The sequence below is a fragment of the Streptomyces sp. NPDC004051 genome (genome assembly GCF_053604275.1).
The window spans coordinates 57672-100468 of the sequence record NZ_JBSGHG010000026.1; the positions used below are offsets into that span (position 1 = coordinate 57672).

Consider the following 42797-nt stretch of genomic DNA (forward strand, 5'->3'; position numbering starts at 1 on the left):
CAGACGCGACGGTACGCAGGACAAGCTGTCGCTGCGTGAGGTGTTCGAGCAGGCGCACGACCTGCGGCGCGTCGTCGGTGACCTGCCCACTCAGGAGTTCGCCCTGGTGCGTCTGCTGCTCGCCGTCGCGCACGACGCGTTCGAGGGGCCGCAGGACATCGACGCGTGGTCGGAGCTGTGGGCCGAGGAGGGCTGCTTCGCTCCGGTCGGGACGTATCTCGAAGCGCACCGCGGCCGGTTCGACCTGCTGGACGCTGGCGCGCCGTTCTTCCAGACCGCGGGGCTCCGGACGGCGAAGGATGAAGTGTTCTCCCTCAACCGGATCGTGGCCGACGTGCCCAATGGGGAGCCCTTCTTCACCGCCCGTATGCCCACCGTTGAACGCCTCACGTTCGCCGAGGCGGCCCGCTGGGTCGTCCACGCGCATGCCTACGACACCTCCGGCATCAAGACCGGTGTGGAAGGCGACAAGCGCGCCAAGGGCGGCAAGGTCTACCCGCTCGGGGTCGGCTGGGCCGGGAACCTCGGCGGGGTTTACGTCGAAGGCCGCACCCTGCGCGAGACGCTGCTGCTGAACCTCGTGGCCGCCGACACCTCCAACCTGGAGATCGACGATCAGGACGCGCCCGCGTGGTGCAGGGAACCCTGCGGCCCGGGCGGCGCGGAGCGCGCCCCGACCGGCGTACGCGACCTGTACACCTGGCAGACGCGGCGCCTGCGCCTGCACTTCGACGAGACCGGCGTGCACGGCGTCGTCCTCGGCTACGGCGATCCGCTCCCCGCACGCGACCGTCAGCACCGGGAGCCGATGACCGCCTGGCGGCGCAGCAAGCCCCAGGAGAAGAAGCTTAAGAAGACTCCCGTCTACCTGCCGCGCGAGCACGCTCCCGAGCGTTCCGCCTGGCGCGGGATCGGCTCACTGGTCGTCGGCGAGGTCGGCAAGGCACAGGGGCCGGAAGCGGCCGCCTACTTACGGCCGGGGATTCTGGAGTGGGTGGCCCGCCTGGTGACGGAAGGAGAGCTGCCCCGAGGCTTCCTCGTCCGGGCCCGGATCGTCGGCGCCTGCTACGGCACGCAGCAGTCCGTGATCGACGAGATCGTCGACGACCACGTCTCCATGGCGGTCGTCCTGCTCCACCAGCAGGACCGGCGCTACGCCGAGCAGGCCGTCGCAGCCGTCGCCGATGCCGACCTCGCGGTCAACGCCCTGGGTGACCTGGCCACCAACCTGGCCCGCGCGGCCGGTACCGAGAGCGACGGACCCCGCTCCACCGCACGCGATCTCGCCTACGGGCTCCTCGAGGCTCCGTACCGCACGTGGCTCGCCCGTCTCGCCGACACCGATGACCCGTACGTGCAGCGCACCGATTGGCAACAGCAGGTGTACGAGATCGTCGGCGGGCTCGGTGACCGGCTGATGGCCGCGGCTGGGGACGCGGCCTGGCAAGGCCGGACCGTGCAGCTCAAGCACGGCACCGAGTGGCTCAACTCCGCGCTCGCCGGCAAGTGGTTCCGTGCCGCGCTGCACAAGGGCCTGGGGCGCCCCGATTCCACGGACACGCTGCCGGACGCGGACACGGCGTCGGCACCCGAGACCACCGCGAAGGCACCCGCATGACCACCGTCACCGCACCCGTCACTCCGCGCGAACGGGTCGCCCGGCTCGCCGCCGACCACATCGACGACCTGCAGCGGGGGTACCTCGCCGACCGGTCCCGCGCCGTCGCGGCCTTGGCCCGGCTCCGGCGCGGCGCCGGCCGGGATGCCGGGCAGCTGCCCGACCTGTGGGCTCTGATCGACACCGGCTCTCTGCACCACGCCCCGGACGGCGCTCGGCCGATGAGCGAGAGCGAACTGGTCCGGGCCGAGGACGCCCTGCACGTCGCGCTCACCCTATACGCGCTGCACCAGCAGTCCCGTCCCACCGGCATGCACCAGGCCGACCGGCCGGACCGCCGCCGGGGCCTCGGAGCCGCCGTACGCCGGATGATGAAACCCGGTGAGATCGACGAACCCGTGCACAAGCGCCTGGTCCGCGCCGGCACCGCCCCCGACCTGACCACCCTCGCCCAACGGCTGCGCGACATCGTCGTCCTGCTGCGCCGCGAGGGTTTCGAACTCGACTACGCGCTCCTCGCCGGACAGCTCTACACCTGGCAGCGGCCCGGGGGAGCAGACGCCGTCCGCAGGGAATGGGGCCGTTCCTTCCACGCCTGGCACGACAAGTCCAAGGGCGGACGCCCGCCCCTTGCCGCCGGCGTGACCGCAGAGACCGACACCACCAGCACCACGGACACCGACAAGGACGCCTCGTGAACCGCATCTTCCTCGACGTGCACGCCCTGCAGACTGTCCCGCCCAGCAACCTCAACCGCGACGACACCGGGGCACCGAAGACGGCGGTGTACGGGGGAGTGCCGCGCGCCCGCGTCTCCAGCCAGGCGTGGAAGCGGGCCACCCGCACCTACTTCAAGGACGAGCACCTTCTGGACCCGAGCGAACTCGGCGTGCGGACCAAGAAGATCGTGGAGGCGGTCGCCGAACGGATCACCGCCCTCGACCCCTCGCTCACCGGTGAGACCGCACTGCGCATCGCGGACGAGACCGTCAAGGCCACCGGCTTGAAGACCGAGATCCCCAAGCGCAAGGCCGACTCCGCCAAGGAAGGCGAGCCGGACCCGGCGCCCGAGGCGAAGTACCTCGTATTCCTCAGCGCCCGCCAGCTCGACGGCCTGGCCCGCCACGCCGTCGACGGCGCCGCCGACATCACGGCCTTCTTCAAGGACAAGAAGAACAAGGACAAGGCCAAGGAACTCGCCGACACCCGCCACTCCGTCGACATCGCCCTCTTCGGCCGCATGGTCGCCGACGCCGCCGACATCAACGTCGACGCCGCCGTCCAGGTCGCCCACGCCATCAGCGTCCACCGCGTCGAGAACGAGTCCGACTACTACACCGCCGTCGACGACGAGAACACCGACGCGGAGACCGGCGCCGGCATGATCGGCACCGTCGACTTCAACTCCGCCACCCTCTACCGCTACGCCGCCCTCGGTGTCCACCAGCTCGCCGCCACCCTCGGCCAGGGCCTGCGGGAGGAGGAGCCGCGTACCGACCCCGTCCGCCGGGCCGTCGAGGCCTTCGTGCACGGCTTCGTCGCCTCGCTGCCCACCGGAAAGATCAATACCTTCGGGCACCACACGCTGCCGGACGCGGTGATCGTCAAGCTGCGCACCACCCGGCCCGTCAGCTTCGTCGCCGCCTTCGAGGATCCGGTGCGCGGCGACCAGGGGGGCCACGTCCGCGAGGCGTCCGAGCGCCTGGCCGAGTACGTCCCCGACATGGAGCGGGCGTACGGCGACGAGGACTCCACCCTCACCTGGGTGCTGCGCGTCGGCTCGAACACGCAGAAGCTCGCCGGAATCGGTACCGAGTCGCAGAACATCGGCGAACTCGTCGCCGCCGTCGGCCAGGCCGTCGCAGAGCGCCTGGAGAAGCCCGCATGAGCGTGCTCACCCTCCGGCTCGCGGGCCCCCTGCAGTCCTGGGGGGCTTCTGCCCGTTTCACCCGACGCACCACCGAGTCCGCGCCCACCAAGAGCGGCGTCGTCGGCATGCTCGCCGCCGCGGCCGGCATCGAACGCGGCGACGACCGCAGGCTGGCACCGCTGGCCGCGCTGAAGTTCGGCGTACGGATCGACCAACCCGGGACTCGAGTACGGGACTTCCACACCGCCCACCACGGCGTCACCGGCAAGTCCATGCCGCTGTCCGAGCGCTTCTACCTCGCCGACGCCGTCTTCGTCGCCGCTCTCGAAGGCGACCGCACGCTCCTTGCCGAGTTGCACACCGCACTGCGCACCCCCGTGTACGCGCCGTTCCTGGGCCGCCGTTCCTGCCCGCCCGCCCTGCCGGTCGAACTCGGCTTCCATGACGAGGGCACTCTGATGGACGTGCTGCGCGAGGTGCCGTGGCAGGCCTCCGCCTGGTACCGCAGGCCGTACCGCGGCCGGGACGAGATCGAACTGACCGTGCTGCGCGAGGCGGACGAGGACGAGCAGCACGCTGCCGACGTCCTGCGCGACCAGCCACTCAGCTTCGCCGCCGAACACCGCCGCCACGCCCTGCGCACCCAGCTCAGCGACAGCGTCCGCATCCCCAACCCGTCCGCCCGGCACCTGCCCCGGCACGACCCGTTCGATGCCCTGGACGAGGAGAGCGCCTGATGTTCCTCACCCGCTTCCGCGTGAACACCGCGCGCCCCGGCGCCCGCCGCCTCCTCTCCTCGCCACAGGCCATGCACGCCGCCGTCATGTCGTCCTTTCCCGGTCTGCTGCCCACGGACACGCCCACGCCCGATGCCCCGCGCGTGCTGTGGCGCTTGGACCAGACGGCACGAGCCGAGGTCATGCTGTACGTGGTCAGCCCCGACCGGCCCGACCTCACCCACCTCGTGGAGCAGGCCGGTTGGCCTGCGGCCGCTGCCGCGGACCCGGACCGACCCGGCTGGCAGAGCAGGCCCTACGGCCCGTTCCTCGACCGGCTGGCAGCAGGTGACCGGTGGGCGTTCCGGCTCACCGCCAACCCGGTCCACCACGCCCGCCGCAAGGACGGCGAGCCGACCAAGCGCACGGCACACCTGACCGCGGTGCACCAGATGGGCTGGCTCCTCAAGAAGCAGGAACCGTGCGGCTTCCGCGTCCTGGAGAAACCTGACGGGAAGCGTCTGCTGCCCAGCGGCACCACCCACACCGGACAGCCGCACCACGGCGACCGCTACGAACTGGCCGTCCGCGACCAGCGCACCCTCGCCTTCGACAAGTCCCGCAGCACCGGTCCCGGCAGCCGCAAGCCGTCCCCCGTCAGCCTGGTCACCGTCACCTTCGACGGCCGGCTCGAGGTCACCGACCCCGTGCTCCTGCGCCGCACCCTCACACAGGGGCTCGGCAAGGCCAAGGCCTACGGCTGCGGCCTGATCACCCTGGCTCCGCTCGGCCCGGTCGACCCGGTCGGGTGAGACGGTGACCACGGTCTCCCGGCGCACCGCGCTCACCCCGCGCCACCTGACCCGAACCGGCGAACGGCTGTCCTTCGTCTACCTGGAGCGCTGCACGGTGCACCGGGACGCTAACGCAATCACCGCCGAGGACGCCGACGGCACCACCCACATCCCGTCGGCGACCATCGGCACCCTGCTCCTCGGCCCCGGCACCCGCATCACCCACCAGGCGATGAGCGTGCTGGGGGAGACCGGTGCCGCCGTGTGCTGGGTGGGGGAGCAAGGCGTGCGCTACTACGCCGGTGGCCGCGCCCTGACCCGTTCCTCCGCCCTCATGGAGGCACAGGCCCGCCAGTGGGCCAACCCGCGCAGCCGCCTGGCCGTCGCCCGCGCCATGTACCGGCTGCGCTTCCCCGACGAGGACACCGCCGGCCTTACCCGCCATGAACTCCTCGGCCGCGAAGGCCGACGCGTCAAGGACTGCTACAAGGCCGAGGCCGCCCGCACCGGCATACCATGGCGCGGCCGTAAGTACGTCCCCGGTGACTTCGCTGGCGGTGACGCGGTCAACCAAGCGGTCACGGCCGCCGCCCAGTGCATGTACGGCATCGCGCACGCGGTCGTCGCATCCCTCGGCTGCAGCCCGGCACTCGGCTTCGTCCACTCCGGCCACGAACTGTCCTTCGTCCTCGATGTCGCCGACCTCTACAAGACCGAGATCGGCATCCCGCTGGCCTTCGACATCGCGGCGGAGGGCGAGGAGGACGTCGGCCCGCGCACCCGCCGCGCACTGCGGGACCGCATCAACGAGACGTCCCTGCTGGACCGCTGCGTCGACGACATCAAACGCCTCCTCCTGCAGGACGCCGCATCCTCTGCCGGACCGGGCGCTGACCGGGACGTCGTCACGCTCCAGAGCGACGGCGGCCACGACGTCGCTGCCGGACGCAACTACGGAGGCCCGGACGAGGGCGAGGAGATGACCTGGTGACCGTGATCGTCCTGACCAACTGCCCGGCAGGCCTCCGCGGATTCCTCACCCGCTGGCTCCTCGAAATCTCCGCCGGCGTCTTCATCGGCAACCCGTCGGCGCGCATCCGCGACGTGCTGTGGAACGAGGTCCAGCAATACGCCGACCAGGGCCGCGCCCTGCTCGCCCACACCACGAACAACGAACAGGGCTTCACCTTCCGCACCCACGAACACAACTGGCACCCGATCGACCACGAGGGCATCACCCTGATCCGCCGCCCCAACCCCAAGACTGACGGGCCCGGCCCTACGGCAGCTCCGCCACGAGGCTGGAGCAAGGCATCCAAACGCCGCCGCTTCGGGCGATCGTAGTGCGCGCTATGCACTATTCGGTGGAATTGCCGGAATCAACGAAAGTACTCCAAAACTGCCACCGCCCCAGATAAACCCGCAGCTCACACAGTCTGCTCCCCGCACCCGCGGGGATGGTCCCGACCGTGGTGAACCGCCCCTTCTCGTTGCGGGCTGCTCCCCGCACCCGCGGGGATGGTCCCAGCGACGCGAGCACCGCCGTGCTGACGCCGTCCTGCTCCCCGCACCCGCGGGGATGGTCCCTCCAGCAACCGCGTCAGGAAGCTCGAACCGGCCTGCTCCCCGCACCCGCGGGGATGGTCCCGTGAGGAACCCCGCCTCGGCCGCGGTGACCAGCTGCTCCCCGCACCCGCGGGGATGGTCCCGGCGCCTACCTCGGATCCATCGGCATGGTGAACTGCTCCCCGCACCCGCGGGGATGGTCCCGCCCCGGCACTGAGCTGGATCGTCTCGACGTCCTGCTCCCCGCACCCGCGGGGATGGTCCCGCGGCGGCCGGGACGGTGGCAGCGGCGAACGCCTGCTCCCCGCACCCGCGGGGATGGTCCCATGGGTTTGAGGACCGAGTTCCAGACGAACAGCTGCTCCCCGCACCCGCGGGGATGGTCCCGGCGTGCCGTCCCAGGGGCTGGCGCAGACGATCTGCTCCCCGCACCCGCGGGGATGGTCCCGCGGTCCTCATCTCCGACGGGCACGACCAGCGCTGCTCCCCGCACCCGCGGGGATGGTCCCAAGGTGATCGGCGGGATCACGAAGTTCGTCGGCTGCTCCCCGCACCCGCGGGGATGGTCCCGTCGACTTCAAGGGCATCCTGAACGCCGGGAACTGCTCCCCGCACCCGCGGGGATGGTCCCTCGGCAAGGTTGGCGGCAAGGCCGACGAGATGCTGTTCCCCGCACCCGCGGGGATGGTCCTTCCACGCCGGCCAGGACCAGCCGCCGCAGGGTCTGTTCCCCGCACCCGCGGGGATGGTCCCCACGGAGGTCGTCCGCATCACGCCGATCGACCCTGTTCCCCGCACCCGCGGGGATGGTCCCTACGACGCCGACGAGCTGTTCCTCACCACGCACTGCTCCCCGCACCCGCGGGGACGGTCCCCCCATGGCCACCAAGGCTTACGAGCGCTACGGCTGCTCCCCGCACCCGCGGGGATGGTCCCAAGGCGCCGGCCCCGGACAAGGTCAACGTGACCTGCTCCCCGCACCCGCGGGGATGGTCCCCGTGCGCTGGAATGTCACCGGCTCCCGGGTGGCTGCTCCCCGCACCCGCGGGGATGGTCCCGCGATGATGACGGCGGCGATGAGAGGGCCGGCCTGCTCCCCGCACCCGCAGGGATGATCTCTGTGCTGCCATGAGCCTGAGCTGTGCGCGAAGACTGAACACAACTCAGGGGGTGGTGGCGATGGCCAACTCCAACGCGCCTGCCTGGCCAGCGCGTTGGTGCTGCGCCCCAGCTGGCTGATCTGCGACGAGATGAGCGCGATGCTCGACGCGTCTATCACGGCCGCCCTGGTGGCGGTGGTCGAGGCCTACCGCACCGAAACCGGCGCCGGCCTCCTCGCCATGGGCCACGACCGCACCCTCCTCGACCGCTGGTGCGACCGCACGGTCCACTGGGACACGGTGACGGCATCCGGCGCGCCGGCGGTCAAGGCGGGTTAACGGAACTCCCTTTATGACTCCGGCCGTGATCCGTCGGGTGGAACTCAGGGGTGCATGACGATCTTTCCCACGTGCCCCCTGCGGGCGAGTTCCTCCTGCGCCCGAGCGGCCTGCTCCAGCGGAAACGTCGCGGCGACGACGGGCTGGACCTCGGCTCGTCGCGCCAGGTCCATGAGGAGGCCGAAGTGCGTGGGCGTGTGCATCGCGGAGCCGATGACCTGCGCGTTGTGCAGGTAGAGGCGGCGCACGTCGAAGGTCACGTCGTATCCGCCGAGTGCGCCGGCGACGACCCACCGGCCTCCTTCGCGCAGCAGTGGCAGCCCTTCACTCACCAGCTCGCCGGCCACGACGTCGAGGGCGACGTCGATGCCCTCCGGGGCGGCAGCGCGGATCTGCTCGACGACGTTTCCTGCGCGGTCGACGACTTCGTGCGCGCCCGCCCCGCGCACCGCGTCGGTCTTGGGTCCGCTGCTGATGGCGAGCACCCTCGCGCCGCGCGCACGGGCGATCTGTACCAGCGCGAGGCCGACGCCGCCGGACGCCCCCGAGACCAGGGCGGTTTCCCCCTCCCGCAGCCGACCCCGCTCGATCATGCCCAGCGCCGTGCCGTAAGCGGTCGGCAGTGTCGCGAGCTGGTCGTCCGTGAGCGGGGATTCCGTCACGTCGTGTACACGTTCCGCCGGCGCGGTCACGTACTCGGCGTATCCGCCGTCGCGTTCGCTCCCCATCAGGCCCACCGGGTTGGCGTCCGGCCCTTCGATGTCGTAGATCGCGGGGTCGACGACCACTCGGCGCCCGACGAGGCTTCCGTCCACGTCGGGGCCGACCGCCACGACCCGGCCGGCCACGTCGGCGCCCTGGATGCGCGGGAAGTCGATCGGGCCCCGCCAGCCCGACAGCGCTTTCGGGTTTCCCGGGCGGCCGTAGGCGCCCTCCCGGGTCCACAGGTCGGTGTTGTTCAGGGCCACCGCGCCGACCCGGGCCAGTACCTCGCCCGCCCGCGGGGCGGGCACGGCCACTTCCGTCAGCTCCAGGACCTCCGGCCCTCCGTGTCCTGTGATGCGCACCGCGCGCATGGACTCGGGCACATCCATTGCCAGGACCTCCTCGCCACCCAGTTCCTCGTGCTGCACGAGGGTGCCCTCGCCGCGCAGCCGTTCTCGCTCGACGCCCTTCCGCGAAGCATCGATCTGGTGCAATCCCTGCCCCAAGCCGGCGCGCCATCCCGCCACCACCCGTCGAGCAGGGCCCCGGGATCAGGGTGTCCGGTGACTCGCTTGTTCTTGGTCTCACGGGGCTCGTCGGTTCCTCTGATCTGATACGGAAGCGGACGAGGTCGCCTGCGACCTCTCGGCTTCATGTCAGCGAACCATCCGGGGACGCACCGCCTCATGACGGTGAAATCCGGTGCCCGTGCCATCCCGGTGTCAGCGGCGGACCGCCACGTGCGCCACCGCGGTCGGCAGGAAAACGGCTGACAGCGTTCGACGACGACTGCCGGCCACTCCACTGACGCGAACCCGGCACATCGCAGTGCCCGCTTGAGCGCAAGGCAAAACCTGACGGAAGCTTCCGCGGCGCGGCCGGTTCAGCGGATCCCCGCCCCAGGGTCGAAGGCCGGCCGGCGGAAGCGCGCAGCGCGTGCGGGCTTCCACCGGACCGCCCAGGAGCGGCGTCCCGCCTCCTCCGGCACGGCAACCGTGTCGGCGACCTTCCCGGCCGTGGTGTCGGCGGATTCTCACGGCTGCTGTGCTCAGGCTGCCGGACCGTCGGGAATGCGGAAATCACCCGGAATTGATTCAAGATGCAACATGTTGTAGAGGGTGGAAGACCTCCCCTCCCTGAAGGACGACCCCATGGGCCTGCTCAACCGTCGCCGCGCCACCGCTTCCATCCCGGCCGCCGACTCGGCCTCCGTGCCGGACACCGCCCGGTTGACCGGTGTCTGGACCATCGACCCCGCGCACAGCAGCATCGCCTTCGTCGCCCGGTATGCCATGATCACCAAGGTCCGCGGCACCTTCGAAGACTTCGACGGCCGCCTGTACCTGGACGGCGAGCGGCCCGGGCGCTCCACCGCCGACGTGACCCTCAGGGCCGCCGGCCTCAACACCCGCCAGAAACAGCGCGACCAGCACCTGCGCAGCGCGGACTTCTTCCACGTCGAGGCCCATCCCACGTTGTCCTTCCGCAGCACCTTGGTGCAGCAGCTCTCCGCGGACACCTACCACCTGACCGGCGACCTGAGCATCAAGGGCGTCACCCGCCCGGTCGTCCTGGAGCTGACCCACACCGGCACGGCGACCGATCCCTTCGGCAACGAGCGTGCCGGTTTCGAGGGCTCCGCCACGGTCGACCGCACCGACTGGGGCCTGACCTGGAACAGCGTGCTGGAGACCGGCGGCGTGCTGGTCGGCGAGAAGGTGAAGCTGGAGTTCGACGTCTCCGCGATCCGCGCCGCCTGACCACCACCCCGCCCACGCGCCACTGCTGCCATGCAACTCAGCGGTTCACCCGAAGATCCTGTCAGGCCGCGTCCTCGACGAGCCCGAAGCTGTCCGGAAACTCCTCCAGGAACGCCCGCCGCGAGGCATCGGCCTCTTCGGCGGCCATGGTGCCGAGCAGGTCGAGGAACTCTTCCTGCTGCGCATGCGACAGTCTGCCCACCACGTGGGCGACGCCCTCCAGTCGGAACCGGGGCCACCCCCGCAGATGTGGGGAGCAGGTGCACCAGATTGAGGACGGTGTCCCGCCGGGTGGTGTGTGGGGCCTCCGAGGTCCGGTGCTGCGGGGCCGGAGACGGATGCCTTGTCGAGAACCGTGAGCAGTCGACGGGTATGTGTCACTTGAGCGCTCGAACGAGCGGCAGCAGGACAGTAGCGGCCGAAGTGCTCACGACTTCGGGACGGTGTGTCCTCCCCGGGGCGTGGACGCGCGTCCCGGCGTCACCCCTGTCGACGTTCAACCACGCGCCGAAGGGACTCCGCCCCATGACAACGCGGGCCACCACCCGCCACCCGTCGCACCCCAGGGCGGCGTGCCCCGGCGCCGCGTGCGCGTACGCCACCTCACCCATGCACAGCACGCCCTGCCGACTGCGCCGCCCAGCTCGACGACGGACACGGCCGGCACCCCGTGCACGGGCAACTGTCATTGCCCGCGCCTCGGACCTGGTCGGCACGTGGAACGACGGTCATGGCGGCACGCTGCGGTTGGACGTGGAAGGGCGTGCGGTGGCCACCGGCACCTGGAGCGGGGGCGGAGTGGACTCGCCGGACGGGCGATGTGAGGGCTCGGGCACGTGGAGGTTCGCACCAGACGGCGACCCCTGGCTCCAGAGCGTCACCGTCGATGTCGGTGATTGCTGGTCGGGGGAGTGGACACTGGGCGGCACGGCCGGCCGCCCCAAGTTGAACTACCGGCTCGGAGACATGGACGCGCCCGAGTGGTACGTGCTCACACGGTGAGAAGGGCGGGCGCACCGGCTGGCGCGCAGTACCCGCGTAGAGCCGGGCGGCGCAGTCGGCCGGGCCGGCCGACTGCGCGGTGGTGACTGCACCTGCCCGGCGGCTGCGACCGCTCACGGAATGCGTGCCATTCCGAGCGCGGCAGCGCAGTCGTGCGGGAAGAGTCCTACGGCAGGAGGCCGTCCGTCTCCGTGAACACGGTGTGGGCGAGCACCATGAAGACCACGCACACGGCGATGGCCGCACCGAGGAAGGCGAGCACCACCCCCGTCCCCGCGGCGAGCTTCCCGTGGGCCGGGGCGTGCGCAGTGGCACGCTCCGGGCTGTCGGCGAGGTAGTACACGGTGACGTGGTCGCCCTCGACGACCGTCGACGGTCCGTTCACCTCGTCGAAGCGGACGACGCGCCCCTCTCGGGTCGTGAACTCGTAGACGTGGTGCAGGGTGGTGCGCAGGTCGGTGTCCCCCGTGCCACCTCTGGTCCTGGTGTAGGTCCGCAGACATCTCCCCTCGGCCGTGAGGCCGTGGTTCCAGGCGCTGCTGACCTGCCTGCTGCGGCTGATGGTCCTGGCGGCCATGGCGGACACGCAGACGATCATGATGACAGGTATGACGTAGAAAAGAGCTTCCACGAGTTCCCCCTCTGGTTTTGTTCGTGTCGGGGACGACCGGCACGGTGGGCGCCTGGTCACAGCGCCCGCAGGAGTGTTGCACGGAAGCTCCCCGAACCATGCCGGAAAGGTGCGCTCTCTCGGCTCCATGTCGGCGACCGCCCCCACTGTCGCCCCGAGCCGGACAGCTTGAGCCCCGGCGACGTTCGACGTTTCCTGCCTGCATGGCTTCGGTCCGCCGATCGGAAGAACCCGAAGTGCCACTTGCTCACGGAGTTTGTGCATGATCCTGCTGAAAGTGAACGAAGCCATGCCAACTGTTCGCGGTGTCAAGGGCCGTCACACAGACGGGGCCGAGGCCTCCGGTGGGGCGGGGAGCGTCCGCCCCAGGCGGGCGAGTGGGGACAGGGCCATCAGCGCCGGTGACAGCAGCATGCCCGCGGCCGTCACCAGGAGGCTGGTGCGCGTCCCCCACCCTTCCGCGAGGAAGCCGCCGAGCAGCGAACCGAGCGGGGTCAGCCCCATGCCGACGAAGTTGATCGTCGCGGCCGCGCGGCCCTGCATCCCGTCCGGAGTGAGGGTCTGCCGGACGGCCATGAGCGTGACGTTCACCAGCTGGCCGAAGGCTCCGAACAGGAAGCTGATCGCGAGGAGCGCGGGAACCGTCACCGTGGAGGAGCCGTGCAGGGCGGGGACGAGCAGGAACACGCCGTCGCCGAGTGCCGCCGCGGAGACGAGCACGGCGCCGTGCCCGAACCGGCTCGGCAGACGGGCGGCCAGCAGTGAGCCCAGGAGCGCGCCCGGCCCCGTCGCCGCGAGCACCAGTCCGACGGCGGCGCCCGACAGGTGCAGGTCCCGTGGCAGGAACAGCAGGTAGACGGTCATCACGGCGGCGAAGAAGAACTGGAAGACGGCCGATGCGAGACACACGGCCCGCAGCGAGGTGTCGCCGGCGACGAAGCGGAGGCCCTCCTGGATCCGCCGCCAGACCCGGGGAGGACGTTCCGAGCGCTCCGGGACGGATTCGTGGCGACCGATCCGCCGGATCGACAGGAACGACAGCGCGAAGAACAGCGCGCTGGAGGCGGCGGCGATCGGCGCCGACAGCAAGGACACCAACGCACCACCGAGGGCGGGGCCGCCGATCTGAGCGGCGGACCGACTGCCCTCGAGCGCGCTGTTGGCCCGCACCAGCTGATCGCGTTTCACCAGCCGCACCAAGGAGGCCTGGTAGGCCACGTCGAAGAAGACGGACAGAGCCCCGACGGCGAAGGCGACCGCGAGCAGCGCCGGCAGGCCGAGCAGGCCGAGGAGGCCGGCCACGGCGGCGGCGCCCAGCGCCAGGGCCCGGCCGACGTCCGTCAGCACCATCACCGTGCGGGTCCGCCACCTGTCCACCCACGCGCCGACGAAGAGCGAGAGCAGCAGGATCGGCGCCTGCCCCACCGCGCGCAGGGCGCCCAACTGGCCGGCACCGGCGTCGAGCGTCAGGACGGCGAAGAGCGGCAGGACCACCAGACACGCGTGCTCGCCCAGTTGGGAGGCGGTCTGGCCCACCCAGAGCCGGCGGAAGTCGCCGTCCCGCCACAGGCTTGACGGAACAGGGCGGCCGGAACCGGAACCGGCGGAGGAAGAGGACAACACAGAGACCCCTCGGATGACCGAAGACGAGAGCCGCCGGCCGGCGGCACACGCCAGGCGCACCGACGGTTTCAGGCAGCGGGAAGGGAAGGCTCGCTGTGCCGCGCTGTGAGAGCAGCACGCGATGACGGGCCGCTCACGGCCTCGGACGTCAACGCGTGCTCGGACGACCGACCATCTCTTCGCTCCTTGTGAGTCACTCGCTGCGCGAACACTAGCTCCCGCTCGGCAGGGCACGAAAGGAAATTAAGGACCGGAGGGACCGGGCAGACGGTGGGAGGAGTCCGGCCGTTCGCGCCGGGTCACGAGGGCGGGGCGGCCCAACCGGTCGCTCGGTCCCCGAGGTCGCTGAGCTGTGTGCGTGAAGGGGGAGCACAACTCGGTGGCGTCCGGAGGGGAAGTCGGGAAGGCTTGCGCGCATGGTTTCGATGGTGCAGAACGTGGCGATCGACTGTGCGGATGCCTACGAGTTGGCCCGGTTCTGGAGCGGGGTGACCGGCCGCCCACTGGATCCGGAGGACGGACCGGGCGACCCGGAGGTCCAGGTGCTGCTGGCGGAGGGCCCGGTGCTGCACTTCAACCAGGTGCCCGAGGCCAAGACGGTCAAGAACCGGATCCATCTGTGTCTGCGCCCCGAGACCTCGCGCGAGCAGGAGGTGGAACGGCTGCTGGGCCTCGGCGCCACCTTTGTCGCCGATCACCGGAATCCCGACGGCTCCGGTTGGGCGGTCCTCGCCGACCCCGAAGGCAACGAGTTCTGCGTTCTGCGCAGCGAATCCGACCGGGCCGCCATGAGTTCCTGACGCTCACGCGCCGTCCCGGCCGGTTTCGCACGGCTGCTGATCACGCTGCTCGTGAGGCGCTGATGGGGGACCGTGGTGGCATGGAAGAGCAGCGGTTCGACGTGTGGGCGGCCGGGGCCGCCTACGAGCGGTACATGGGTCGGTGGAGTCGTCTCGCGGCGGAGGAGTTCGTGGCGTGGCTCGACTGTGCCGGTGATCTGCGGTGGCTGGACGTGGGATGCGGCACGGGTGTGCTGTCGGCGGTGGTGAGCGCCCGGTGCCGGCCCCGAATGACGGTGGGCATCGACCGGTCCGAGGAGTTCGTGGGCTCAGCCCGGGCAGCGGTTCCCCTCTCGACGCACTGCCTCGTGGCGGACGCGATGGCGCTTCCGGCACGCGATGGGACGTGGGACGTCGCGGTCAGCGGTCTGACACTGAACTTCCTTCCCGAGCCCACCGCGGCCGTGGCCGAGACGGCCCGGGTGGTCCGGGCGGGCGGCCTGGTTGCGGCGTATGTGTGGGACTACGCCGAGGGCATGGGTTTCCTGCGCCGCTTCTGGGACGCGGCCATAGCGGTGGACCCGTCCGCGGTTGCGCTGGACGAGGGCCGTCGGTTCCCCGTGTGCCGTTCGGATCGGCTGGCCGAGGTGTGGGCTGCCGCAGGGCTCGTCGACGTGGCCACCGTCCCGATCGAGGTGCCCACGGTCTTCGCCGACTTCGCCGACCTGTGGGAGCCCTTCCTGGCGGGGCAGGGCCCGGCGCCCGGCTACGTGGCCTCTCTCGCGCCGGCCGACCGTGACCGGGTACGGGACGCGTTCGGCGCCGCTGTTCCCAGGAGGCCGGACGGTTCCATCGCGCTGACCGCCCGGGCCTGGGCCGTGAGCGGCCGGAGGCCGGTGAAACCAGCAGGTCAGACAGTAAAGTCCTGCTGGAGTATCAGTGGCTCGGGCAGGGGTTCGGCAAGAGCGGACCCTCGTGCCGGAGCGCTGCGACGGCACCGATCCCGGGAATCAGTCTTGCCGCAGGTGTTGTCCCTGTCATGAGATGAGAGATCAGGGGTGTCAGCACTGTCACCCGGCCAGAACTACTGGGTCCGAAACTCAACTGTCAGGTCGATGGCCCGGCTTCACTCAATCAAGTTGACCAGTACCCTGCGGACCATGGAACTTGGACCGCTCGAACCAGAGGTAATCGAACTTGTTGTCGCAGTTGTTTGTTTCTCCTTAGTCTTCGGCATTCTTGCGAAGGTCGTCCTTCCGCGTATCCGCAAGACGCTGGAAGAGCGCGAGGATGCCATCGAGGGCAACGCCGAGCGAGCCGAAGCAGCTCGGATCGAAGCCGGGCGTATCCATGAGGAGTACAAAAAAGAGCTCGCCGAAGCCTACCGGGAACTCGCTCATGTCCGGCAGGAGGCAAAGGAACAAGGCGCCCAGATCATTGCGGCCACCCGCGAAGAGGGCGCTCGTCAGCGTGATGCCCTCGTCGCAGCGGCGCACGTTCAGCTCGAAGCCGACCGGGCCTTGGCAGCCGCCGCGCTCAACGAGAGTGTGCGTCGGCTCGCAGTCGAACTGGCGAGCCGGATCGTTGGTGAACCTCTCGATGATTTCGCCGACAACAGCGATGTCATCGACCGTTATTTCGATGAGCTGGAGGCCGACTCGTCGGTGAAGCGATCGACGAGCTGAGCTCTTCGGAGGCCGAGGGTGCATTGCCGCTCGGCGTCGGTGCCGCGTCCCCGACCGTCGGGGGCAGCGGCTTCCTCCCGGTCGGGCCGACGTGTACGGCCGTGCCCGCACAGCCGAAGCACGGCGTCCAGCGGCGGTCCTCGACACCCGTCCCGTCGAGGGCGGTCAAGCCGTGACCCGTGCGGGGGCAACCCTCGACGACCCGGCCGGGTCTTACGGGCATGATCAGACGCCTTGCCCGTACAGGTGCGGTGCTCACCATCGCGTCCCTGCTCCTGACCGCCTGCTCCGGCGACCAGGACGCCCCCGCCGGGCGCCCCGCCGAGCCTCCCGCCGAACACCCCGTCTTCGACCAGAAGCTCGGCCTCCAGGTCTACCTCGCCCTGCGCCAGACGCAGAAGGCGGGCGGTGCCGACTTCGTCCAGACCATGACCTTCGCATCGAAGAAGGGCCGGGCGGTGCAGACCGTCAGCGGGCGGATGGACTTCGCGAAGCGAACGGGCGAGGCGACCACGGAGTGGCGACTGCCGAAGCAGCTCCCCCGGGAAACGAAGGACACGCTCCTGGGCGTCACCCCGGGCAAGGGCAACGCCGACCCCTCGGCGCGCGTCCTCGTCGGACGCCAGCACATCCATTACCGCGCCGGGTCGGCGGCGTACTGGCTCCGGTACACGACGGGCGACACCGGTGCGGACCTCGGCATCGACCGCATCGACCACCTGCGCGGATCCGAAGGGCCGGTGGGCGGCACCCTCCTCGAGGGACTCGGCGCCACGGAGGCGACATCCCGGCGGACCGACGGCTCCCGGCGCACCTATGAGGCGGAGATGCCCAACAGCGCCGCCTGGCAACTGTTCCCCGAGGACCTCAGGCGCGAGCTGTCCGCCCTCTTCCCCACCGGATCCTCCAGCAGGAGCGCCCCGCTGCCGGCGACCGTGTCCGTGGACGGCCAGGGACGCGTCACCCACGTGCGAGCCGACCTCTCGACGGCCCTGGGGAAGAAGGGCAGCGCGTTCGAGGACATGACCTCCCTGACCATCGACCTCCGGCTCTCCCGACACGGTGGGTCGAAGCCCGCCACGAAGCCCGACGGACCCGTCCGGCTGGCCCACGAGGCGGTCCGGTCGGTCGACTCGGTGAAGCCCGGCGGCTGCGTCGACTTCAGCACGGGCCAGCGGGTCGTGGACACCGTCGTGGACGTGCCGTGCTCGGGCGCGCACGACGGCAGGATCTTCGCCCAGAGAACACTGGGCACGGGCCCCTACCCGGGCAGCACGGCCGCCCGGGAGAAGGCCGAAGCCGCCTGCCGTACCGCCTATGACACCGCCCCCGGGCCATGGGTCTCCGAGGCGGGCCGGGCCGGAAACTACTGGTACATGTGGCCGACTCGGGATGAATGGGAACAGGACGGAGGCCGCGCCAGCTGCTACGTCGTCACCACCGAAGGCGCCAGCTGAAGCAGGTGACGGAAAGTCCGTGATCAGGCGGCCCGAAGCAGGGCGGCCCGGTCACCCGGAAACGGGGCGCATCTCACCCGCCAGGAGCGGCCGATGATCAGCCCGCGGTAGCCGATGAAGTCGCCTTCGTCGCGGCGCTGGATGGGCGACAGGGCGATCCCCGCACTCCCGGACCACGGGCAGGCACGATCCGTGCCGCCGGACGCGGCGAGCACGCGGGCGACCAGGGCACCCGAAACCGTTCGGGGTGTCCGCAGCGACCAGGCATGGGTACAAGGCTCACTCCTGCTCACCGGCTAGGAACGGTGCAGTTCCAGGGAGATGTGGGAGGACAGGGCACGGAGGAAGTCGGGTGCGTCGAAGAGCGCGCCGGCGGAGGCCACCCCGGTCGTCCTGGTCCGTCCGGTGAGGATGCGGTCGACCGCTTCCACGACGAGCGGCGCGGTGACGGCGTAGATGTCCTGTCCCCTTGCCACGGCGCGCCGTTCGCTGCCGCCGGAGCGCACGACGACGTCGACGAGGAAGGTCTGCGCGGACCGTCCCCGCTCGTCGACCGCGGCGGGTTCCGGTGTGTCCGGGGCCGCCATGTCCCCGGCCGCCTCGAGGGACATGTAGGTGCGCACCTCGGGGATGGCCAGGTGGCTGGGAAGGGTGACGACGTCGGCCATCGTGAATTCCCCGATGACGGCCCGGGGGCCCAGCGGCTCGGGGAAGGGCCACTCCAGGGTCGGCAGGTCGTCCCGGTGGTACTCCAGGCGCCCGTTCCGGTGGCGGACGCGTCGGCCGTCCCGCCGCCGGTGGGAGACCGCGCCCGCGGCACGCGTCCCGGCGGTGGGGTGCCAACCGCTCAGCCCGTACGCGATGTGCGCCTCGTCGGCCGTCGTCCAGTCGCCCATCGCGGCGGTGGCCAGCAGGTCGCCGAAGCCGCCGTAGAAGGCCATCGCGGGGACGATCACCGCTCCCGAGGCCCGGGCGCGGTCCGTGAAGTGTGCGAACGTGTCGGCGTTGGCCTCGATCTCGGCCGCCACGTCCACATACGGGATCCCTGCGCGCAGCGCCGCCTCGATCACGAGGGCAGCCGTCGTGGCGAAGGGGCCGGCACAGTTGATCACGGCCGCCGTGCCGTCCAGTGCGCGGTCGAGCGAGGTCGGGTCGTCGGCCGACGCGGGGCGGGCGTCCAGTCCGGGTGCGGACTCCGCCAGTACCTTCAGCCTGTCGGCGTCGCGCCCGGAGAGGACCGGGACGAGCCCGCGCTCCAGCAGCTCCGCCACCACGAAGCGCCCGGTGTGCCCGTACGCGCCGAACACCGCCACCTTGAGTCCCGGTCCCATGGGTTCTCCCCGCACTCGAATGATCTGCTGCAGATTGATCCGCTGCGATTGATCTGTTGCGATCTGACATGGACATCCTGTCGAGGGCGGGCGTCCCGCACGAGTGTCCGGAACGACAGGACCCGTACAATTCCGGACGTGACCACTGTTGCGCTGGCCGTCACCGACGGGATGCTGCACTTCGAGCTGTCCCTCGCGTACGAGGTCTTCGCCGCCGCCCCGGCCGGCGTGCCGGGCCCCTGGTACGACCTGGTGGTCTGCGGGCCGGGCGCCGTGCGGGCCGGCCGGTTCATGCTGGAGCCCGACCTCGGGCTCGACCGGCTCCCGCACGCCGACACCGTGATCGTCCCGGGCTGGGCCGACGTCGACGAGGAGCCACCCGCTGAGCTGGTCGACGCGGTGCGCGCGGCCCACGAGGCGGGCGCGCGCGTGGCCTCCCTCTGCACGGGCGCGTTCGTGCTGGCCGCCGCCGGCCTGCTGGACGGGCGGCGCGCGACCACGCACTGGGCGCACACCCGGGCCCTGGCCGCCCGCCACCCCCGGGTGACGGTGGACCCGGACGTCCTCTACGTGGACGAGGGCAGCGTGCTCACCTCCGCCGGCAAGGCCGCCGCCATGGACCTGTGCCTGCATCTCGTCCGCCTCGACCACGGCTCGGCGGTCACCAACGCCGCCGCCCGCCGCCTGGTCGTGCCGCCGCACCGGGACGGCGGCCAGGCCCAGTTCATCGCCACCCCGGCGCCCGCCCCGGACAACCACCCGCTCGCCGAACTGTTCCCCTGGGTGATCGAACGGCTGGACCAGCCGCTGACCGTGGAGGACCTGGCCCGCCGGGCGCGGATGAGCTCACGCCACCTGGGTCGCCACTTCAGGTCGGTGACCGGCACCACCCCGCTGCAGTGGCTGCTCGCTCAGCGGATACGCCACGCCCAGGAGTTGCTGGAGACCACCGACCACAGCGTCGACGCCATCGCGGCGGCCACCGGCATGGGCACCGCCACCACGCTGCGCCGACACTTCAGCCGCACGGTCGGCGTGCCTCCCGACACCTACCGCCGCACCTTTCGCTCGCAGACCCGGCCCGGCCCGACCGGCAGCGGGCGACACCATCAACGCCCCTGAGTCACAGGGGCCGGCAGCGGGCCGGGTGAGCGGCATCGCGCCGGGGTGGCCGCCCCGTGTCGCCGCGGATGCCCCTTCGGCGCGGCGAGCGGGCCGGCGCCGAGTGCTTGCGGCTAACGGTGATGGGGCGGGCGGGGTGGGTGGGGCGGGTGGGGCGGGTGGGATGGGTGGGGCGGCGGGGGCGGCGGGATCGTGGCGACGCCGGGGGCGGTCTCGGGCCAGACGAGCAGCACGGGACAGGGGGCGTGGTCGACGACGAAGCGGCCGGCGGGGCCGAGACTGCGAGGTCCGAGATGGGTGCGGTCGCCGTCGCGGGCGAGGACGAGCAGGTCGGCGCCCTCGGCGGCGGCCACGACCTCCCGCTCGACGCGGCCGGTGCGCTCGACGCGGGCACAGGGACGCGCCAGGCGCTGCGCGGCTTCGGCGAGGAGCCGTTCGGCGGAGGCGGTGGCCAGGTGCTCGACCGCCGTGCCGGGGTCGCGTTCGGGAGGGCCGCCCCGGCCGAGCAGCCCGGCGAAGGCGCCGTGTGCCGCGCCGGGGGCTTCGGGGCCGGTGACGTGCAGCAGCACGATCTCGGCGGCCTCGGGGGCGTGGTTGCGGGCGGCGTCGACGCAGGAGGGCCAGGTGCCCTCGGTGATCCAGGCGACGACTCTCACGATGATCAGCCTCCGATGACGGTGAGTGAGGCCCACAGGGCCACCACCGCGAGCAGCAGGGCGGCGGGCACGGTGCACAGGCCGAGCCGGGTGAACTCACCGAGCTCGACGTCACTGTCGTGTGCGCGCACGATGCGCCGCCACAACAGGGTGGCCAGGGAGCCGGCGTAGGTGAGGTTGGGGCCGATGTTCACCCCGAGCAGCATCGCGAGGACGGCGCCGGGCCCGGACGGCACGGTCAGCGGCAGCAGCACCAGCACGGCGGGCAGGTTGTTGATGAGGTTCGCCAGCACCGCGGCCAGCGCCGCGACGGCGAGCAGGGCCGCGAAGCCGGTTCCGTCCGGGACGAGACGGCCCAGGCCGGTGGCGAGGCCGTTGTCGACGACCGCGCGGACCACGATGCCCAGGGCCAGGACGAAGGCGAGGAACGGGAGCGCGGCGGCGCGCACGAGGGCGGTGGGCCCGGTGCGGCGCTGCGTCACAGCGCGCACGGCCAGCACGACGGCTCCGGCGAGGGCCGCCCAGGCGGGGTTGACCCCGAGGGCGGAGGTCAGGACGAACCCGGCCAGGGTGCAGACCACGGTGGCCAGGGCGAAAACCGGCAGCTCGCGGGGTTCGGTGGTGGGGGGAGCCTGGGCTCCGGCGTCCAGGTCGGTGGCGAAGAACCGGCGGAAGACCACGTACTCGGTGGTGACGGCGACCAGCCAGGGCAGGGCCATCAGGGCGGCGAAACGGGTGAAACTCAGTCCGCTGGCGGCGAACGCGAGCAGGTTCGTGAGGTTGGAGACCGGCAGCAGCAGCGAGGCGGTGTTCGACAGGTGGGTGCAGGCGTAGACGTGCGGTGCGGGCCGGGCGCCGAGCCGGGCGGCGGTGGCGAAGACCACCGGGGTGAGCAGCACGACGGTGGCGTCCAGGCTGAGCACCGCGGTGATCACCGACGCGGCTGCGAACACCTGGACCAGCAGACGGCGCGGGCGGCCCGCCGCGGTACGGGCCATCCACGCTCCGCACGCGTGGAACAGGCCCTCGTCGTCGCAGAGCTGGGCCAGGACCAGGACGGCGGCGAGGAAACCGATCACCGGTCCGAGCCGCGCGGCCTCCTCGCGGGCGTGGTCCAGCGAGATCGCTCCGGTGGCGATCACCACGCCCGCGGCCGGGACGGCGACGACCGCCTCCGGCCAGCCGAACGGACGGACGACGGCGCACGCCAGCACCGCCAGGAGCAGAACGACGGAGACGGCCTCCGCCAGCGGGGAGCTCACGATCAGATCTTCTCCCAGCCGTGTGGTACAGCAGCCGGGCATCCACCGGACGGTGGAGCACCGGGGTGCGCCCGGCTCGTGGCTCGTGGCTCATGGCGCCCGGCCGTGTCTTCCGCGTCTTCCGCATCCCCTTCGACGTGCTCGACGACGTCTCACCCGCTGGAGGCCCGGTGGTGGGCTGGTGGTGGTCCGTACCGCCGTCGGGCGGCCGGCGCCGTCCCCCGGCCCCTTGCGGGGCGTGAGCGCACTCCCGGAAAGTGTTCACACCCCGCTCGTCCGAGAACGGTGAGGACACGAGCGCCCGAAGTGTCGACCATGCCGGCGGACAGGCGGTGCCGGGGTCACAGGACCGCGTCGGACCACTGGTCGAGGACGTCGTCGCCCGTCAGGGCGGCGTCGGGGTCGCCCGCCCCGCCGTCCAGTTGCTGCTCGGCCCAGATCACCTTGCCGGTGGGGGTGTAGCGGGTGCCCCAGCGTTCGGCGTAGCGGGCGACGAGGAACAGGCCGCGTCCGCCCTCGTCCGTGGCCGTCGCCTGGCGCAGGTGGGGTGAGGTGCTGCTGCCGTCGGAGACCTCGCAGATCAGACGGCGGTCACGCAACAGGCGGACGTGGATGGGGACGGTGCCGTGGCGGATGGCGTTGGTGACCAGTTCGCTGAGGATGAGTTCGGTGGTGAAGCCCGCCTCCGTCAGGTCCCATTCCGCCAGCTGCCGGGTGACGTCGGCGCGGACGCCGGACACGGCGGAGGCCTCAGGGGGCACGTCCCAGCCGGCGACCTGCCCGGGGTCGAGCACCCGGGTGCGCGCGACCAGCAGGGCGACGTCGTCGTTCCCGCGGTTCGGAAGGAGGGCCTCGAGCACCGCGTCGCAGGTCTGCTCGGGGGTCCGGCCGGAGTGGGACAGCGCGTCGCGCAGGATCTCCAGACCGACGTCGATGTCCCGGTCGCGGGTCTCGACGAGCCCGTCGGTGTAGAGGACGAGCAGGCTTCCCCCGGGCACCTCGAACTCCGTGCTCTCGAAGGGCAGGTCGCCCAGGCCCAGCAGCGGACCGGCGGGCAGGTCCGGGAAGGTGACGGTGCCGTCCGGACCGACCAGGGCGGGCGGCGGGTGGCCGGCCCGGGCCGCGCTGCACGTGCCGGAGGCCGGGTCGTAGACGACGTACAGACAGGTGGCCCCGATGACTCCCTCGTCGTCGCCCCGGTCCGCCCGTTCCCGGTCGAGCCGCGCCACCAGGTCGTCCACCCGGGCCAGCAGTTCGTCCGGCGGGAGGTCGAGGGTGGCGAAGTTGTGCACCGCGGTACGCAGCCGCCCCATGGTGGCCGCCGCGTGCAGACCGTGCCCGACCACGTCCCCGACCACCAGTGCCACCCGGGCGCCGGACAGTTCGATGACGTCGAACCAGTCCCCGCCCACCCCGGACTGGGCCGGCAGGTAGCGGTGGGCCGCCTCCAGCGCGCTCAGGTCCGGCAGGTCGCGGGGGAGCAGACTGCGCTGCAGGGTGACCGCCATCGCGTGCTCGCGGGTGTACCGGCGGGCGTTGTCGAGCGCCACGGCGGCCCAGGCGGACAGCTCCTCGGCGAACAGCACATCGCTCTCGTCGTACGGCTCCGCCCGCTCCGAGCGCCAGAAGTCCACCGAGCCCAGCACCGTGCCGCGGGCCCGCAGCGGTACCGCGATCAGGGAGTGGAAACCGTGATCCAGGAACTCCTCCGCGCGCTCGGGGGCCAGCGTCCGCCATCCCTCGGCGGCGCCCAGATCCGACTCCAGGACCGCGTGGCCGCTCTTCACACACCGTGCCTGCGGCGTGGCGTCGGGGAAGCGAACCGTTTCGCCCACCGCCATCAGCGGCAGGCCGTCGTGAATGGTGCTCAGCCCGGCCCGCCGCATGACGGTGTGCCGCCCGGTCGGCTCCTCGCCGCGCAGCACCTCCTCGGCCAGGTCGACGGTGACCAGGTCGGCGAAGCGCGGAACCGCCACCCCGGCCAGTTCGTGGGCGGTGCGCTCCACGTTCAGGGAGGAGCCGATCCGCGCCCCCGCGTCGTAGAGCAGGCTCAGGCGCTCCCGGGAGGCCTCGGCGTGACCGGACAGGGCCCGCAGCTCCGTGGTGTCCCGGAGCGTCACCACGCTCCCGGCGCCTCCGGTCTCGGGCGCTGTGCGCCGCTTGTTGACCGCCAGCAGCCGGTCACCCGAGAGGAGCACCTCGTCGGTGGCCGTCCGCTCCGAGACCAGCAGTTCGCCGATGTCCGGGCTCAGCTCCAGGTCGGTGACCTTACGCCCCTCCGCGTCCGGCGGCAGATCCAGCAGCCGCCGCGCCTCGTCGTTGGCCAGGACCAGCTGCCCGTCGCCCCGTACGATCAGCACGCCCTCCCGCACCGCGTGCAGCACCGCGTCGTGGTGGTCGTACATCCGGGTCATCTCCACCGGACCGAGACCGTGGGTCTGGCGCAGCAGCCGCCGGCTCACCAGGGCGGTGCCGCCCGCGCAGATGGCCAGGGCCACGCCCGCGGCCCCCAGGATCACCGGGAACTGCTGGGCCGCCATGCCCGCCACCTTCTGGACCGTGATCCCGACCCCGACCGAGCCGGCCACCGTCCCGTCGGGCTCGGTGACCGGGGCGTACCCGACCACCGAGCGCCCCTTGGACGTCTCGATGGTCTGCGTCCGGGAGGAGGCCGACGGCTCGGCCTGGCCGACGACGGCCTTCCCGATCAGCGAGGGGTCGGGGTGCGTGTAGCGGACGCCGTCCTTCGAGTACACGACGACGAGGTCCACGTCGGTCGCCCGCTGGATCCGCTCGGAGAGCGGCTGCAGGACCTTGCTGGGGTTGGGGCCGGTCATCGCCGCCAGCGTCTGCGGGGAGTCCGCGAACGTCGTGGCGATGGCCAGGGAACGGCTCCGGGCCTCGTGGGTGCTGTCGCGTCGGGCCTGGAAGACGAGGGCGACCAGTGCGGCGGTGATGATCAGGGTCACGACCAGGACCTGGAGCAGGAACACCTGGCCGGCCACGCTGCGGGCCCGGAGCAGGGACCGCAGCTGTCCGGGGGGTCGCACCGGCCGGGAGCCCTCGCCGCGCCGGTCCCGCCGCCGGGCCGATCCGGTGCGAGCGGTCCGGCCGCCGAACAGGCGGGGCGAGGTGAGGGGAGGGCGACGGGGATGTGCGGTCACTGCATCGTTCGCCTCCTCGGCAGTGGCGGCCCGGCCGTCCACGGCCACCCGTCCGCCGGTCGGGCGGTGGGGAGGAACAGCGGTGCGCGGCCTCCGCGGCGTCGTGTCCGGCGAGCGGAGACCGGGACCCTTGCCCCGGACATTCCTCGCATTCCCCGTGAACGACTCAACGGTACCCGCTCATTCCCGGTCCGGTTGCGGAACCGCTGCGCGCAGCGGACGTCACGCGCCACAATGCGGCTCGGGAGCGACACCAGCGCAGAGGGGGAGGGCCATGGCCGGCCATCGAAAGTTCCAGGCAGCGGTCAGAGTCGAGAAGGCGCGGATCTGGTTCGCCTGGGCGTCCGGCGGTTCCGTCATGCTGGCCGCCGCCCTCGCCACCCAGGACATCCGCGTCGTCGGCGTCGTCACCCAGGTCCTGCTCGTCGGCGGCGGCATCGCGTTCACCGTCACCGCCGTGCGGATGACCGAACGGCTCAACCGCAAGGCCGAGACGGCCCGCCGGGACGCCCTCGGGAGCCTCTGACGCGGACAGAGGGCCTCTGACACAGAGGGCCTCTGGGACAGGGGCCTCCGACGCAGAGGCCCGGCCCCGGAGGGGGGAGGCGGGCCGGCCCCGCGGCGGCGGGCTCAGTCGGCGACCCGCCCGGTGAGGCTCCGTCCGATGCCCCGGGCCGCCACCTGCAGGGCGCTGACCAGCCGTGCCCGGTCGCGTCTGAGGCTGGGGGCGACGATGCCGAGCGCCGCCACCACCGCGCCGTCCGAGCGGATCGGCACGGCCACCGTGCACGCGCCCAGGCTCATCTCCTCCACCGTCGTGGCGTAGTCGTCCTCGCGCACCTTCTCGAGCTGGCCGCGCAGCAGTTCCGGCCGGCACACCGTGTAGGGGGTGATCCGGGGGAGGTCGGCGAGCACCTCCTCCTGGACGGCGGCCGGGGCGTGCGCGAGCAGCACCTTGCCGACCCCCGTCGCGTGCAGCGGCAGACGGGAGCCGATCGCGCTGACCACCGGCACCGAGGCGTGCCCGGAGAGCCGGTCGACGTACAGCGCCCGCAGTCCGTCGCGCACCGCGAGGTGCACGGTGGCGAGGGTCGCGCCGTAGAGGTCGTGCAGGTACGGGGAGGCGATCTGCTGCAGCCCGGTGTGCACGGGCGCGAGCAGGCCGATGTCCCACAGCCGGCGCCCGACGACGTACTCCCCCGACGCGGTACGGCTCAGCGCGCCCCACGCGACGAGCTCGCCGACCAGCCGGTGCGCGGTCGGGACCGGGAGGCCGGCGCGGGCGGCGAGCTCGGTGAGACCGAGCCGCCGGTGCCGGCCGTCGAAGGCGCCCAGAAGCGCCAGCGCGCGACTGGTCACGGAACGCCCGGGCGTCGAGGAGTTGCCTGCCATGCCCGGCATCCTTCCGCTGAGCGGAAACGAAGACAAGCCCGGCCCCGCTTCCACGGCTCCCGGCAGCGGCCCCGGGACGGCAGGAAAGGTGGGCTGCTCGTCATTGCGGCCACCCGGCTCCCCGCCGAGGATGAACGCCATGACGAGCAGATCGGTGCTGGTGGTCGTCTTCGACGACGTGCAGAGTCTCGACGTGACCGGCCCCCTGGAGGTGTTCACGGGGGCGGGGCGCCACAGCGGGCACCCGTACGAGATCCGCACCGCCTCGCTCGACGGCGCTCCGGTCCGCACCTCGAGCGGTCTCACCGTCGTCCCGGACCAGGCGCTGGACGAGGCCGGGGCGCCGCACACCCTGCTCGTCCCCGGGGGCGACGGAACCCGTCGCCCGGCTCCCCGGCTGATCGACCGGCTCCGGGAGCACGCCCGGCACGCCGAGCGCATCGTCTCCGTGTGCAGCGGCGCGCTGCTGCTGGCCGAGGCCGGCCTGCTCGACGGCCGGCGGGCGACGACCCACTGGTCGGTCTGCGACCACATGGCCAGGACCTATCCGGCCGTGGACGTCGACCCCGATCCGATCTTCGTACGTGACGGCCGGATCGCCACCTCGGCCGGAGTCACCGCGGGCATCGACCTCGCGCTCGCCCTGGTCGAGGAGGACCACGGCAGGGACACCGCGCTCGCCGTCGCTCGCCACCTCGTCGTCTTCCTCCGGCGTCCGGGCGGCCAGGCGCAGTTCAGCGCCCAGCTCGCCGCCCAGACCGCGCGGCGCGAACCACTGCGGAGGGTCCAGCAGTGGATCACCGAGCACCCGGACGGGGACCTCTCCGTCGAGAGCCTGGCGGAGCGCGCCAACCTCTCCCCCCGGCACTTCGCCCGCACCTTCCACTCGGAGACCGGTACGACACCCGGCCGGTACGTCGAGCGCGTCCGCCTGGAGCACGCCCGGCGCCTCCTCGAGGACACGGCCGACGGCGTCGGGCAGGTCTCCCGCGCCAGCGGCTACGGCACACCCGAGGCGATGCGCCGCGCCTTCGTGAAAGCCCTGGGCACCGCTCCGGCCGAGTACCGCCGACGCTTCCGCCCGTCCACACCGCTCCAACCGTTCCAACCGTCCGAACCGCTCCAACCGTCCGAGCCCGCCTGAACCGCCCGCTGAAAGGCAGATGAGATGCAGATCGCGATCGTCCTCTTCGGCCGCTTCACCGCGCTGGACGCGGTCGGCCCGTACGAGATGCTCTGTCGACTGCCCGGCGCCGAGACGGTCTTCGTCGCGCAGCGGCCGGGCCCCGTGCGCAACGACCGCGGCGACCTCGCACTCGTCGCGGACCACGGCCTCGACGACGTGCCGGCTCCCGACGTCGTCGTGGTGCCCGGCGGTCCCGGGCAGACCGCGCAGATGGAGAACGGGACGCTCCTGGACTGGCTGCGCGCCGCCGACGCCGCCAGCACCTGGACGACCTCGGTGTGCACGGGCTCGCTGCTGCTCGCGGCGGCCGGTCTGCTCGAAGGCCGCCGGGCCACCTCGCACTGGCTGGCGCTCGACAGCCTCGCCGCGTTCGGCGCCGAACCGACCGGGGAGCGCGTCGTGACGGACGGCAAGTTCGTCACCGCGGCCGGAGTCTCCTCCGGGATCGACATGGCCCTCACCCTGGTCGGCAGGATCGCCGGTGACGCACACGCGCAGGCCGTCCAGCTCGGGACCGAGTACGACCCCCAGCCGCCCTACGACGCGGGCTCCCCCCGAAAGGCCCCCGCCGCGCTCGTCGACAAGCTCCGGGCCCGGAGCCGCTTCATCCTCCGGTAGCCCCGCCCGGCGGGCGACCCCACGCACCGTGCCTCAGCCGCGGACGCACTCCTCGATCACCGAGGCGACCTGCTCGGTCGCGGCCGAGACGCGGTGCGTGCGCCGGGCCAGCATCAGCTCCACGGACTCGGAGCCGGTGAGCGGCACGTAGGTCACGCCCTCGAGGCTCAGCCTCTGCACCGACTGCGGTACCAGGGCCACGCCGTGCCCCGCCGCGACGAGGACGACCAGGGTGGCCGTCTCGGCGATCTCGATGAGCGGGTCGGGCCGGAAACCGGCCCGCTGGCAGGCGGCCAGCACCCGGTCGTACATCGAGGACCGGGACTGCGAGGGGTGGATGACGAACGGCTCGCCGGCCAGGGCCTCCAGCGGGATGTCCGGCCGGTCCGCCAGCCGGTGGTGGGCCGGGAGCACGGCCACCAGCGGCTCGGACCGCAGCGGCGTGGTGCGGATGTCCTCCTCCGAGACCGCGCCCCGCAGGACGGCGAGGTCGAACGTGCCGGAGAGCAGGCCCTCGACGAGCCGTGGGGTGAGGACCTCCCCCCGCAGGTCCAGGGTGATGCCCGGCAGCTTCGCCCGTACGGTGCGGGCGACCCTCGGCAGGACGTCGTAGGTGGCCGTGCCGATGAAACCGACCGAGACCCGGCCCGCGTGACCGGTGGCGAGTTCCCGCAGGTGGATCCGTGCGCGCTCCTCCTCCGTGACGATGGTGCGCGCGTAGTCGGTGAGGTGACGGCCGGCCTCGGTCAGCTCGACGCGCCGGGTGGACCGGTTGAACAGGGTGACGCCCAGCTCCCGCTCCAACTGCTTGACCTGCTGGGACAGGGCCGGCTGTGCCACGTGCAGACGGGCGGCCGCACGCCCGAAGTGGCACTCCTCGGCCAGGACGAGGAAGGAACGGAGCTGACGGAGTTCCATGCTCACAGTTTATAAGCACCGCTTATGAATCCATGCGGACTAGGTCTTGGACATGATGAAAGGGGTCCTCGTACGGTGGGGGCGTGAGCGACAGTTACCTTTACGCAGCAGCGAGAACGCCTTTCGGTAAATTCTCGGGAGCCCTCGCCGAGGTCCGGCCCGACGACCTTGCCGCGGTGGCTGTCACCGGGGCCCTGGCCAAGACCCCCGCACTCGACCCGGCCGAGATCGGCGACGTCGTCTGGGGCAACGCCAACGGCGCCGGCGAGGACAACCGCAACGTCGGCAGGATGGCCGTCCTGCTCGCGGGACTGCCCACCTCGGTCCCCGCCACGACCGTCAACCGACTGTGCGGCTCCTCCCTGGACGCCGCCATCATCGCCTCCCGGGCCATCGAGACCGGTGACGTGGACATCGTGCTCACCGGCGGCGTCGAGTCGATGACCAGGGCGCCCTGGGTCCTGCCCAAGCCCTCGCGCGCGTTCCCCGCCGGGGACGTGACGGCCGTGTCCACCACGCTCGGCTGGCGGCTGGTCAACCAGCGCATGCCCAAGGAGTGGACCGTCTCCCTGGGCGAGGCGAACGAGCAGCTGGGCGACCGCTTCACCATCGCCCGCGAACGGCAGGACGAGTTCGCCGCCCGCTCCCACAACCTCGCCGACGACGCCTGGAACGCGGGCTTCTACGACGACCTGGTGGTGCCCGTCGTCACGGACCGCAAGGGCACGACCGTCACCCGGGACGAGGGGATCCGCCCCGGCTCGAGCGCCGAGAAGCTCGCCGGGCTCAAACCCGTCTTCCGCCCCGACGGCGTCATCACCGCGGGCAACGCCTCCCCGCTGAGCGACGGCGCCTCCGCGGTCCTGCTCGGCTCGGGCGAGGCCGCCGCCCGCATCGGAGCCGACCCCCTCGCCCGCATCGCCGGCCGGGGCGTGTCCGCGCTGGACCCGCAGCTGTTCGGGTACGCCCCCGTGGAGGCGGCGAACCGGGCGCTGAAGGGCGCCGGGATCACCTGGTCCGACGTCGCCGCCGTCGAACTCAACGAGGCCTTCGCCGTCCAGTCGCTGGCCTGCGTGGACGCCTGGGGTGTCGACCCGGAGATCGTCAACGCCAAGGGCGGCGCGATCGCGCTCGGCCACCCCCTGGGCGCCTCCGGAGGCAGGCTCCTGGGGACCCTGGCCCACCGGCTGAAGGAGTCGGGGCAGCGCTGGGGCGTCGCCGCCATCTGTATCGGAGTCGGCCAGGCGCTCGCCGTGGTCCTGGAGAACGTCTCGGGAGGCAACCGATGAAAACACGACTGTGCGACCACGCCGACGAGGCGGTGGCCGGGATCGAGGACGGCTCGACCGTGCTCGTCGGAGGGTTCGGCATGGCCGGCATGCCGGTCGACCTGATCGACGCCCTCATACGCCAGGGCGCCAAGGACCTCACCGTCGTGTCCAACAACGCCGGCAACGGCGACACCGGACTGGCCGCGCTGCTGGCCAAGGGGCGGGTCCGCAAGGTGATCTGCTCCTTCCCGCGCCAGGCGGACTCCTGGGTGTTCGACGAGCTCTACCGGGCGGGCCGGATCGAACTGGAGGTCGTCCCCCAGGGCAACCTCGCGGAACGGATGAGGGCGGCCGGGGCCGGCATCGGCGCCTTCTTCTGCCCCACCGGAGTCGGCACGCTCCTCACGGAGGGCAAGGAGACCCGCGAGATCGACGGCCGCACCTACGTGCTGGAGTACCCGATCAGGGGCGACGTCGCGCTGATCGGCGCCCACCGCGCCGACCGCACGGGCAACCTCGTCTACCGCAAGACCGCCCGCAACTTCGGCCCGGTCATGGCCACCGCCGCGACCACGGTGATCGCGCAGGTCCGCGAGATCGTCGAGACCGGCGAGATCGACCCCGAAACCGTCGTGACCCCCGGCATCTACGTCGACCGCGTGGTCAAGGAGGCAGCCACCGCATGAACGCGACCAGCCCAGCCGAGAACGACCGGGCCCCGCTGAACGACCGGGGCCCGCTGAGCAAGAACGAGATGGCCGCCCTCGTGGCGCGCGACATCCCCCAGGGCGCCTTCGTCAACCTGGGCATCGGGCAGCCGACCCTCGTCGCCGACCACCTGCCCGCCGACTCCGGAGTGGTCCTGCACACCGAGAACGGCATGCTCAACATGGGGCCCGCGGCGAAGGAGGGAGAGATCGACCCCGACCTGACGAACGCGGGCAAGATCCCGGTGACCGAACTGCCGGGAGCCGCCTACTTCCACCACGCCGACTCGTTCGCGATGATGCGCGGCGGCCACCTGGACATCTGCGTCATGGGCGCGTTCCAGGTCTCGGCCGCCGGCGACCTGGCTAACTGGCACACGGGGGCGCCCGACGCCATCCCCGCCGTCGGCGGGGCCATGGACCTGGCGATCGGCGCCAAGAAGGTCTACGTGATGATGACGCTCTTCACGAAGACCGGCGCCGCCAAACTGGTGCCCGAGTGCACCTACCCGCTCACCGGGCTGCGCTGCGTCGACCGCGTCTACACGGACCAGGCGGTGTTCGACGTCACCCCCCAGGGCCTCAGGGTCATCCAGACCTTCGGCACCACCCTGGACGAACTCGCCGACCGCCTCGACGTCCCCCTGCTCCCCGCCGAGGCCTGACCCCCCGGGCCGACGGCCCGCCCGACCAGGCCCCGACGGCCTGCCCGCGCACCGCGGGCAGGCCGTCGCACGCTTGCGCGCTCCGGGAAGAACTTCAGCGGCCGCCCCGGGCACGGCGGGGCCGGTATGACCAGGGCCGTGCCCCGGCCACCGCGAGGGCTGCCGATCCGCCGGTCCGCCGATCCGCCGGTCCGCCGAGGAGTACGGCCTGCTCACCCGCCCCGGTCCGGGCGGGACCGGGGCGGGCGAGCCGTGCGCGCTCCGGAGGCTCCGAACGACCTCGTCGTTTCCGCCTCGCCGGCGACCGGGCTACGGTCGCAGCGCCTGAGGCGACGGGGCTCGTTCCAGCTTCGCCAGGTGGGTGTCCACCACCCGGACTGCCCAGTCCGTGTCCTCGTCCTCGCCCTGTCGGATCATGTGCAGAGCAAGTCCGTCCACCAGCGCGTGCAGACGCTCCGTCTCGACCCGGACCTCCTCCGGGGCCACGCCCCGTACGCGCACCACCCGTTCGCACAGGTCCCTGATGGCCCGGTGCGCCCTGTGGTGCGTCGCGCGCAGGTCGTCGTCCGTCATCGCGGCCGTGCCGAGGACCACGGTGATCTCCATCTCCAGGCGCCGTGACTCATCCAGGGGCAGCAGTTCCAGCAGTACCGCCCGTGCCCAGTCGTCACCCGGCGCGATGGCGGCGACCCGGTCGGCCAAGCGCTCGACCACCATGTCGTACGCCCTGATCCGCAAGCTGGCCTGGGTCGGGAAGCTGTAGCGCAGCGAGCTCGGCGGCAGCCCCGCCTCGGCAGCGACCTTGCGCACCGACAGCGCCGGGATGCCGTCACGCACCAGAACTCTCCACGCCGCTTCCGCGATCCGGCGGTTGCGTTCATCGGTGTCGATCACACGAGGCATGACACCATTGTCGCACGACTGTACGACTACGTGTTACCGTCGTTTTGGTACAGTCGTACGAACGCGTGGAGAGGAACGTGCACATGGCCTGGACCGTCTTGATCGCCTCCGCTGTGCTGGAGGCCGTCTGGGCCACCGCCCTGGGGATGTCCCAGGGATTCCGGCGGCTCGCGCCGACCGCCGTCTTCGCCCTCGCCATGACGCTGAGCATGGTGGGCCTGGCCTACGCGATGACCTCGCTGCCCACCGGCACCGCCTACGCGGTGTGGGTCGGCATCGGCGCCGTCCTGACCGTCGTGGTCGCCGCCGCGCGGGGCCAGGAGAGGCTGACCCCCCTCCGCGCGGCCCTGCTGGCCGGCCTGATCGGCTGCGTCGTCGGACTGAAGGCGGTGAGCTGAATGCCCTGGGTGATTCTCTTCGTCAGCGCGGTGCTGGAGGCCGTCTGGGCCACCGCGCTCGGCGCCAGCGACGGTTTGTCCGAGCCCGTCGCGAGCGTGGTGTTCTTCGTCGCGGTGGTCCTGAGCATGGTCGGCTTGGCGCGCGCCGCGAAGCACATCCCCATCGGCGTCGCCTACGCCGTGTGGACCGGCACCGGCGCCGCACTCACCGTCACCTGGGCCATGGCCACCGGCACCGAGGAGGCGAGCGTGCTCAAAGTGCTGTTCCTGGCCGGCGTCATCGGATGCATCGCCGGACTCAGGCTGTCCAAGCCGGGCCCGACCGGGAACGGCCCGGCTCCCCGCAGTCCGGAAGACCGACCCGACACCGCCGCGGCACCGAAGCCGACCCCTTGAGATCCATCCCGGCCACACCGGGGCGCACGGCTACCGCAGCGCGTCAGAGCTCTGTGCTCAGCTCCTGAACGGCGGTGACGCGTCGATCGCTCGAGTGCACCACCGTTTGCTGACACCCCCGAGCCGGTCGGCCGGCTCGGAAGGTTCTCGGCCAGGGCCTTGGTGCGGTCGGGCGGTGCCGGCCGCCGCTCGATGCCGATCGTCGGGTCGCCGCCGATCCAGCCCTGGCGCTGCCACCAGCCGATCGCCTTGCGCGCGATGGACAGTTCGCGGTTGACGGTGTCGGCGTCCATCTCGTCCGCCCGCGCCGCCGCCAGTTCGGCCAGCACCTCCGGAAGCGCCGGGTCGTCGATCGCGGCGACAGGGAACTGGGGCGGCTTCGCGCCCCGGCGGGCGGGCCCCGTCGGCGCAGGCTCGCCGGCGAGCATCCCCCCACGTCGTCAGCGAGATCCGGTAGATCCGCGCCGAGGACTTCGCGATGCCCGCGCCGGTGAGGTACCGCTCGACCGCCGCGGTGTACGACGACGGCGGGGCGGACAGCGGCACCACCCGGGCGCGCGGCAGGCGGAGCGCGCCTCCGCTCCCGAGTTCGGTCACCGGTTCGATCGCCACGTCCGTCCCGCCCTTCAGGAACTGCCGCAGTAAATCCGGCATTTACTGCGGTAGTTCTTCCGGTCTCCGCTGGGCGGCTGCGGTGAGCTGGGCGGCCAGATTCTTGAGCGCCTGCCGTAGTTCGTCGGGATGGTGGATGGTGAAGGGCCACTCCAGGGAGGCGAGCATGTGGGCCATGCCGTCCAGCCGTTCTGCCCGTGCGTGCATGAGGACGCCGGTGGGCCGGGCGGTGAGGGTCGCCGCTGAGCGGGGCAGCCGGCGGGCGATCTCATCGAGGGGGCCATGGATCGTCACCTCGACCTGCCAGTGGTAGGGCCCCTGAGCGAGGGTCGAGGTCAGGTGGGCCACGGGGTCGAAGCCGTCGGGTGTGGTGAAGCTGTCGGCTCGGGGGGTGACGGAGGCGATGCGGTCGATGCGGAAGGTCCGCAGGCTGTCGCGGAGGTGGTCGTGGCCGACGACGTACCAGCGGCCGGTGTGGAAGACCACGCCGTACGGGTCGATGTCGCGTTCGGTGTGTTCCCGGCGCCAGGACCGGTGGCTGATGCCGACGGTCGTGTGGGCGCGGGAGGCCTGGGCCAGTGCCAGCAGAACGCCGGTTCCGGGCGCCTGCCCGATCACGGCGTCGGCGGTGAAGGACAGGGTCTCCCGCATGGCGGCGAGCGGTTCGCGCAGGGCGTGCGGGAGCACCCGCTCGATCTTGGCCAAGGCACCGGCACTGGCCGGCGCGGCAGTGCCCATGCCCAGACGTTCTGCCGCGAGCAGGCCGAGAACGACGGCGAGGGCCTCGTCATTGGTGAGGACCAGAGGTGGCATGCGGTAGCCGCGGGCCAGTCGGTAGCCGCCGTAGCGGCCGCGTTCGGCCTCCACGGGGATGCCCAGGTCGCGAAGGTGGGCCGTGTAGCGGCGCACGGTGCGGACGTCGGTGTCCAGGCGGTCTGCCAGCTCCGCCCCGGTGAGCCGGACGTGGGACTGGAGGAGCTCCAGCAGGGTCAGCACGCGGGTGAGGGGATGCGACATGGATCACTCGGCATTTCAGGGCGGATTCTGTCCTGTATCGACCTTACGCTCCCCGCAGCACCTACTTCTGGGAGATCACATGGCCACCTTCGTACTCGTTCCCGGTGCCTGGCTCGGGGCGTGGGCCTGGGAAGACACCGCCCGCGCTCTGCGCGAGCGCGGCCACGCGGCGCTGCCGCTGTCACTGACGGGCCTGGCCGAGCACGCGGACCAGGGCGGACCCGAGACGGACCTGGACACGCACATCGCGGACATCACCGGCTTCGTCGAGCGGAACGATCTGCGCGACGTCACGCTGGTCGCCCACAGCTATGCGGCTGCTCCGGTGACCGGGGCAGCCGGACGTCTCGACGACCGGCTGGAGCGCGTGGTCCATGTGGACAGCGCCCCCTTCGCCGCGGGCATGTGCATGCTGGACCTCATGCCACCGCGGGCGGCGGACCAGCTGCGTCACCAGGTCTCCGCTTCCGGTGACGGGTGGCGGCTGCCGATGCCGCCGTTCGAGGTCCTGGGCTTGTCCAGCAGCCTCGACGGGCTCGATGAGGGCCGGCGGGACGCTCTGCGCTCGCGTGCCACCCCCCAGCCGTTCGGCACCTACGCCCAGCGTCTTACCGGCCCGGCCGAGCCCGGTCCCGGTGTGGACCGTGTCCTGGTCGCGTGTCATGACTTCACGGGGCTGCTGGATGCCGGGGTGCCGATGCTGGCCTACCTGAACCAGCCGCCGTGGCGGCGCTTCGACCTGCCCACCGGGCACTGGCCGATGCTGTCCGCGCCCACCGAACTCGCCGACATCCTCGACAAGGCCGTCTCCTGACCGCCTGCCTGACCTGCGGGACGCCTGGCACGGCATGGCCCTGAACCCGGCGTGACCGGAGACATCACCGAAGTTGAGCCAGGACCTGAGAAACGACAGCGCCCCAGCGCGCCCCGCCGTCGCAGGGCCTCACCTCGGGAAGCCGCGATGAAGCCCCAAGTGGCTCCGCGTAGTGTTCCGGCTCCGTGGCATCCGGCTACGGAGCCTTTGCGCAAACCCGTTGGCGGACCATGGCGACCGTTGCTGATCTCCCGGAGGCCGTGCGAGAGAACGAGGAGGTGGTACCCGGGAACGCAGTATCGACATGGGTGCTCCCCTCCGGGGTCGTGGTCGGGCGACAGGTCGTCCGGGAGCGCCGTTCCAGCGCACCCCCGAAAGATACGACCATGCAGTTCACTTCCGAGCAGCGCCTCGACGACGACGTCCTCGAACGCGAATTCACCCTGGGTGAGATGCCCGGCACCCTGTGGACGCCCGGATCCGAACCGGCCCCGCTGATCCTGAGGGCCCACGACAACGGCCTGCCCAAGGCGGAACCCCGGCTGGTGGCCCGGGCCCGGTACACCGCGGCGCGCGGTTACGCGGTGGCCACCATCGACGCCGCCGAGTGCGGTGACCGGCCCCGTTCCGCCGCCGACGAGCAGGCCCGTGCCGACCTCCGCCGGGCGATGCAGGCCGGCGAGCCGGTCGACGAGATCTTCGAGTCCTTCATCGGCCCGCCGGCGTTCTGGGGTTTCAGCGTTGGCGCCGGGTGAGAAGCCAATCGGGGGCGCTGTACGCGTCCCTGCGGTGCTTGTGGGCGGGGCGGGCCGTGTCCCTCGGCGGGGTGGGGGAGTTGGGCGGACCGACCGATGGGCGACGGAGATGAACGGGCTGTGAGCGAACTGGTGCGGGAGCCGGAAGCGACGGCCGAGTAAGGAGAGCCGGGGCCGTCCCCGGAGCCCGGGACAGGCATTTTGAGGGTGTTCGGACGGCAGTTGAAACGGTTCCGGCTGCGGGTGAGGCTCGACCGGGCGGCGAATCGTCGGAAATCCGGGCGACGGCCACCGGCCCGGCTGACACTCTGGCGCACATGACCACGTCACCGACCGCGAGACGACGACTTGCCGCGCTGCACAGCCATGCGGCCGTGCACCGTGAGGACTTCACCGGCCAGAACCTTGCTTCCACTCGCACGTCACGGCTGTGGTTCACCCGCTGCCTGTTCATCGGGGCAGATCTGCGCCACGCCACCCTGGACGGGTGCTGGTTCAAGTTCTGCGACCTCAGGGGCGCAGACCTGCGCGGGGCCTCACTGCGCGAGGTCAGCCTGGCCGGATGCGATCTACGGGGTGCCGACCTGCGCGACACCGATCTGACCGGCGCCGGAATCGGAAGCGTGAACACCGGTATGCCCCCGCTCGGGCTGACCGACGTCACCGGGGCCCGGTTCGAGGGAGCGACCCTACGCAACGTTCGAACGGAAGGCGTCATCGGCTGGCCACCCGAGCACGACGGGAACGAGTAGGGCCTACCGGGCGGTGCGCCGATCCCCACCCCGACCGGGCCGAGGTCGAGCACCAGCCCGCGCCGACCGAGGCACCCGGCGACGCCACGCGAGATCACGCTCTACGGCCGGAGTACTGAGCCGCGAGGACCTGGTCGAAGCCCACCGGCACGGTCAGTTCGGCGGGGATCTCATCGGTCGGTTTGCCGGAGACGGCCCGTGGTTTCGGCAGATGTCTCGCCCTCCGTCGGCGCCCGTGAGGGGGACAGGCTGTCGGCGCAGTCGTACGGGGGTACGTCCTCTGCCTCAGGTGCGGCGGGACCACAGGATCAGGGCCGTGCCCCCGGCGACCGCGAGGACCGCCGCACCGCCGAGGAGCGCGGCCTGCTCACCCGCGCCGGTCCGGGCGAGAGCGGTGCGCGAGTCGTGCGCGGCCCGCAGGATCAGGTCGGTGACCTCGCCCGGGTCGGCCTCCAGTACGGCGTGCGGGGCGTCGACCTCGACGGTGGTCGAACCCGCCCGCTTCGCCATGAACCGCAGGTTCTCGGTACCGATGGTGCGGTCGTCGGTGGCCACGAGGAACCAGGAGGGGATCGTCCTCCACGCGACCGCGGTGGTCGGTTCGCTGCCGGTGGCGAGGGCCGCCGGCCGCTGCGAGGCGGCGAGAGCCCTGGCCCGGCTGGCCTCGAGCCGGTCGCTCAGGAAGACCTCGCTGAACTTGTCCGGCTTGAGGTAGAGGTCGACGTCGGTGGGGCCGTCGCCGAACGGCACGGCGTCCAGGGCGGTGGGGACGGGCGCCTCGGGGTCGTCCGTCACGCGGCTGCCGGGGTACTTGGCCGCCAGTTGCAGGGTGCTCTCGCCCTTGTCCGGGGCGAATCCGGCGATGTGGACGAGGGACGTGACGTTCGGGTTGCCCGCCGTCGCGTCGGTGATGACGGCGCCGCCGTAGGAGTGGGCGGCGAGGACGACGGGGCCCTTGATCGTCTTGAGCCGGGCGGCGAGGTACTCGGAGTCGTCGGAGAGGCCGCGCAGCGGGTTCGCGGTGGCGACCACCGGATAGCCCTGGGCCTGGAGGCTCCGGACGACCTCGTTCCAGCCCGAGGCGTCCGCCCAGGCGCCGTGCACCAGCACGATGGTCGGCTTGGCGCCCGCAGGTGGTCCGGCGCCACCGCCGCTCCGGGAGGCCAGGGCCGGGCCGGCGGCTGCCAGGGCCGCGGCGGGGAGGAGGACGGCCAGGTGGAGTGCCCGCCGGGCGGCGCGTCGTATGTGCTTCATGACCACTCTTTCGCCGAGGGAAACGACTGCACGGCGACACTGCGTTCCACCGGTCGGCACGGCACCGCGAACTGGCCCGGTCGAGTGAGGGCCGCCGTCGATGCCTCGGTCCGAGAGGCCCTCGGAGCACCCGGATGTCCACCTAATGAGACATATTTCTCAAACGGGTACGTTTGTAGGGCGCCCCGGCGTTCCGTCGGGAGCCGTAGGAAATGCGAGGAAAGGAAACACGTATGTCTCACCCCCTGCTGGTGGACCCGGCCTGGCTGCACGAGCGCCTCGGGGACCCCGCGATCCGGATCCTCGACGCGACCACCTTCCTCACCCAGCCCGAGGGCGACGGCTACTACGACGTCGAGTCGGGCCGCCAGGCGTACGAGAAGGCCCACATACCCGGCGCCGTCTTCGCCGACCTGCTGAACGACCTCGCCGACCCCGACGCGGACACCACGTTCACCGCGCTCGACAGCGAGACGTTCGCCGCCCGGCTCGGCGCTCTCGGCGTCGGCCCCGGCACGCACGTGGTCGTCTACGACCAGGGCCCGAACATCTGGGCCACCCGACTGTGGTGGAACCTGCGCTACGAGGGCTTCGACGACGTCTCGGTGCTGAACGGCGGCCTCCCCGCCTGGATCCGGGCGGGCCACGAGGTCAAGAGCGGCGTGGAGTCCAACGGGCCCGCCGTGTTCACCGCGAACCGCCGTCCCGAGCTGTACGCCGACAAGGACGCCGTGCTCGCCGCGATCGAGGACCCCGGCACCCGGCTGGTGAACTCCCTCGACCGGCCGACCTTCGCCGGCACCCGCCAGACCTATGCCCGCCCGGGCCGCATCCCCTCCAGCACGAACGTTCCGTTCCCCGAACTCGCCGAATCCGACGGCCGCTTCCGCGGTCCGGACGAGGTCCGCGGGCTCTTCGAGGAGGCCGGTGCCCTGGACGAGTCCAAGAAGGTCATCACGTACTGCGGCAGCGGCATCGCCGCCACCGGTCTGGCCTTCCATCTGGCCCTCCTCGGCCGTCCCGACGTAGCGATCTACGACGGCTCCCTCACCGAGTGGGCCGCCGACCCGGCCCTGCCCCTCGAAGTCGACTGACGGCCCCGGCACCCCCGGACCCCCGGGCCTGCGCTGTCCGGGGGCCTGCCGGACCCTCTGGCCCTCGGGTGCTCATCACAGATCCACCAACGGCCCCACCGCCCGCGACCGCCGCCGTATCCTGCCCGGACCGCGCCACCACAGCCGCCGACCGGGAGTCCCCGCGTGACCGAACCGACCACCCCGCCCGCCCCGTCCGTCCCGTCCGCCTCGGACAAGAAGCCCTTCCTGTACGTCGTCGTCTGCGCGAGCGGGATCGCCGGTGAGGTCGGCACGCTGATCACCGCCGCGCGGCAACGGGGTTGGGACATCGGGGTCGTGGCCACCCCGCAGGCACTGGGCTTCCTCGACGTGGAAGCGATCGAGGCGCAGACCGGCTATCCGATCCGCTCCGCCTGGCGCAGGCCCGGCGAGGCCCGCCCCCTTCCTCCCGCGGACGCGATCGCCGTGGCCCCGGCCACGTTCAACACGGTCAACAAGTGGGCCGCCGGCATCTCCGACACCCTGGCCCTGGGCATCCTGTGCGAGGCGTACGGCACGGGCGTCCCCATCGCCGTCCTGCCGTACCTCAACGCGGCCCAGGCCGCCCACCCGGCCTACCGGCAGAGCCTGGAACGGCTGACCGGGATGGGCGTCCTGATCGGCCGCTCGTACGAACCGCACCGACCGAAGGCCGGGGGAGGCACCGACGGATTCCGCTGGACGGAGGCACTGGACCTCCTGGAACCCAGGGCGCCCGCGTAGCGTCCCGCGAACCGGCCGACCTTGCCGTCGGCCCCGGACGGCGGCCTCGAACAGCGACTTCGGGGGACGAGGCCGGCGAGCGTCGCGTCCGGGCAGGCGGTGATGTGCCGGTGGAACGACGGTCGGCTTCCGCGGCTGGTGTGCAACGGCTCGTTGTGCGGCCGTTCTCTGGGATGATCGTGCGATGCGGCGAGGGGAGTGCGGGGTGGAACAGCCGTTGAGCATCGCGGTGGCGCAGCCGAGGTGCACGGCTTGCGACGTGACGGCCAACGCGGTGGCTCACGCGGAGGCCGTCCGGGCGGTGGGCGCGCGGGTGGTGGTCTTCCCCGAGATGTCGTTGACGGGATACGAGCTGGACGCGGCGCCGGTCTCCCCGGACGACGAACGACTGGCTCCGATCGTCGCCGCGTGCGCCGATACCGGAACGCTCGCCCTGGTCGGCGCGCCCGTGCCCGGTCCGCACATCGGCATCCTGGCTGTGGACGGAGACGGTGCGCGCGTGGCCTACGGGAAGGTCCACCTGCACGGCAGCGAGGCCGTCGGCTTCGTGCCGGGGAGGCCCGCCGTGATCGAAGTGGACGGGTGGCGGCTGGGGCTCGGCATCTGCCGTGACACGGGTGTTCCCGAACATGCCGAGAGGACGGCAGCGCTGGGCATCGACGGGTATGTGGCCGGGGTCGTCCACGCCGACCACGAGGCCGAGGTCCACGGCGAGCGCGCCCGCAGGATCGCGGCCGACCAAGGGGTGTGGGTCGCCATGGCGGCCTTCGCGGGGCCGACCGGTGGCGGTTTCGACCGCACGTCCGGCCGCTCGGGCATCTGGTCCGCCGACGGGGAACCGGTTGCGGAAGCGAGCTCTGCCCCCGACGGGTTCGCGCGGGCGGTCTTCGTCAGGTGAGTCCGAGTCGGAGCGTGGGCCTCGGCGACCGGCGGACAGCGGCATTGAAGGCTCGTGACCCCCGGGATGCCGCCGAGGCCGCCGAGGGGCCGGTCGAGCACCGCGCGTCCCGTTGTCCCGGACGGCACCGACCGGCCCTCGAGGTGGACCTGGTCGTCTGCGACCCACCGACCGGCGTGAGCGAGCAGCGTCGGTACGGCACCGCCTTCCGGTCCCTGTAGCTTCACCGGGTTGGTGAGGCGTCGGCTGGGCGGGCTATGTTCTCGGCATGATCGACGCGGAAGTCGCCTCGCTCCTGGCCGGATGTTCCCGCTGCCCGTACCCCGGGGCGTGGCAGGCCTCCCCTTTCGCGGAACGCACGGTCGGAGGCGCGCGGTACGCCCTGGTCGCGGTCGACCCAGGGCTGAGCGCGTTCGCTCTGCGGCGTGATGACGGCTCGCTGTGGTGCCTGCCGGAAGGCGGTGCTCCCCGACTGGTGAACTCCGACATCGAGGCGTTCGTCGCCTTCAACCGCGCTTATGAGCAGGCCGCTGCTGAGGCCGCTGCATACGAGGGGCCCGGTGACGGTCCGGGCGACGACGAGGCCGTGGACCTGGCCGAGCAGGCCGCCGACGCGCTCACCGAAGCGCTGCTGGAACGATTCGAGATGCTCGACGCCGAGGCCGTTGCCGACGAGAACTCCTTCTGGCACATCGGGGCTGAGGAACTGGGCTACGGCATGAGTGTGTGACCACGCGGAACGTCGAGCGGACTGCTCGAGCCACACTGCCGAGGGGGCGTCCGTCCCGGCGGATGCCCTTCTCGCCGCGGATGCGGGCGCGTTCCTCGCGTTGGACGGCCAGGATGTCGGGGTGGCGGGCGTGATCCTTGCGGCGGCGGTTGACGCCCCACAGCCGGTCGTCACCGACGGAGTGGCAGCCGTGGAAGCAGGTGACGCCGTGGGTGCGGTGGTAGGTCGCCGGGAGCCGGTCGGGCATGCACTGCTTCGCCCGGCAGGAGCCGGCGGTGGACGGATGCCGAGCGGCCCGAACTCGTCGAAGGCGAAGACCCGGTCCGGGAAGCATTCCAGCACCTGCTCGATGCGATCCAGCTTGGCGTCGCGGTCCGGGCCGGGGACTCCTTCCAGGGCTTAGACGTCGTTTCTTATGGCGTGATCGTTCGTTGGACCGTGCATGACGGATCTCGTTGAGCGGCTGGTACCGGATGAGTTGTGGGTGCTGTTC

The 42797-nt window shown here is 71.8% G+C and carries 41 protein-coding genes, 4 pseudogenes and 1 CRISPR repeat array (1 of these 46 only partly in view); of the genes and pseudogenes, 30 read left to right on the forward strand and 15 right to left on the reverse strand.

What is annotated here, in order from left to right; genetic code table 11:
• The 8 genes and pseudogenes from casA to ACWEQO_RS24230 form a co-directional block, all read left to right on the forward strand.
• Positions 1-1618: the 3' portion of a type I-E CRISPR-associated protein Cse1/CasA gene (gene casA / locus ACWEQO_RS24195; RefSeq protein ID WP_452985203.1), read on the forward strand. It extends 77 nt beyond the left edge of the window; the window shows 1618 of its 1695 coding nt (coding positions 78-1695); its start codon lies beyond the left edge, outside the window; it ends in the stop codon at positions 1616-1618.
• The gene (gene casB / locus ACWEQO_RS24200; RefSeq protein ID WP_452985204.1) at positions 1615-2316 is read left to right on the forward strand and encodes a type I-E CRISPR-associated protein Cse2/CasB; all 702 of its coding nucleotides are present in this window, start codon (positions 1615-1617) and stop codon (positions 2314-2316) included. Before casA ends, casB begins: the two co-directional genes overlap by 4 nt.
• On the forward strand, positions 2313-3506 hold the full coding sequence (gene cas7e, locus ACWEQO_RS24205) for a type I-E CRISPR-associated protein Cas7/Cse4/CasC (protein ID WP_452985205.1): 1194 nt from the start codon (positions 2313-2315) through the stop codon (positions 3504-3506). The genes casB and cas7e overlap by 4 nt, the downstream gene beginning before the upstream one ends.
• Complete coding sequence (gene cas5e / locus ACWEQO_RS24210) at positions 3503-4225, forward strand: type I-E CRISPR-associated protein Cas5/CasD (protein WP_452985206.1); 723 nt, start codon at positions 3503-3505, stop codon at positions 4223-4225. Before cas7e ends, cas5e begins: the two co-directional genes overlap by 4 nt.
• Positions 4225-5016, forward strand: coding sequence for a type I-E CRISPR-associated protein Cas6/Cse3/CasE (gene cas6e / locus ACWEQO_RS24215; protein ID WP_452985207.1), 792 nt, complete (start codon positions 4225-4227; stop codon positions 5014-5016). The genes cas5e and cas6e overlap by 1 nt, the downstream gene beginning before the upstream one ends.
• A 4-nt stretch (positions 5017-5020) precedes the next feature.
• A complete protein-coding gene (cas1e, locus tag ACWEQO_RS24220; protein WP_452985208.1) occupies positions 5021-5989 on the forward strand; it encodes a type I-E CRISPR-associated endonuclease Cas1e in 969 nt (322 codons plus the stop codon).
• Complete coding sequence (cas2e, locus tag ACWEQO_RS24225; RefSeq protein ID WP_361453376.1) at positions 5986-6342, forward strand: type I-E CRISPR-associated endoribonuclease Cas2e; 357 nt, start codon at positions 5986-5988, stop codon at positions 6340-6342. The genes cas1e and cas2e overlap by 4 nt, the downstream gene beginning before the upstream one ends.
• Before the next feature lie 92 nt (positions 6343-6434).
• Positions 6435-7683: direct repeats of the CRISPR family, unit length 29 nt; unit sequence CTGCTCCCCGCACCCGCGGGGATGGTCCC.
• Positions 7684-7739: 56 nt separating this feature from the next.
• Positions 7740-8003: pseudogene (locus ACWEQO_RS24230) on the forward strand (ABC transporter ATP-binding protein); the annotation flags it as partial.
• 44 nt (positions 8004-8047) lie between these two features.
• On the opposite strand, the gene ACWEQO_RS24235 reads toward ACWEQO_RS24230, so the two are convergent.
• Complete coding sequence (locus tag ACWEQO_RS24235) at positions 8048-9097, reverse strand: zinc-binding dehydrogenase (protein ID WP_452985233.1); 1050 nt, start codon at positions 9095-9097, stop codon at positions 8048-8050.
• Positions 9098-9859: 762 nt separating this feature from the next.
• On the opposite strand from ACWEQO_RS24235, the gene ACWEQO_RS24240 reads away from it, so the two are divergent.
• Positions 9860-10468, forward strand: coding sequence for a YceI family protein (locus ACWEQO_RS24240; RefSeq protein ID WP_361453598.1), 609 nt, complete (start codon positions 9860-9862; stop codon positions 10466-10468).
• Between the two features lie 61 nt (positions 10469-10529).
• Here ACWEQO_RS24240 and ACWEQO_RS24245 read toward each other — a convergent pair whose 3' ends face one another.
• Positions 10530-10673 (reverse strand): hypothetical protein, encoded by a 144-nt coding sequence (locus ACWEQO_RS24245; protein WP_452985209.1) that lies wholly within the window; start codon positions 10671-10673, stop codon positions 10530-10532.
• Positions 10674-11221: 548 nt separating this feature from the next.
• Between ACWEQO_RS24245 and ACWEQO_RS24250 the strand changes: the two genes are divergently transcribed.
• On the forward strand, positions 11222-11470 hold the full coding sequence (locus ACWEQO_RS24250) for a hypothetical protein (RefSeq protein ID WP_452985210.1): 249 nt from the start codon (positions 11222-11224) through the stop codon (positions 11468-11470).
• Positions 11471-11636: 166 nt separating this feature from the next.
• Here the strand turns inward: ACWEQO_RS24250 and ACWEQO_RS24255 are convergent, their stop codons facing one another.
• Entirely contained in the window at positions 11637-12101 is a 465-nt protein-coding gene (locus ACWEQO_RS24255) for a DUF3592 domain-containing protein (protein WP_452985211.1), read from the reverse strand.
• A 318-nt stretch (positions 12102-12419) separates the two neighbouring features.
• Entirely contained in the window at positions 12420-13724 is a 1305-nt protein-coding gene (locus ACWEQO_RS24260) for an MFS transporter (RefSeq protein WP_452985212.1), read from the reverse strand.
• Between the two features lie 416 nt (positions 13725-14140).
• On the opposite strand from ACWEQO_RS24260, the gene ACWEQO_RS24265 reads away from it, so the two are divergent.
• The 4 genes from ACWEQO_RS24265 to ACWEQO_RS24280 all read left to right on the forward strand — a co-directional run bounded on the left by ACWEQO_RS24265 (position 14141) and on the right by ACWEQO_RS24280 (position 17645).
• Positions 14141-14524 carry a VOC family protein gene (locus ACWEQO_RS24265; RefSeq protein WP_361453388.1) on the forward strand — a complete coding sequence of 128 codons (384 nt, stop codon included), beginning with the start codon at positions 14141-14143 and terminating at the stop codon, positions 14522-14524.
• 80 nt (positions 14525-14604) lie between these two features.
• The gene (locus ACWEQO_RS24270; RefSeq protein ID WP_452985213.1) at positions 14605-15546 is read left to right on the forward strand and encodes a class I SAM-dependent methyltransferase; all 942 of its coding nucleotides are present in this window, start codon (positions 14605-14607) and stop codon (positions 15544-15546) included.
• 117 nt (positions 15547-15663) lie between these two features.
• The gene (gene atpF / locus ACWEQO_RS24275) at positions 15664-16188 is read left to right on the forward strand and encodes a F0F1 ATP synthase subunit B (RefSeq protein WP_361453394.1); all 525 of its coding nucleotides are present in this window, start codon (positions 15664-15666) and stop codon (positions 16186-16188) included.
• A gap of 221 nt (positions 16189-16409) precedes the next feature.
• The gene (locus tag ACWEQO_RS24280; RefSeq protein ID WP_452985214.1) at positions 16410-17645 is read left to right on the forward strand and encodes a hypothetical protein; all 1236 of its coding nucleotides are present in this window, start codon (positions 16410-16412) and stop codon (positions 17643-17645) included.
• Positions 17646-17728: 83 nt separating this feature from the next.
• Here the strand turns inward: ACWEQO_RS24280 and ACWEQO_RS24285 are convergent.
• Together ACWEQO_RS24285 and ACWEQO_RS24290 are read right to left on the reverse strand one after the other, a co-directional pair.
• Positions 17729-17812, reverse strand: a pseudogene (locus ACWEQO_RS24285) (GNAT family N-acetyltransferase); the annotation flags it as partial.
• 129 nt (positions 17813-17941) lie between these two features.
• Positions 17942-18976, reverse strand: a complete 1035-nt coding sequence (locus tag ACWEQO_RS24290) for a saccharopine dehydrogenase family protein (protein ID WP_452985215.1) — start codon at positions 18974-18976, stop codon at positions 17942-17944.
• Between the two features lie 138 nt (positions 18977-19114).
• Between ACWEQO_RS24290 and ACWEQO_RS24295 the strand changes: the two genes are divergently transcribed.
• Entirely contained in the window at positions 19115-20098 is a 984-nt protein-coding gene (locus ACWEQO_RS24295; RefSeq protein ID WP_452985216.1) for a helix-turn-helix domain-containing protein, read from the forward strand.
• A 113-nt stretch (positions 20099-20211) separates the two neighbouring features.
• Here ACWEQO_RS24295 and ACWEQO_RS24300 read toward each other — a convergent pair whose 3' ends face one another.
• From ACWEQO_RS24300 to ACWEQO_RS24310, 3 genes are all read right to left on the reverse strand, one after another.
• A complete protein-coding gene (locus tag ACWEQO_RS24300; RefSeq protein ID WP_452985217.1) occupies positions 20212-20754 on the reverse strand; it encodes a universal stress protein in 543 nt (180 codons plus the stop codon).
• Between the two features lie 5 nt (positions 20755-20759).
• The gene (locus ACWEQO_RS24305) at positions 20760-22016 is read right to left on the reverse strand and encodes an SLC13 family permease (protein WP_361453409.1); all 1257 of its coding nucleotides are present in this window, start codon (positions 22014-22016) and stop codon (positions 20760-20762) included.
• Positions 22017-22357: 341 nt separating this feature from the next.
• Positions 22358-25180 (reverse strand): SpoIIE family protein phosphatase, encoded by a 2823-nt coding sequence (locus ACWEQO_RS24310; protein ID WP_452985218.1) that lies wholly within the window; start codon positions 25178-25180, stop codon positions 22358-22360.
• A gap of 274 nt (positions 25181-25454) precedes the next feature.
• Between ACWEQO_RS24310 and ACWEQO_RS24315 the strand changes: the two genes are divergently transcribed.
• The gene (locus ACWEQO_RS24315; protein WP_361453412.1) at positions 25455-25706 is read left to right on the forward strand and encodes a hypothetical protein; all 252 of its coding nucleotides are present in this window, start codon (positions 25455-25457) and stop codon (positions 25704-25706) included.
• Positions 25707-25810: 104 nt separating this feature from the next.
• Here ACWEQO_RS24315 and ACWEQO_RS24320 read toward each other — a convergent pair whose 3' ends face one another.
• Positions 25811-26572, reverse strand: coding sequence for an IclR family transcriptional regulator (locus tag ACWEQO_RS24320; protein ID WP_361453415.1), 762 nt, complete (start codon positions 26570-26572; stop codon positions 25811-25813).
• A gap of 139 nt (positions 26573-26711) precedes the next feature.
• Between ACWEQO_RS24320 and ACWEQO_RS24325 the strand changes: the two genes are divergently transcribed.
• Both ACWEQO_RS24325 and ACWEQO_RS24330 read left to right on the forward strand, forming a co-directional pair.
• A complete protein-coding gene (locus ACWEQO_RS24325) occupies positions 26712-27716 on the forward strand; it encodes a GlxA family transcriptional regulator (protein WP_452985219.1) in 1005 nt (334 codons plus the stop codon).
• A gap of 24 nt (positions 27717-27740) precedes the next feature.
• Positions 27741-28376: a DJ-1/PfpI family protein gene (locus ACWEQO_RS24330; RefSeq protein WP_452985220.1), complete on the forward strand. Its 636-nt coding sequence runs from the start codon at positions 27741-27743 to the stop codon at positions 28374-28376.
• A gap of 33 nt (positions 28377-28409) precedes the next feature.
• On the opposite strand, the gene ACWEQO_RS24335 is transcribed toward ACWEQO_RS24330, so the two are convergent.
• Positions 28410-29294, reverse strand: a complete 885-nt coding sequence (locus tag ACWEQO_RS24335; protein ID WP_452985221.1) for a LysR family transcriptional regulator — start codon at positions 29292-29294, stop codon at positions 28410-28412.
• 83 nt (positions 29295-29377) lie between these two features.
• Here ACWEQO_RS24335 and ACWEQO_RS24340 point away from each other — a divergent pair, with 83 nt between their 5' ends.
• Genes ACWEQO_RS24340 through ACWEQO_RS24350 form a run of 3 tightly spaced genes read left to right on the forward strand, consistent with a single transcriptional unit; the run spans position 29378 to position 31937 of the window.
• Positions 29378-30583 carry a thiolase family protein gene (locus tag ACWEQO_RS24340; RefSeq protein ID WP_452985222.1) on the forward strand — a complete coding sequence of 402 codons (1206 nt, stop codon included), beginning with the start codon at positions 29378-29380 and terminating at the stop codon, positions 30581-30583.
• Positions 30580-31251: a 3-oxoacid CoA-transferase subunit A gene (locus tag ACWEQO_RS24345; protein WP_452985223.1), complete on the forward strand. Its 672-nt coding sequence runs from the start codon at positions 30580-30582 to the stop codon at positions 31249-31251. The genes ACWEQO_RS24340 and ACWEQO_RS24345 overlap by 4 nt, the downstream gene beginning before the upstream one ends.
• Positions 31248-31937, forward strand: a complete 690-nt coding sequence (locus ACWEQO_RS24350) for a 3-oxoacid CoA-transferase subunit B (RefSeq protein ID WP_452985224.1) — start codon at positions 31248-31250, stop codon at positions 31935-31937. Before ACWEQO_RS24345 ends, ACWEQO_RS24350 begins: the two co-directional genes overlap by 4 nt.
• Before the next feature lie 309 nt (positions 31938-32246).
• On the opposite strand, the gene ACWEQO_RS24355 is transcribed toward ACWEQO_RS24350, so the two are convergent.
• Positions 32247-32840 carry a TetR/AcrR family transcriptional regulator gene (locus tag ACWEQO_RS24355; protein ID WP_361453436.1) on the reverse strand — a complete coding sequence of 198 codons (594 nt, stop codon included), beginning with the start codon at positions 32838-32840 and terminating at the stop codon, positions 32247-32249.
• Between the two features lie 83 nt (positions 32841-32923).
• Here ACWEQO_RS24355 and ACWEQO_RS24360 point away from each other — a divergent pair, with 83 nt between their 5' ends.
• Both ACWEQO_RS24360 and ACWEQO_RS24365 read left to right on the forward strand, forming a co-directional pair.
• Positions 32924-33238 carry a DMT family transporter gene (locus ACWEQO_RS24360; RefSeq protein WP_361453439.1) on the forward strand — a complete coding sequence of 105 codons (315 nt, stop codon included), beginning with the start codon at positions 32924-32926 and terminating at the stop codon, positions 33236-33238.
• Entirely contained in the window at positions 33239-33634 is a 396-nt protein-coding gene (locus tag ACWEQO_RS24365; RefSeq protein WP_452985225.1) for a DMT family transporter, read from the forward strand.
• Between the two features lie 654 nt (positions 33635-34288).
• Here ACWEQO_RS24365 and ACWEQO_RS24370 read toward each other — a convergent pair.
• The gene (locus tag ACWEQO_RS24370; RefSeq protein ID WP_452985226.1) at positions 34289-35263 is read right to left on the reverse strand and encodes a helix-turn-helix transcriptional regulator; all 975 of its coding nucleotides are present in this window, start codon (positions 35261-35263) and stop codon (positions 34289-34291) included.
• 79 nt (positions 35264-35342) lie between these two features.
• Here ACWEQO_RS24370 and ACWEQO_RS24375 point away from each other — a divergent pair, with 79 nt between their 5' ends.
• The 3 genes and pseudogenes from ACWEQO_RS24375 to ACWEQO_RS24385 all read left to right on the forward strand — a co-directional run bounded on the left by ACWEQO_RS24375 (position 35343) and on the right by ACWEQO_RS24385 (position 37584).
• Entirely contained in the window at positions 35343-36077 is a 735-nt protein-coding gene (locus tag ACWEQO_RS24375; RefSeq protein WP_452985227.1) for an alpha/beta fold hydrolase, read from the forward strand.
• A 386-nt stretch (positions 36078-36463) separates the two neighbouring features.
• Positions 36464-36796 (forward strand): annotated as a pseudogene (locus ACWEQO_RS24380) (alpha/beta hydrolase); the annotation flags it as partial.
• 353 nt (positions 36797-37149) lie between these two features.
• Positions 37150-37584: a pentapeptide repeat-containing protein gene (locus ACWEQO_RS24385; RefSeq protein ID WP_452985228.1), complete on the forward strand. Its 435-nt coding sequence runs from the start codon at positions 37150-37152 to the stop codon at positions 37582-37584.
• 285 nt (positions 37585-37869) lie between these two features.
• On the opposite strand, the gene ACWEQO_RS24390 is transcribed toward ACWEQO_RS24385, so the two are convergent.
• Positions 37870-38838: an alpha/beta fold hydrolase gene (locus ACWEQO_RS24390; protein ID WP_452985229.1), complete on the reverse strand. Its 969-nt coding sequence runs from the start codon at positions 38836-38838 to the stop codon at positions 37870-37872.
• A gap of 233 nt (positions 38839-39071) precedes the next feature.
• On the opposite strand from ACWEQO_RS24390, the gene ACWEQO_RS24395 reads away from it, so the two are divergent.
• The 4 genes from ACWEQO_RS24395 (at position 39072) to ACWEQO_RS24410 (ending at position 42304) form a co-directional block, all read left to right on the forward strand.
• Positions 39072-39932 carry a sulfurtransferase gene (locus tag ACWEQO_RS24395; protein ID WP_452985230.1) on the forward strand — a complete coding sequence of 287 codons (861 nt, stop codon included), beginning with the start codon at positions 39072-39074 and terminating at the stop codon, positions 39930-39932.
• A 165-nt stretch (positions 39933-40097) separates the two neighbouring features.
• Positions 40098-40676 carry a flavoprotein gene (locus tag ACWEQO_RS24400; protein ID WP_361453463.1) on the forward strand — a complete coding sequence of 193 codons (579 nt, stop codon included), beginning with the start codon at positions 40098-40100 and terminating at the stop codon, positions 40674-40676.
• 184 nt (positions 40677-40860) lie between these two features.
• Complete coding sequence (locus tag ACWEQO_RS24405; RefSeq protein WP_361453466.1) at positions 40861-41574, forward strand: carbon-nitrogen hydrolase family protein; 714 nt, start codon at positions 40861-40863, stop codon at positions 41572-41574.
• Between the two features lie 268 nt (positions 41575-41842).
• Positions 41843-42304 (forward strand): SUKH-4 family immunity protein, encoded by a 462-nt coding sequence (locus tag ACWEQO_RS24410; RefSeq protein ID WP_452985231.1) that lies wholly within the window; start codon positions 41843-41845, stop codon positions 42302-42304.
• On the opposite strand, the pseudogene ACWEQO_RS24415 reads toward ACWEQO_RS24410, so the two are convergent.
• Positions 42192-42708: pseudogene (locus ACWEQO_RS24415) on the reverse strand (hypothetical protein); the annotation flags it as partial. The gene ACWEQO_RS24410 and the pseudogene ACWEQO_RS24415 overlap by 113 nt on opposite strands.
• Positions 42709-42797 lie beyond the last annotated feature (89 nt).

Bases quoted from the DNA above. Each gene is read 5' to 3' on its own strand.
- ACWEQO_RS24370 (WP_452985226.1), bottom strand. From the start codon at position 35,263: ATGTCGCATCCCCTCACCCGCGTGCTGACCCTGCTGGAGCTCCTCCAG.
- ACWEQO_RS24385 (WP_452985228.1), top strand. From the start codon at position 37,150: ATGACCACGTCACCGACCGCGAGACGACGACTTGCCGCGCTGCACAGC.
- ACWEQO_RS24355 (WP_361453436.1), bottom strand. From the start codon at position 32,840: ATGCCTCGTGTGATCGACACCGATGAACGCAACCGCCGGATCGCGGAA.
- ACWEQO_RS24270 (WP_452985213.1), top strand. From the start codon at position 14,605: ATGGAAGAGCAGCGGTTCGACGTGTGGGCGGCCGGGGCCGCCTACGAG.
- ACWEQO_RS24240 (WP_361453598.1), top strand. From the start codon at position 9,860: ATGGGCCTGCTCAACCGTCGCCGCGCCACCGCTTCCATCCCGGCCGCC.
- ACWEQO_RS24365 (WP_452985225.1), top strand. From the start codon at position 33,239: ATGCCCTGGGTGATTCTCTTCGTCAGCGCGGTGCTGGAGGCCGTCTGG.
- ACWEQO_RS24335 (WP_452985221.1), bottom strand. From the start codon at position 29,294: ATGGAACTCCGTCAGCTCCGTTCCTTCCTCGTCCTGGCCGAGGAGTGC.
- atpF (WP_361453394.1), top strand. From the start codon at position 15,664: ATGGAACTTGGACCGCTCGAACCAGAGGTAATCGAACTTGTTGTCGCA.
- ACWEQO_RS24280 (WP_452985214.1), top strand. From the start codon at position 16,410: ATGATCAGACGCCTTGCCCGTACAGGTGCGGTGCTCACCATCGCGTCC.
- cas6e (WP_452985207.1), top strand. From the start codon at position 4,225: ATGTTCCTCACCCGCTTCCGCGTGAACACCGCGCGCCCCGGCGCCCGC.
- ACWEQO_RS24350 (WP_452985224.1), top strand. From the start codon at position 31,248: ATGAACGCGACCAGCCCAGCCGAGAACGACCGGGCCCCGCTGAACGAC.
- ACWEQO_RS24405 (WP_361453466.1), top strand. From the start codon at position 40,861: ATGCGGCGAGGGGAGTGCGGGGTGGAACAGCCGTTGAGCATCGCGGTG.
- cas5e (WP_452985206.1), top strand. From the start codon at position 3,503: ATGAGCGTGCTCACCCTCCGGCTCGCGGGCCCCCTGCAGTCCTGGGGG.
- ACWEQO_RS24235 (WP_452985233.1), bottom strand. From the start codon at position 9,097: ATGGATGTGCCCGAGTCCATGCGCGCGGTGCGCATCACAGGACACGGA.
- ACWEQO_RS24325 (WP_452985219.1), top strand. From the start codon at position 26,712: ATGACGAGCAGATCGGTGCTGGTGGTCGTCTTCGACGACGTGCAGAGT.
- ACWEQO_RS24375 (WP_452985227.1), top strand. From the start codon at position 35,343: ATGGCCACCTTCGTACTCGTTCCCGGTGCCTGGCTCGGGGCGTGGGCC.
- casB (WP_452985204.1), top strand. From the start codon at position 1,615: ATGACCACCGTCACCGCACCCGTCACTCCGCGCGAACGGGTCGCCCGG.
- ACWEQO_RS24330 (WP_452985220.1), top strand. From the start codon at position 27,741: ATGCAGATCGCGATCGTCCTCTTCGGCCGCTTCACCGCGCTGGACGCG.
- ACWEQO_RS24410 (WP_452985231.1), top strand. From the start codon at position 41,843: ATGATCGACGCGGAAGTCGCCTCGCTCCTGGCCGGATGTTCCCGCTGC.
- ACWEQO_RS24315 (WP_361453412.1), top strand. From the start codon at position 25,455: ATGGCCGGCCATCGAAAGTTCCAGGCAGCGGTCAGAGTCGAGAAGGCG.
- ACWEQO_RS24265 (WP_361453388.1), top strand. From the start codon at position 14,141: ATGGTTTCGATGGTGCAGAACGTGGCGATCGACTGTGCGGATGCCTAC.
- ACWEQO_RS24395 (WP_452985230.1), top strand. From the start codon at position 39,072: ATGTCTCACCCCCTGCTGGTGGACCCGGCCTGGCTGCACGAGCGCCTC.
- ACWEQO_RS24345 (WP_452985223.1), top strand. From the start codon at position 30,580: ATGAAAACACGACTGTGCGACCACGCCGACGAGGCGGTGGCCGGGATC.
- ACWEQO_RS24290 (WP_452985215.1), bottom strand. From the start codon at position 18,976: ATGGGACCGGGACTCAAGGTGGCGGTGTTCGGCGCGTACGGGCACACC.
- ACWEQO_RS24360 (WP_361453439.1), top strand. From the start codon at position 32,924: ATGGCCTGGACCGTCTTGATCGCCTCCGCTGTGCTGGAGGCCGTCTGG.
- ACWEQO_RS24390 (WP_452985229.1), bottom strand. From the start codon at position 38,838: ATGAAGCACATACGACGCGCCGCCCGGCGGGCACTCCACCTGGCCGTC.
- ACWEQO_RS24320 (WP_361453415.1), bottom strand. From the start codon at position 26,572: ATGGCAGGCAACTCCTCGACGCCCGGGCGTTCCGTGACCAGTCGCGCG.